Source organism: Rhodoferax sp. BLA1 (assembly GCF_013416775.1).
Lineage (GTDB): Bacteria > Pseudomonadota > Gammaproteobacteria > Burkholderiales > Burkholderiaceae_C > Rhodoferax.
The window spans coordinates 114,030-159,653 of record NZ_SZVI01000008.1 but is presented as its reverse complement, the minus strand read 5'-3'; the positions used below and the strand labels follow the sequence as shown (position 1 = coordinate 159,653).

Annotated in this window: 38 protein-coding genes (1 of these 38 cut by a window edge); 16 read left to right on the top strand and 22 right to left on the bottom strand. The window is 60.0% G+C overall.

What is annotated here, in order from left to right:
• Window positions 1-202: 202 nt before the first annotated feature.
• The 13 genes from FDG13_RS08565 to FDG13_RS08505 all read right to left on the bottom strand — a co-directional run bounded on the left by FDG13_RS08565 (window position 203) and on the right by FDG13_RS08505 (window position 14,764).
• Window positions 203-394 (bottom strand): hypothetical protein, encoded by a 192-nt coding sequence (locus tag FDG13_RS08565; RefSeq protein WP_180126724.1) that lies wholly within the window; start codon window positions 392-394, stop codon window positions 203-205.
• A 245-nt stretch (window positions 395-639) separates the two neighbouring features.
• Complete coding sequence (locus tag FDG13_RS08560; protein WP_180126722.1) at window positions 640-1,272, bottom strand: response regulator transcription factor; 633 nt, start codon at window positions 1,270-1,272, stop codon at window positions 640-642.
• Complete coding sequence (locus FDG13_RS08555) at window positions 1,269-4,211, bottom strand: PAS domain S-box protein (RefSeq protein ID WP_180126720.1); 2,943 nt, start codon at window positions 4,209-4,211, stop codon at window positions 1,269-1,271. The genes FDG13_RS08560 and FDG13_RS08555 overlap by 4 nt, the downstream gene beginning before the upstream one ends.
• Window positions 4,208-4,804 carry a biliverdin-producing heme oxygenase gene (locus tag FDG13_RS08550; protein ID WP_180126718.1) on the bottom strand — a complete coding sequence of 199 codons (597 nt, stop codon included), beginning with the start codon at window positions 4,802-4,804 and terminating at the stop codon, window positions 4,208-4,210. The genes FDG13_RS08555 and FDG13_RS08550 overlap by 4 nt, the downstream gene beginning before the upstream one ends.
• A 354-nt stretch (window positions 4,805-5,158) precedes the next feature.
• Window positions 5,159-6,130: an IS5 family transposase gene (locus tag FDG13_RS08545; RefSeq protein ID WP_180126716.1), complete on the bottom strand. Its 972-nt coding sequence runs from the start codon at window positions 6,128-6,130 to the stop codon at window positions 5,159-5,161.
• Window positions 6,131-6,339: 209 nt separating this feature from the next.
• Window positions 6,340-6,672, bottom strand: a complete 333-nt coding sequence (locus FDG13_RS08540; RefSeq protein ID WP_180126714.1) for a DUF3325 family protein — start codon at window positions 6,670-6,672, stop codon at window positions 6,340-6,342.
• A complete protein-coding gene (locus tag FDG13_RS08535) occupies window positions 6,665-8,368 on the bottom strand; it encodes a PepSY domain-containing protein (protein ID WP_180126712.1) in 1,704 nt (567 codons plus the stop codon). The genes FDG13_RS08540 and FDG13_RS08535 overlap by 8 nt, the downstream gene beginning before the upstream one ends.
• A gap of 13 nt (window positions 8,369-8,381) precedes the next feature.
• A complete protein-coding gene (locus tag FDG13_RS08530) occupies window positions 8,382-8,705 on the bottom strand; it encodes an iron uptake protein (RefSeq protein WP_255435168.1) in 324 nt (107 codons plus the stop codon).
• On the bottom strand, window positions 8,705-11,149 hold the full coding sequence (locus FDG13_RS08525; RefSeq protein WP_255435167.1) for a TonB-dependent receptor: 2,445 nt from the start codon (window positions 11,147-11,149) through the stop codon (window positions 8,705-8,707). The genes FDG13_RS08530 and FDG13_RS08525 overlap by 1 nt, the downstream gene beginning before the upstream one ends.
• Window positions 11,150-11,361: 212 nt before the next feature.
• On the bottom strand, window positions 11,362-12,357 hold the full coding sequence (locus tag FDG13_RS08520; RefSeq protein ID WP_180126710.1) for a FecR domain-containing protein: 996 nt from the start codon (window positions 12,355-12,357) through the stop codon (window positions 11,362-11,364).
• 1 nt (window position 12,358) lies between these two features.
• Complete coding sequence (locus FDG13_RS08515; protein WP_255435166.1) at window positions 12,359-12,874, bottom strand: sigma-70 family RNA polymerase sigma factor; 516 nt, start codon at window positions 12,872-12,874, stop codon at window positions 12,359-12,361.
• A 243-nt stretch (window positions 12,875-13,117) separates the two neighbouring features.
• The gene (locus FDG13_RS08510; protein ID WP_180126706.1) at window positions 13,118-13,750 is read right to left on the bottom strand and encodes a LysE family transporter; all 633 of its coding nucleotides are present in this window, start codon (window positions 13,748-13,750) and stop codon (window positions 13,118-13,120) included.
• A gap of 108 nt (window positions 13,751-13,858) precedes the next feature.
• Window positions 13,859-14,764 carry a LysR family transcriptional regulator gene (locus FDG13_RS08505; protein ID WP_180126704.1) on the bottom strand — a complete coding sequence of 302 codons (906 nt, stop codon included), beginning with the start codon at window positions 14,762-14,764 and terminating at the stop codon, window positions 13,859-13,861.
• Between the two features lie 123 nt (window positions 14,765-14,887).
• Between FDG13_RS08505 and FDG13_RS08500 the strand changes: the two genes are divergently transcribed.
• The 6 genes from FDG13_RS08500 (at window position 14,888) to clpB (ending at window position 22,810) form a co-directional block, all read left to right on the top strand.
• Window positions 14,888-15,979, top strand: coding sequence for an alpha/beta hydrolase (locus FDG13_RS08500; RefSeq protein WP_180126702.1), 1,092 nt, complete (start codon window positions 14,888-14,890; stop codon window positions 15,977-15,979).
• 104 nt (window positions 15,980-16,083) lie between these two features.
• Entirely contained in the window at window positions 16,084-17,214 is a 1,131-nt protein-coding gene (locus FDG13_RS08495) for an MFS transporter (RefSeq protein WP_180126755.1), read from the top strand.
• 27 nt (window positions 17,215-17,241) lie between these two features.
• Window positions 17,242-17,802, top strand: a complete 561-nt coding sequence (locus FDG13_RS21065) for a cyclophilin-like fold protein (RefSeq protein ID WP_255435165.1) — start codon at window positions 17,242-17,244, stop codon at window positions 17,800-17,802.
• Between the two features lie 28 nt (window positions 17,803-17,830).
• On the top strand, window positions 17,831-18,877 hold the full coding sequence (locus FDG13_RS08485) for an NAD(P)-dependent alcohol dehydrogenase (protein ID WP_180126700.1): 1,047 nt from the start codon (window positions 17,831-17,833) through the stop codon (window positions 18,875-18,877).
• Window positions 18,878-18,948: 71 nt separating this feature from the next.
• The gene (locus tag FDG13_RS08480; RefSeq protein ID WP_180126699.1) at window positions 18,949-20,076 is read left to right on the top strand and encodes an MBL fold metallo-hydrolase; all 1,128 of its coding nucleotides are present in this window, start codon (window positions 18,949-18,951) and stop codon (window positions 20,074-20,076) included.
• Between the two features lie 118 nt (window positions 20,077-20,194).
• A complete protein-coding gene (clpB, locus tag FDG13_RS08475; RefSeq protein ID WP_180126697.1) occupies window positions 20,195-22,810 on the top strand; it encodes an ATP-dependent chaperone ClpB in 2,616 nt (871 codons plus the stop codon).
• Window positions 22,811-22,893: 83 nt separating this feature from the next.
• Here clpB and FDG13_RS08470 read toward each other — a convergent pair whose 3' ends face one another.
• Together FDG13_RS08470 and FDG13_RS08465 are read right to left on the bottom strand one after the other, a co-directional pair.
• Entirely contained in the window at window positions 22,894-23,589 is a 696-nt protein-coding gene (locus FDG13_RS08470; protein ID WP_180126695.1) for a hypothetical protein, read from the bottom strand.
• A gap of 64 nt (window positions 23,590-23,653) precedes the next feature.
• Complete coding sequence (locus FDG13_RS08465) at window positions 23,654-24,121, bottom strand: hemerythrin domain-containing protein (RefSeq protein WP_180126693.1); 468 nt, start codon at window positions 24,119-24,121, stop codon at window positions 23,654-23,656.
• Window positions 24,122-24,274: 153 nt separating this feature from the next.
• On the opposite strand from FDG13_RS08465, the gene FDG13_RS08460 reads away from it, so the two are divergent.
• The 9 genes from FDG13_RS08460 (at window position 24,275) to FDG13_RS08420 (ending at window position 37,713) form a co-directional block, all read left to right on the top strand.
• Window positions 24,275-24,967 carry a sensor histidine kinase KdpD gene (locus tag FDG13_RS08460; protein ID WP_180126691.1) on the top strand — a complete coding sequence of 231 codons (693 nt, stop codon included), beginning with the start codon at window positions 24,275-24,277 and terminating at the stop codon, window positions 24,965-24,967.
• A 24-nt stretch (window positions 24,968-24,991) separates the two neighbouring features.
• Window positions 24,992-26,602 (top strand): tetratricopeptide repeat-containing response regulator, encoded by a 1,611-nt coding sequence (locus FDG13_RS08455; protein WP_180126689.1) that lies wholly within the window; start codon window positions 24,992-24,994, stop codon window positions 26,600-26,602.
• Between the two features lie 54 nt (window positions 26,603-26,656).
• Window positions 26,657-27,874, top strand: coding sequence for an MFS transporter (locus tag FDG13_RS08450; protein ID WP_180126687.1), 1,218 nt, complete (start codon window positions 26,657-26,659; stop codon window positions 27,872-27,874).
• A 61-nt stretch (window positions 27,875-27,935) separates the two neighbouring features.
• On the top strand, window positions 27,936-29,684 hold the full coding sequence (locus FDG13_RS08445) for a thiamine pyrophosphate-binding protein (RefSeq protein ID WP_180126685.1): 1,749 nt from the start codon (window positions 27,936-27,938) through the stop codon (window positions 29,682-29,684).
• A gap of 378 nt (window positions 29,685-30,062) precedes the next feature.
• Window positions 30,063-32,051, top strand: coding sequence for a PAS domain S-box protein (locus FDG13_RS08440; RefSeq protein ID WP_180126683.1), 1,989 nt, complete (start codon window positions 30,063-30,065; stop codon window positions 32,049-32,051).
• Complete coding sequence (locus FDG13_RS08435; RefSeq protein ID WP_180126681.1) at window positions 32,048-32,680, top strand: response regulator transcription factor; 633 nt, start codon at window positions 32,048-32,050, stop codon at window positions 32,678-32,680. Before FDG13_RS08440 ends, FDG13_RS08435 begins: the two co-directional genes overlap by 4 nt.
• Before the next feature lie 253 nt (window positions 32,681-32,933).
• Window positions 32,934-33,347 carry a response regulator transcription factor gene (locus FDG13_RS08430; RefSeq protein ID WP_180126679.1) on the top strand — a complete coding sequence of 138 codons (414 nt, stop codon included), beginning with the start codon at window positions 32,934-32,936 and terminating at the stop codon, window positions 33,345-33,347.
• Complete coding sequence (locus tag FDG13_RS08425) at window positions 33,344-34,981, top strand: methyl-accepting chemotaxis protein (protein ID WP_180126677.1); 1,638 nt, start codon at window positions 33,344-33,346, stop codon at window positions 34,979-34,981. The genes FDG13_RS08430 and FDG13_RS08425 overlap by 4 nt, the downstream gene beginning before the upstream one ends.
• 35 nt (window positions 34,982-35,016) lie before the next feature.
• Window positions 35,017-37,713 carry an EAL domain-containing protein gene (locus tag FDG13_RS08420; RefSeq protein WP_180126675.1) on the top strand — a complete coding sequence of 899 codons (2,697 nt, stop codon included), beginning with the start codon at window positions 35,017-35,019 and terminating at the stop codon, window positions 37,711-37,713.
• A 74-nt stretch (window positions 37,714-37,787) separates the two neighbouring features.
• On the opposite strand, the gene FDG13_RS08415 is transcribed toward FDG13_RS08420, so the two are convergent.
• The 6 genes from FDG13_RS08415 to FDG13_RS08390 all read right to left on the bottom strand — a co-directional run bounded on the left by FDG13_RS08415 (window position 37,788) and on the right by FDG13_RS08390 (window position 44,011).
• On the bottom strand, window positions 37,788-39,419 hold the full coding sequence (locus FDG13_RS08415; RefSeq protein ID WP_180126673.1) for an ABC transporter substrate-binding protein: 1,632 nt from the start codon (window positions 39,417-39,419) through the stop codon (window positions 37,788-37,790).
• Between the two features lie 29 nt (window positions 39,420-39,448).
• Window positions 39,449-40,474, bottom strand: a complete 1,026-nt coding sequence (locus FDG13_RS08410; RefSeq protein WP_180126671.1) for a peptide ABC transporter ATP-binding protein — start codon at window positions 40,472-40,474, stop codon at window positions 39,449-39,451.
• Window positions 40,471-41,460: an ABC transporter ATP-binding protein gene (locus FDG13_RS08405; protein ID WP_180126668.1), complete on the bottom strand. Its 990-nt coding sequence runs from the start codon at window positions 41,458-41,460 to the stop codon at window positions 40,471-40,473. Before FDG13_RS08405 ends, FDG13_RS08410 begins: the two co-directional genes overlap by 4 nt.
• Window positions 41,461-41,471: 11 nt before the next feature.
• The gene (locus tag FDG13_RS08400; protein ID WP_255435164.1) at window positions 41,472-42,365 is read right to left on the bottom strand and encodes an ABC transporter permease subunit; all 894 of its coding nucleotides are present in this window, start codon (window positions 42,363-42,365) and stop codon (window positions 41,472-41,474) included.
• A gap of 13 nt (window positions 42,366-42,378) precedes the next feature.
• Window positions 42,379-43,383: an ABC transporter permease subunit gene (locus tag FDG13_RS08395; protein ID WP_078363688.1), complete on the bottom strand. Its 1,005-nt coding sequence runs from the start codon at window positions 43,381-43,383 to the stop codon at window positions 42,379-42,381.
• A gap of 103 nt (window positions 43,384-43,486) precedes the next feature.
• Entirely contained in the window at window positions 43,487-44,011 is a 525-nt protein-coding gene (locus tag FDG13_RS08390) for an SWIB/MDM2 domain-containing protein (RefSeq protein ID WP_180126664.1), read from the bottom strand.
• A gap of 242 nt (window positions 44,012-44,253) precedes the next feature.
• Between FDG13_RS08390 and rraA the strand changes: the two genes are divergently transcribed.
• Window positions 44,254-44,775: a ribonuclease E activity regulator RraA gene (gene rraA, locus FDG13_RS08385; RefSeq protein WP_180126662.1), complete on the top strand. Its 522-nt coding sequence runs from the start codon at window positions 44,254-44,256 to the stop codon at window positions 44,773-44,775.
• A gap of 7 nt (window positions 44,776-44,782) precedes the next feature.
• Here rraA and FDG13_RS08380 read toward each other — a convergent pair whose 3' ends face one another.
• Window positions 44,783-45,624 carry the 3' portion of a DMT family transporter gene (locus FDG13_RS08380; RefSeq protein WP_180126660.1) on the bottom strand. Its footprint extends 112 nt past the window's final position, so 842 of the gene's 954 nt are visible here — the last part of the coding sequence; its start codon lies beyond the right edge, outside the window; the stop codon is at window positions 44,783-44,785.

Below are 45,624 nucleotides of genomic sequence, written 5' to 3'. Positions count from 1 at the left end.
ACACCAGCCATCAAACGACCACCAACACAGTTGTTGATGGCCACGATCACCATGGCTCGGACGAATTCGTGTCGCCAAATGTCAACGCCACCTTCGTCGAAATATTTCTGCCGCCCAGACTCCTAGGAGGCCTTTCGTTCGAGGCAACACACAAGCCGGGCTCGGTCAGCGGCGTGCTGTTAATAGAGAAAGGGGCGCTTGGTTATTTTTTGGGGGAATTGTGCCGCTCGCACAATTGTCGGACGATGTCTTCAGCCAAGCTGCGGATTGTCTGTACTTGCTCTGGTTTGAGTGTGGTCTTGGCTGTCGGTTTTTCAAAATATGCGTTGTCAATAGGGGTGCTACGCAGATCACCCTGTTCACCAACGACATCAGGATCGACTTGCTTGTTCATAGGATTTGCCTCGGTGTTCACGTTCAGATTGCCGAGGAAGTTTCCGAGACTGGCGTTCTTGGTTGCGCTCTATGCTGTCCAACTTTGAAGCGAGTGCTTGAAAACTCCGGCTTCTGGCATGCAGGTGATGATGCCCACACGCGCCTGCCTGGGCAATCAGGCAGTCCTGAAATTGACTAAGGAAATCCCTATCGCAGACATGGATACCGGGAAGTTGGTACAGATGTCTCAGGCTGAACAGGTGTTCAGTTGACCAGTCCGTGTTGTAAGGCATAGCGAACCAGCTCTGCCACGCTGGAGATATTCAACTTTTCCATCATCTTGGCCTTGTGGGTGCTGATGGTTTTGTTGCTGACACAGAGTTGTGACGCAATGTCGTTGACGCTGCTGCCCGCGACAAGCAGGTTAAACACCTGCATTTCCCGGTCGGTCAAGGAAAAATGGGGCGCATGTTGCGCGGCGGGGGTGTCCTCGAACACCATTTGTTCGGCCATACCTGGCAAGATGTATTTTTGCCCGGCGGCAACGGTGCGGATGGCAGGCAACAGGATGTTCAGGTCACAGTCTTTGGTGATGTAACCCGAGGCACCAGCTTTCAGCGCACGTACCGCCACCGAAGGCTCGTTGTGCATGCTCAAAACGAGCAGTGGCAGTCCCGGCCAGGACGCTCTGATGCGCGTAATCAGCTCCGAGCCGCTGATGCCTGGCATGTCCAGGTCCATCAGCAGGACGTCGGGCACCGATCTGGACAGGCGTTCGACCAATTCACTGCCGTTGGAGGCTTCTCCCACCACCTCAAAGTCGGGCACCTGCTGGAAAATTTGCTTGAGGCCACTGCGCACAATGGCGTGGTCGTCGGTGATCAAGATGCGAATCATGAGCTGGCCCCCTCGGAAGGGGTGACTCTGGGGATGGTCAACCGAACGGTTGTGCCCTGCGCGGCACTGCTTTCAATGTCCAGCCTGCCGCCCAGCGCAATGGCGCGTTCGCGCATGCCCAGCAGGCCGAACGATTTCATGCCCCGCGCTTGCTCCACATCAAAGCCGATGCCGTTGTCATGGATTTCAAGGATAAGTTCATCCGCGTCGTCAAGTGTGACGCCTACTTTGCTGGCCTTGGCATGCCGGATGGTGTTGGTCATGGACTCCTGGACGATGCGATACACCACAATAGAGCGTGTCTCGTCCATCGCGATATCGAGTTTCGGCAAATCCAGATCAAAGGACAAGCCAGCGTTCTTTGAGAACTCGTTGCAAAGCGACTCGAGGGCATGTTTGAGCCCCATGTCCAGGGCGGCAGGCCGCAGGAACAGCACCACATCGCGCACATTGCCGATGCCTCGGTCAAGCAAGGCCTTCATATCTGCCACCACCTTGGGTAGCGCGGGGTCCAGCGCACAAAAGCGCATCTCCATCAACAACAGGCTCATGCGAAGCCCTGTGAGAACCTGTCCCAACTCGTCGTGAATCTCGCGCGCCACGTTTTTACGCTCCCGCTCACGGTCCAGCTCGTTTTGAACAACCAGTTCACGCAGCCGTTGACGTGAGACGCCAAGCTGAACTTCGGCGCGGTGGATTGCCAACTCTTCTTCGGCGAGTTTGCGTTCGGTGACGTCGATCAGCATGCCAATCATTTCTTCGCCACCGGCCCAAAGCAGGCTGGCATGGAATGCATACCATCCGATGTCCCCATTTTTGCGCAACAGCTGCAATTCAGTGCGGAAAGTGTCACCGTGCTGCACCGCGGGAAAGAGCTGTTCAACCACTGCAGCATAGGCCTGGGCGCTGGGGTAACACTGTTGCACCGGGCAGCCGTTCAGTTCACCATCAGCATAACCAAGCATGCGGTTCAAGGCATTGTTTGACCAGAGAATCGTCCGTTTGAGAACCTTCACAATACCGACCAGATCACTGCTGAGAATGGACGCCTGTTCTTCCAGCAGGCGCGCGACCTGAATTTCCGCCAGTTTGCGTGACGTGATGTCATCGTGCGCAACCACCACACCTTGCCCCGATCCGATCAACGGGTACACATTCATGCGAAACCAGCGCTCCTTGTTGGCGGAGTCGCCACGGTAGTCGAGCGTAAAGTTGTCCAGGTCCTTGTTTAGCACCGCTTCAATGCCAGCCCATGCCGCAACCGCATCGTCCCCACTGGGGCGCCCTTCTGCGGCTGCACTCACATCCCGATAGCTCACCCCTAGCGAGGCGCGCTCCATATCGGGTTCTTGCGCAAAACGGTTCCAGGCTTCGTTGACCGTCGAGATCACCCCTTTGTGGTCAAGAACGGCGATGTGCGCTGGAATCGAATTCAGAATGGTCTGTGTGAAGGCATCTCGCTCGCGCAACAACTCAATTTCGATCAATGACCCCAATTCCGCCGCCGAGGCCAGCTCCTCCGGGATCCACGGCAGACTGGTGCCACTCACCGTGGTGAGGTACAGGGCAAACGATTGCCGTGGCGACAGGCGGCCGCTTGCATCTGCGACGTGGGCCAGTGCCGGATTGCCGCTCCAGCGCACCGTGTGGACTTGCTCCAGACGAAACCAGATCATGCCGATTTCGGGCTTGCCTGGGACAGAAACGAATAAAGCCCCGGCAACATCGTCATCCACTTGCTCCAGCTGCAGATCCTTCTGGATCGAATGGGTGGAATAGAGCGCAGGGTTGCCAGGCTGTTCGCGGCGAAGTTGCTGAAGTTGCCTGATCTGCTGGGTGGTCGGGGTGCGTCCGATGACCTGGATGTCGTCGTCGATCTGCAGTGCAAAACCGTCGGCGTTGACCACGTCCAACAGTTCGACAGAGCGTCCCTGGCGCATCAGTATTCTGAAGTCAATCTGCCGGATCAATTCCACCAGGCGCCGTCGCCGTAGCACCAGGTCCAGTTCCAGCTCCCGACGCTGGCGTATCAATCGGCCCTGAATCAGTGAGGCAAGGTCTTCGCAAAACCAGCCCAGGGTGTCGCGCTCTGGCGCCGAGAAGTACCTGGGGCCCGTCTTGTGCTGGCACGACAGCAACCCCCACAAGACACCTTCAACCACCAAGGAGCCGACCAGGGTGCTGCTGACGCCCATGTTCTTCAAGTACTCAATGTGGATTGGCGACACGCTGCGCAAGGTCGACCACCCCAGATCGATCGCCCGACCGTCGCCGCGGGCGATCAGCGTTGATGGCACGTAAAAGGTGTCGGATATCTGTCGGAGTCGGCTCGACTTGAACAGCTCCCGCGCCTGCGCCGGAATGTCCGAGGCCGGAAAGTGCAGTCCGAGATACGGCTCAATGTTGTCAATACACGCCTCGGCGATGACCTCGCCGTTCCAGTCCTTGTCGAACTGGTAAATCATGACCCGATCAAATCCGGTGATGTCTTTGATCAGTTGCGCCGCTGTATTGATGATGGGTGTCAGCTTGCTGAGGCTTCGCAGCTGCTTGATCGCCTGGCGGCACTGGTAGTGCATTCTTTCGGGCACGCTGCCGATCCGGGGTGGCTCAATGTCGATCAGCCACTGCCCGTTGGTATTGCGGTGTGATCGCGCTGTCCAGGCTTGGCCCTTGAGCGGCAACGCAACCAGTGGCCACAGACCGTCGCCCTGATCGCTCAAAAGCGTCTCCACCATCGGGGCTGCGAGAAACTCGGTCACATGTTTGCCCAACATGGCCGCAGGCGCCACGTCCAGAATCGACTGGCAGGATTCACTGGCTGCCTCCACCAGCAGTGTCTGGCCGTTCAACACCAACAAGGCACCATGGGGCTGGACGGCACCAGGAAACCGAATCGGTTCCGACTCACAATTAAAAATGTCAACGGTGCGGTTCATGCTGATTCGCAGGCCGAGCTATGGGCAGCCAGCTGACTCAGGCAGGCTTGCATATGGCCATGGATGGCGTCAAACGCGCTGATGGCCGTGGCAGTGGCTGTGTCTATCTCCTCGCGGCTGCGCAGCTGGTTGGCAAACTGCAAAAAGTCGTGCCATTTTTGGGCCGACGTGTCACCATAAATCCGGAAATAGGCTGTTGGCAGCGGGGCGATGGGGAGCGCCTGTAACAAGCGCACGATCATCAGCCCACCCTGCGTTGATCCTTCAATGGCATAGAGAACGCCGATCAGCGCTGCGACGCTTTGTGGCATCGGGAAAGGTGTGGTCAGCGCCATGGGCTCGCGTCCAAGTGCCGCCAGATCGGCGTTCAGTGCCCAAACCTTGCGGCGGGACTGGTAGTCAAAAAGCTGTGGGTGCTGGTCAAGAAACGCCAGAATCCCTTCTTCGGCACGTTGCGCAATGCCATGCAGGGCCGCCAACGCGTTGCCATATTGCGCCACCGTCAGATCTGATCGCAGCAACGGGGCCAGCAGTGGGTGATGGTCCAGCGCGTGATGCGGCTGCTTTGTCGCCTGGCGGAGGTGATGATGCAAGGTGAAGACTGAATGCGCATGCGTCATGTTGGGAGGATTCTTTTGAAGTTGTAGTGGTGCCAACGAACATTGATCTTAGCGAAGTTGCCGGGGCGCGGGTGCAGGGCACATAGAGGCTGGCGCCGTCTCACCAACCAACGAGCTTGCCAAGCCGATGCTGGCGTCAGGAATGCCCGTCTGCTCAGGGCTGTGCTAGGGACGGTCTGAATAGCTCAAACCCAGATGTGCTACCGTCCTCGTCATCGTCACACCTCCGGTTTCAGCAGTCCGCTTGCGGGATGTGAACCCCGTTTTTCGGGGGTGGAGAGGCTTTGGATACCCCGTTATGGCCCCTCTGGCTCATTTTGGGCGCACTCATGCCCGCACCGCCATCCAATCGCGGCGCGCCATCCACAAGTTGGACAACGCAAACAGCGTGGCAATCTGCGCCGCGTTCTTCTTCAAACGCCGATATCGGGTTTTGATGTACCCAAACTGGCGCTTGATCACCCGAAACGGATGTTCCACCTTGGCGCGAATACCCGCCTTGAGCTTCTCCGCCTTGTCCAGCACCTCACCCAATGGACCTGCCTGCTTGAGGACTTTGCGCTTGCCTGGTCGCATGGCCACATGCCAAGTCACATGGGGGTCAGCCCCGGGGCGTTTCTCAACACCTTGGTACCCGGCATCGGCCCAGACCGTCTTCTCCTGACCGTGCAACAGTCGGTGAGCCTGGGTGATGTCGTGTGCATTGCCACTGGTGCAGCGCACCGTGTGCACCAGACCAGAGTGGGCATCCACACCGATATGTGCCTTCATCCCGAAGTGCCACTGGCGTCCCTTCTGGCTGGAGTGCATCTCGGGATCTCGGGCCTTGTCCTTGTTTTTGGTCGAACTCGGCGCAGCAATCAGGGTGGCATCAACCGCGCTGCCCCCTTTGAGCATCAGACCGCGCTCAATCAAGAGCGCGTTGACCTCAGCGAGCATCTTGTCAGCCAAGCTGTGTTTTTCCAGCAGGTGTCTAAAGCGCAGGATGGTGCTCTCGTCGGGCAGACGCACGTTGTCGCCCAAGTTCACAAACTCACGGTACAGCGGGATGTCGAAGAAGGCTTCTTCCATGGCCGGGTCAGACAGGTTGAACCATTGCTGCAGGAAGTGGGTGTGCATCATCACCTCCAAGGGAAACGGTGGGCGACCGATGAGGCCTTCAGGGTAATGCGGGGCAATGATGTCGACCAAGCGTGCCCAAGGAACGACGCGCGCCATCTCATCGAGAAATAGCGCTTTGCGGGTCTTGCGGGTGCACAGGAAAAACCCGAAAGAGGCTTGATTGGCACTGGATTTCATGCTATGTATTTTAAAGCAATCTAACCATATCCGACAAGGGGCAGTGCATGTTTTTTATAACAAACTTGCGGGTTTTGCAGAGTCTCATTATTACTTCATCGGGCCGAAGCAATAGTTGAAAGGTTGGGTGGCTGTCAAAGTGAGGTGTGGGACACGTAAACATGTTCACGCTGAAGGCGCCGCATGGCCGCTCGAAAAACTCCAGTGAATCAGCGGGATTGCCTTGCCGATGCGGTGGGCCACAGGTAGCGCAGCATGCTTGGCCGACGCGCGAGCAGCATGGCCACGCTGGCAGCGCTGCCTGTCAGCAACATCACCCACACCAGCACCGTCATCGAAGGCCGGTTGGCCATCAGGCAGGCCAGCAGTGACAAGGGCAGGGCGAGTGCGCCCAGCACACGCAGCAGCTTACGGGTACCAGTGGCCGCCTCGGCGGGCTGGTGCATCACCTGCCCCCAGTGCACCTCCATGGCCAGCGCCAGCCACGCCATGCCGACAAAGCTCAGTGCTCCCGCAGCGGTGAGCCACAGCGCCTCAGACATGCGCCACCTCCGCCGCATTGGTGGTGTGCTGCGCTGCCAATACCTTGACAATGCCGCGTTCACGCAACGCCAGCTTGCGCGCCGCCCAGATGGCGATGCCCGCCGTGGCCAGCAAGCTCAAATCCCCCCCCGCTACTGGCCAGTAGGTGTTGGTGAACACTGTCTTGATGAGATGATCGCCCGTGGTCAGGGCATTGAGCACCACAGCAGCCACCGCCAGCGCCGCCACGGCCCAGCACTGCTCTCGCCAAGCGGGGTTCCTCTTTGCCTGCGCCACCGGCGCGCTGCGCACGAAGGCGTGCAACATGGCCAACACCCAGAGGCCCCAGAAAGCCAGCTTCTCCCAATCGCCTTTGCCCACCAGATGGCTTGGTAACAACCGGTTGACCACCAGCATGCCAACAGTGGCGATCACCATGCCGGTGACCGTTGTCACCGCCAGCGCATCAACGACGCGGCTGCCTTGGCTGCCGGACTCGGCGTGTTTTCTTTTGCGCTTTTCGACAAAGAAGATGAAGCCGGTGGCAATACAAACGCAGCCCAGCAGGCCACCCAGCACGTAGAGCCAGCGCAGCAGCCAGTGCTCGAAGTGTTGCAGATGCAGGCCGGTGAGGAACTCGTTCATACCGCCCACCGCGCTGGGCGGCGGCTCCTCGCGCAGCACCTCGCCGGTGCTGGCCTTGAAATGGATGGCCTGGCCGACCAGTGCGACTTGGTCGCTGCCAGCGCGGTACAGGCTGACGTAGCCGTTGGCATCGCCCAGGTGTTCGATGAAGAGCAAGCCGACTTCACCCGGCATGTCGCGCGCCGTCCAGCGCCGCTTGGCCTCCAGCACCATCGCATCGACCGAGGCCAGCGGCGCCGCGACACCCGCTGGCTCGTGCGGCAGGCCGGTGCGCCGGGCCTCCAACACCTCGTGCCGCTCGTGCAAGGGCTTGAGCAAGGTGTGGCCAACCGGAAAATAAACCGTGCTGGCAAAGATCACCAGCCCGGTGAGGGCGAAGAAGAAGTGGAAGGGCAGGGCGAGCACGCCGCTCAGGTTGTGCAGGTCCAGCGCACTGCGCTGGGTGCGTTTCCAGGGGCGGAAGGTGAAAAATTCGCGAAAGATCTTGCGGTGCATGATCACCCCGGTGACCAGCGCCACCAGCATGCTGAACCCGGCCAGACCCACCAGCCAGGAGCCCAGGGTCAGCCATGACCAGTTCAGCTGGTAGTGCATGGGGTAGAACCAGCCGCTGCCAATCTTGAGCTTGTCGTCGGGCAGGAACTGGCCCGAGCGCGGGTCGATGGTCGCCCAGCCATGGACGTGTGCGTGTTCGTCGGTGTCGTCCTTCAGTTTATTGGGCACGTCGAACTCGCCGCCGATGGCCAGCACCGGGTCGCGGTGTGTGGTGTAGGCGTAGAGCGAGGACATGGGCATTGCCTCGGGGGGCGGCAGGGCGCCGATGACGCGCTGTTGTGTCGCCACCATGTCAGATGGATGCGGTTTCAGTTGGGCATAAACCGGCTGCAATACCTTGTCAAAACTGGGCATTGGCTGCGGCTCGAAGCGCGTTTCAGGAATCGCCCAGCGGTCGATCTCGCGATCAAACACTGACAAGGCACCAAAGAAAAATGCGGCCATCAGCACAAAACCCAGGACCAGGCCCATCCAGGTGTGCAGCCAGGTCATCGCTTGGCGGAAGTGGGGAGACATCGTTGAACCTTCGTCAGGAAAGGAGAAGTTGCTGCAAGCCCAAGGCCGCAGCAGTCATGCACAGCGCGCCACCACCCAGTACCGCCCAAACACGGCTGAGCTGGGTGGCAGCAACGGCCCACAGGAACAGGCCCAGGAAAACCAGGAAAGCAAGCAGCAGCATAGCTGTCTCGGCTTCGTGGAAATCCACCCCCAGCGCCACCAGAGCTGCCACCCCCAGGGCGGTGAAGCCCCAGGTGAAGGCGTAGCCGCCGAGTAATGCAACGGCAAGGCGGTGGAGCATGGCCAGCTTTGTACGCCCGCGTGGGGCGGCGTCTTGGGGGGTGGGCTTGGTCATCAGAGTTTGTAGTCAAGCGAAACCATCAGGTTTCTGGGAGCGCCATAGATCGCGCCGTATTGCACGGTGCGCAGGTACTTTTTGTCGAACAGGTTGTTGATGTTCAGGCGCAGGGTGGTCTTGTTGTTCAGCTCGTAAGAAGCGAACGCGTCGGCGACAACATAAGCATCCTGCCGCGCGCCGCCAATCTTCGAGACGTCAGACTGCCAGCGCAGCGCCGAGCCCAGCCGCAGGCTCGGCAACATCGGCACCCGCGTGTCGGCACGCAGTTTCAATGTACGGCGTGGCACCCATTCGTAAAGGTCATTGCCATCCGGTCCGGTCAGCTTGAGTGAGGTGAACCCGGCGGTAAGCTGGGTGTCCGCGTTGATCCGACCCGTGGCCTCGATCTCGAAGCCACGCGAGGTCACGTCCTTGGGGTCGTAGTAATTCTGCTGGGCCACCGTGTCGAAGCCCGCGATGGTTGCCAGCCCCTTTTGGGTCGCGGAGAAGACGGCAAAGGTGGTCAGCAGCTTGCGGTTCAGCCATTCAGCCTTGACACCCACCTCGGTGTTGACGCCTTTCATCGGCGCCAGGAAAGCACCGTTGATGTTGCGCTGATCCTGGGCTTGGAAGATGTCCGAGTACGAGGCGTAGGCCAGCGTGTCCGGTGTGATGTCGTAGGTCGCTCCGACATAGGGGCTGGACTTTTCGGTTGTTTCGTTGTCCAGGTTGGTGCCGCCGCCGTAGATGGCGGTTCCGTTGCGCTGGAGCTTGATCGAGTTGAGACCAACGATGCCCTTGAGCCGGTCGGTCAGCGTCAGTCGGGTCGCTGCGTACAGGCGGGTGATGGCCTGGTCGCCGTCGGACGCGACACTCTTGGCGCCCCAGGTGGGTTCGGGATAGACGTCGCCCGCATACGGGAAGGTCGGCATCACGGGGAAGGTGGCACCAGCATAAGAGTAGGTCAGACTCGTCTGCTTCGAATGGCTCAAACCAGCCACCAAGTCATGTTGGCGACCAAAGGCATCAAAACGGCCGCTCAGGTTCAGATCGACAATGTCACTCTGTGACTCGTTTTCACTGCGGTAGGGCCAGCCCACCAGACCGGTGTTGTCGTTGTTCAGATAACCACTGTTGGTGTAGGCGTAGAACAGCTTGGTGTTGCCTTCGCCCTTGGTGTGGTTGTAGGCGATTTTTGCCTCCCAGTCGGGAGATAGCGCATGGGTGTACTCGACGAAGGCGTTGAGTGATTTGTTGTTCCAGCGTGTCCAGTCCTGCGAGGTCGATGAAGAGACATCGAAGTCGGCCAGTCGACCGTCGGCATAAGGCAGCGTCAGCGAGCCCCACATCGGGGAGCGCTGCTTGGCGTCCTGATTGGTCAGGCCCAGGGTCAACACCCCGTCGGTACCAATCTGTCCTTCGAGCACGCCGTAAATGGTGCTGCGCTTGTCGCTCAGTGCACGCAGGTACGAGTCCTTGTCCTCCTGCGCCACCACCAGCCGGCCAGCCCATTTGCCGTCTTCGGTCAGCACCTTGTTGTAGTCCAGAGCCACGCGTTTGAGGCCGTTCGAGCCACCAGCCAGCTGGATCTCCCCGCCGTCTTTGTTGGTGGGGCGTTTACGCACGAAGTTGATGGTGCCCGACGCATTGCCGACACCGGTGAGTAGGCCGTTGGCGCCACGAACCAACTCGATTTTCTCGAACAGGAAGGTGTCCAGCTGGCCTTCGACCAGTCCCCAGTCGTTGGTCATGCCCATGCCGTCAACCTGTGTCAGCATCACATCGAAGCCGCGTGCGCTGTAACCGGTGCGGTTGGTTTCCCACTCCTCGACATGGATGCCGGTGCCCATGCGCAGCGCATCGTTGCTGTTGCTCACACCGAAGTCGCGCAGGCTTTCTTTGTCCACCGTGCTGATGGTCTGCGGTGTGTCCTTGATCTCCATGGGCAGGTTGGTGGCGCCTTTGGACACACGGAGTTCGCGTTTGTTCTGGACGGTGACCGTCGACAACTGCACCTCAGCCCCTTGGCTGACAACAGGTGCTGGGCGCAGCCCGAAACTGCCATTGGCCTGACGAAAAGCCTCCAGCCCCGTGCCCGAGAGCAGCGCGGCAAAACCGGCCGACACCGAATACTGTCCTTTCAGACCCTGACTGGCCTTACCCTGAGTGATGTCGCCGCTGGCCGTCAGCAGCACGCCAGCCTCCTCGGCAAAACGATTGAGGCTGGCTACCAGCGACCCGGCTGGGATGTTATAGGCCCTGGCCTGGACTGCGGCTTGTGCAGCAGCGGCCTGGGCTTGGGCTGGAGGCACCCAGCCAAGCAGGGCGACGCTGCCGACGATGGCGAGATGCGCGGCAAATGCCAGCGGGCGCAGCGTGAAGTTGGTGTGTTGCCCTGCTGGCGTGGCTCGGTCTGCCTGGCGCTTGTGTTGGCCAAGCGGCTGGATGTGGTGGTTTGACATGGACGAGTTCCCAAATAGTTGACTGAGTGTTTAGGAAGCGTGCCGTCAAGGAAATCGCGCTGGCTGCCTGGACGCGCAGGGCACATGTGTAGGCAAGGCGGTCCTGGGGGGCGCGCCTTGTCGCTTGGGTGGCTGGTGAAACTCGATCAGTTTGCTTCTCACTAGGTAAATCGGATGAGTCGCCAAAAAGGGAACCGATGACCCAAAAAAAGTTACGGGCGTGCCTCAAGCGTCACCCACCACGACAAACTGCGCTTGACACGAATCGGCAGAGCGCTCTCCAGCATGGCCAGGGCACGCGCCATGTCGTTGGTGGGATAAACGCCCATGACGCTGAGTTTGGCGACTTCAGCCGCGACACCCAGGTGACCATCCTGGTAACGGGCCAGATCGTCGATCAATGCCTCCAGCGGGATGTTGTCTGCCACCACCACACCTCGGCGCCAGGCTTCGCGGGCCCGTTCGGCGGGCAGGATGGCTGAGAGGCTGTCGGTGGTGAACGCCGTTCTTTGACCGGCTTCGACACGTTGCAGATTGCCGGCTGCGTTGTGGATCTCGACAGCGCCCTCAAAAACATCAAGTCGCGTGCGCCTGTCGTCATGAAAGACGGAAAAACGGGTGCCCAGCGCCTGCAGACGGCCAAAACGGGTCTCCACATAGAAGGGGCGGCTGTTGGTGTCGTGGGCGGTCTGCACCAGGATCTCCCCGGCAGCCAGCTTGATCAGCCGGGCACCCGCGTGGTAGTGGACGCTGATGGCGCTGTGGGTGTTGAGCCAGACCTGACTGCCGTCGGTCAGGGTGATCTCGCGCTGTTCTCCGGTGCTGGTCTGGTAGTCGGCGCCCCAGGCCATCAACACCTCGGGTAGCGCGGTGTGCCGCCAGCCTATCCAGCCAGCGATGCCGAGTCCAACAACACTGGCCAGCCCGGCCAACGCTTGCCGCCGTCTCGTGCCTCCAAACCGAGCGGCTTGGAGACCGGCCAGCGCTGCCTGGTGTCCGCCGCTACGCAAGGGGTCGAAGCGCTGGCTGACGGTCTCGACATACGACCAAGCCCGAGCATGCGCTTGTGATTGATCCAGCCAGGCTTGCCAGGCCTGGTGATCGGCCGTGCTGGCTGTGTCGCTCTGCAGGGTGGCGAACCAGTTGGCGGCTGCTTCCAGCGTGTTGTAGTCCGGCTGCGCGGACGCTGTGGTGATCGTGGACGACATCTCAGCCCTGTTGCCCCGCTTCGATCAGGGCACACTGCAGCATGGCCTGGGCGATGTATTTCTTGACCATCCGCTCCGAGACCTCCAGCTGCGTGGCGATCTCCCGGTAGGGCAGGCCGTCAACCTGGGCCATGATGAAGGCAGCGGCAGCCTTCTGCGACAGACGACTGAGCATGTTGCTGATTTCGAGCAGGGTTTCGACGACGAGGGCGCGATGTTCAGGCGAGGGTTCGACCGCTTCGGGTCGACAGGCCAGCGTCTGCAGCCAGGCCTGCTCCAGCTCGCGGCGACGCCAGAGGTCGATGCACAGGCCGTTGGCCATGGTGCGCAGATAACCCCGCGTTTCGGGCGTGCTGTTGAACTGCCTGGGCGCCAGGAGCAAACGCATGAAGGCATCCTGGGCCAGATCGGCCGCATCGGCCGCACAGCCCAGGCGGCGACGCAGCCAGGTTTGTAGCCAGCCGTGGTGGTTGAGGTAAAGCGTGGTGAGCGGATCGGGCGCGGCGAGAGTGTTCAACGAGAACTCCAGAGAACAGCAAGCTGGCTGGCCCGACGGGTTGGCTGGCGTTAATTGTTGAGAATGGTTCGCATTATCGCGAATTGGCCGGCAGGCGTCAATGCGGCACAGCGTGATTGGCATCGGGTACAAGCGCCGTCCACCAAGCTGGTGGGTGTGGCCAAGACGGAACAAGCCTTCCTCAAAACAAGGCGAACCTCAGCCTTAGCGTCGGTTTACCGTCTTCTTGATGCGCGATCCGGTTCAGGCCAGCTTGGCGCGAAACTCCTGCACTGTGGCCACAATGAGTTTGACACCAAAGGCACCCACCAGGACGCCAGCTAGTTTGCTAAACAGGGCCGTGTGGCGGGCATAAGTCGCTTGAACGCGAGGGTGGGAAAAAGCCAGCGCCAAAAAAAGGTGCCAGACCAGCGCGTTGAAGTAAACCAGGGCAATGGCACTGGCCACCAGGGCCAGGCTCGCATTGGCGGGCAAGGCGGTGGCAAACACGCTGCCGAAGAACAATGCGGTTTTGGGGTTCAGGATGTTGGTGATGAAACCGAGCCGAAACGCCGCCCCATGGGACAGCTCGACATTTGCTGTGCTGCTGGTCTTGCCTTGTGCGCGCCAAAGTTTGTAGCCCAGGTGGCAGAGGTAAACACCTCCGGCCAGCTGCAAGGCCTGGCGCCAAGCCGGGTGTGCGTTAAAGACCAAGCCAATCCCGAGGATGGCCAAGCTGGCCCAGGTGAAGGTAACCGTGGTGACGCCCAAGGCCGCGATACACGCGGTGCCGCGCTGGCCACTGGCCGCCAGCTGGCCTACCAGCAAAAAGTTGGCGCCCGGCAACAGCAATACCAGCCAGTGAAGAAAACCGATGGTGAGAAGGGTGCTGAGCATGTGTTGGATCTGCGAGGTCAGTGATACAACCATTATCCGAGTGAAGCTTGACGCCTGCGTCAGGCAGCTAACTTGTTGCCCAATCAAGCGTTCGTGATGGACCTAGCTCTATTGACGAGGGGGCTCGACGAAACGCAGCGCATCGACCACGCGTGAGAATGCTGGGGACGGTTGTCGGCGGCTGGGATAGTAGAGGTAGTAGCCCTCAAATGGGGCGCACCAGTCTTGCAGCACGCGAACCAGCCGCCCCTCCTCGATGTGGGGGGAGAATTCCTCTTCTGGAAGGAAGGCGATGCCCAGTCCTTCCAGCGCCGCAAGCACGATGTGGGGCGTGCTGTTGAGGGCGATTTGGCCGTCCACGCGCACATTCAGTTTTTCTTTTCGGCGCTCAAACTCCCACACGTACAAGCCACCATGGGTTGGAAATCGCATGTTGATACATCGGTGTGCCACCAGCTCTCGAGGTGTTTTGGGTACCGGCTTGTTGGCGAAATACGCTGGCGACGCCACGGCGGCCATGCGCAGTTTGGGGCCGATCGGTACCGCGATCATGTCCTTGTCGATGGTGTCGCCCAGGCGCACACCAGCGTCGAAGCGATCTGCCACGATGTCTCTGAAGCCGTAGTTGATGTCGAACTCGACCTTGATGTCGGGGAAGTTTTTCAACAGGGGGGCGATCTTCGGCAGCAGCGTGGTGTGCACGATGTGATCACCGCAGGTGATTCGCACGGTGCCCGCTGGCTTGTCGCGCATCTCCGTCAACACGTCCATTTCCGCTTCGATTTCATCAAAACGGTGGCCGATGGCTTGTAACAAGCGCTCTCCGGGCACTGTGGGGGACACACTGCGCGTCGTGCGTGTGAGCAGCCGGATTTCGAGTTTTTCCTCCAGGCCACTGATTGCTTGACTCAGTGCCGATTGGGTCACACCCAAGAGTGCAGCCGCACGGGTGAAGCTGCCTTCTCGGGCCACCGTGACAAAGTACAAAAGATCGTTGAGGTTTCGTTTCACCATGCCTCATTTTTACATGGCTATTAATTAGCATTACTAATATGCTCATTAAGCATTCATTAGCTAGTCAAGGTGGTCTTCGTTTGCGAAGATACCCGTCATGTCAACCCCACTGGAGATTTCAACATGACCAAACAAACATCCGACCGACGCGAATTTCTGAAAAAAACCGGCACCAGCGTGGCTGCGCTGGGTGTTCTGTCTGTTGCCGGCAGCGCCGCTTTGGCGGCGGACAACAAGTCCGTGCCAGATATGTCCAATGGCGCCAACAACTTTTTCAAGAGCGAAAAAGTGGCGACACACAAGGTGGCTTTTAACAACCAGTACAAGATGAAGGTGGTCGGGAACCTGTTCACACCCAAAGACCTCAACCGCAACGCCAAACATCCGGCGATCATCGTCGGCCACCCGATGGGTGCGGTCAAGGAGCAAAGCTCCAACCTGTATGCACAGAAGCTGGCAGAACAAGGCTTTGTCGCCCTGGCCATCGACCAGTCCTTCTGGGGCGAGAGCGAGGGCCAGACGCGCAACCTGGTCTCGCCTGACATCTACGCCGAAGCCTTCAGCGCGGCGGTGGACTTCCTGGGTACCCAATCGTTTGTGAACAGGGAACGCATCGGTGTTCTTGGCATTTGCGGCAGCGGCAGCTTTGTCATCAGCGCGGCCAAGATCGATCCACGTATGAAGGCCATCGCGACGGTCAGCATGTACGACATGGGCGCAGCCAACCGCAATGCGCTAAACCACTCGTTGACGCTTGAACAACGCAAACAGATCATTGCCGATGCGGCCCAGCAGCGTTATGCCGAGTTCACGGGTGGTGCAACCCAGTACACCGGCGGTACAGACCTGGTATTGAATGAAAAAACACACCCCATTCAACGCGAGTTCTTTGACTTTTACCGCACCCCACGCGGCGAGTTCACACCTGCGGGTGCATTGACTGAAACGACGACGCGCCCCACGCTGACCAGCAACATCAAGTTCATGAACTTTTACCCGTTCAACGACATTGAAACCATCTCGCCCCGCCCGATGATGTTCATCACGGGTGACCAGGCCCACTCCAAGGAGTTCAGCGAAGAGGCTTATCGACTGGCTGGCCCCGCCAAGGAACTGGTGCTTGTGCCCGGTGCGGGCCACGTGGACCTTTATGACCGCGTCAACCTCATCCCTTGGGACAAGCTCAACGCGTTCTACAAGAAGAACCTGGCATAAACGCGACTTTCATGACAGCACAAGCAAGTGGGGCCACCACCGTGGCTGGCCCCGTATGGGGACGATCGGCGGCACAGTCGGCCAAGTGGGGTGGCGTCTTTGCCATGGCGCTGTGTGTCTTTGCACTGATTGCCTCGGAATTCATGCCGGTCAGTCTGCTGACACCCCTGGCGCGCGATTTGCGGGTCAGCGAAGGGCAGGCTGGGCTGGGCATTGCCATCTCTGGCGCGTTCGCGGTGCTCACGAGTCTGTCGATATTGGCGATGGCTGGCAACATGAACCGCAAAACACTGTTGCTGGGGCTGACTGCGCTGATGGCAGTCTCCGGGGCGGTGGTGGCGCTGGCCTCGAACTACCTGATCTACATGGTCGGTCGGGCGCTGATTGGCGTTGTCATTGGTGGATTTTGGTCTCTGTCCGCCGCCACCGCAATGCGGCTGGTGCCGGTCTCTTTGGTCCCGCGCGCCCTGGCCATTTTTAATGGTGGCAACGCGCTGGCGACCGTCATCGCCGCCCCGTTGGGCAGTTACCTGGGTTCGGTCATCGGCTGGCGTGGGGCGTTTTTCTGCCTGGTGCCGGTGGCCTTGATCGCTTTTATCTGGCAGGGGGTCAGCCTGCCTTCCATGCCGACCCAAGCTCGCCCGGCGGGCTCCGGCAACGTCTTCAGACTGTTCGAGCTTCCGGTGCTTGCTGTGGGGATGCTGGCAGCCAGCACCTTCTTCATGGGGCAGTTTGTATTGTTCACTTACTTGCGACCCTTTCTTGAGGCGGTGACCCGTGTGGATGTCGCCACGCTCTCGCTTGTGCTGCTGACGATGGGTGTCGCTGGATTCATTGGCACCACCGCCATTGGCTCCGTCCTGAAATGGAACTTTTATCGCACCTTGATCGGGATTCCGATCCTGATGGCTGTCATCGCGGTGGCACTCAGCCTGTTTGGCAGCCAACTTGCAGTGGTGACTACACTGCTGGGCATCTGGGGATTGGTGGCCACCGCAGCACCGGTGGCCTGGTGGTCCTGGTTGGCAAGCACCTTGCCGCAGGATGCAGAGGCGGGTGGTGGGCTGATGGTTGCCGTGATCCAGTTGGCTATCGCTTTGGGTTCCGCCATCGGTGGTTGGTTGTTCGATGTGAGCGGATACCAGAGCACCTTTGTGGCCAGCGCAGTTCTGCTGTTGCTGGCGGCTTTCCTGACTTTTCTGATCGCGCGTTCGCCCACGCCAAGGCTTGCCTAAGCCACACGCAGAACAAGGATACATGTTTTGACACTCAGCAGCCTTCGCGCCTGCATTGGCCAGCGCCCCTTCGCCAACAAGATCCAACATCCCCGAGCCTGGTGCGAACTGCGGGGCTTTGGCTTGATACTCGGCCTGCTGGTGCTCGGCGGCGCTTGTGACGCCGAGCAGCCACCCGTTCCCAGCCCACGCACTTTGGCTGTCGCACAGGCGGTTGCACCAGCGCTGAACCTGGAGGAATCACGCATGTGGATGACTGTCGGTGAACGTCGCTTTGCCATCACCTTGACCAACCATGCCGCGGCCCGTGCATTTGCCGCGCAGCTGCCGCTGACGCTCAACATGGCAGACCTCAACGGCAATGAAAAACATGCCGAGTTGCCCCAAGCGCTGCCGGTGAGTGCAAGCCGACCGGGAACGATCCACCATGGCGACCTGATGCTGTACGGCTCAAGCACCCTGGTTGTTTTTTATCTGAGCTTCGACACCTCGTATGCCTATACCCGACTGGGCCGGGTGGACGACCCAGAGGGCCTGGCGCAGGCCTTGGGCCAGCGGTCGGTGCGGATCCATTTTTCCAAAAAGTAATTTTTTCCCAAACCAAGGACAACACACCATGACCATCAAAGCCTATGGCGCCCATGCGGCTGACCGAGCTCTTGAACCGATTGACATCACACGGCGCACGCCAGGCGCGCACGATGTGCAGATCGCCATCGCCTACTGCGGCGTGTGCCACTCTGACATCCACCAGGTGCGTTCCGAGTGGGGCGGAACACTTTACCCCTGCGTGCCAGGGCATGAAATCGTGGGCCGGGTCTCCGCCCTGGGTGCACACGTCTCAGGCGTTCAGGTCGGTGATCTGGTGGGTGTTGGTTGCATCGTTGACAGCTGCAAACACTGCGAGGACTGTGACGAAGGCTTGGAGAACTACTGCGACCACATGGTCGGCACCTACAACGCCCCGACCCCGGACGCACCTGGCTACACGCTGGGTGGGTACTCGCAGCAGATCGTCGTGCACGAGCGTTATGTGCTGCGTATCCGTCACCCCGAGGCGCAATTGGCTGCTGTGGCACCGCTGCTGTGTGCTGGCATCACCACCTATTCGCCGTTGCGGCATTGGAAGGTCGGGCCGGGCCAGAAGGTTGGCGTGGTTGGCATCGGCGGCCTGGGGCACATGGGCATCAAACTGGCGCACGCCATGGGTGCACACGTGGTGGCCTTCACCACGTCTGAATCCAAGCGCGAAGCGGCCAAGTTGTTGGGCGCGGATGAGGTGGTCGTCTCGCGCCATGCCGAGGAAATGGCGGCGCATGCCAAGAGCTTTGACTTCATTTTGAACACGGTTGCCGCGCCACATGACCTGGACGCGTTTCTGACCTTGCTCAAGCGAGATGGCACGATGACGCTGGTCGGCGCGCCGGCCACGCCACATCCGTCTCCCAACGTGTTCAACCTGATCATGAAGCGCCGCAGCCTCGCGGGGTCGATGATTGGCGGCATCCCCGAGACGCAGGAGATGCTGGATTTTTGTGCCGAGCATGGCATCGTGTCCGATATCGAGATGATCCAGATGGACGAGATCAACACAGCCTATGAGCGCATGCTCAAAGGCGACGTCAAGTACCGTTTTGTTATCGACTGCGCCAGTCTGGCGTAGTGTTCAACCACCCAGGCCCAAGGACGGCACTGCGCCCGTCCTTGGGCTTTTGCAGATCCCCACGTCTTTGAATGAAAAAAACCAGCTTGCGCCTGTTTCAAGTTTTGGCCCTTGTTGGGGTCTTGGCCGTTGCTGCCATCGCCGCCTATTTGCAGCATCCGTTGTTTGGACACTTGCCCGAGGGTGAGCGGTTGGCACGCACAGCGCGGTCGCCCAACTTTGCCAACGGTGTCTTTGTCAACCAGATTGACTCGCCGCTGAGCACCACCGATCAATCCGAGTTCTCGATGTGGATGGAGAGCCTCTTTGGGCCAGAAGGCCAGCCCCGTCCACCAAGCGCGCTGCCAGTACTCAAAACCGATCTGAAGGCGCTGGATGTCAAAGAGGATCTGGTGATCTGGCTGGGCCACTCGTCCTATTTTGTGCAACTGGGTGGGCAACGCATCTTGATCGACCCGGTGTTCAGCACCAACGCCGCACCGGTGCCGATGGTCAACACGGCCTTCGACGGCACCAGCATCTATACGGCAAACGATATGCCGGAGATTGACCTTCTGCTGATTACCCACGATCACTATGACCATCTGGATTACCCGAGCATCCAGGCGCTGCAGCCCAAGGTCAAGCAGGTGGTGACGGGGTTGGGTGTGGGCGCGCATTTCGAGGCCTGGGGCTACGACAAACGTGCCGTGCAAGAGGCCGACTGGTACGCGACCGTGCATCCGGTGCCGGAACTGCAAATCCAAGTCACCCCGGCGCGGCATTTTTCTGGACGCTCGTTCACCCGCGACAAATCCTTATGGGTTGGCTTTGCACTGGTGTCACCGCAGCGCCGCATCTTCTTCAGCGGCGATTCAGGCTACGCGCCGCACTTTGCCGAGATTGGGCGGCGCTTGGGTCCGTTCGACTGGGTGGCGTTGGACGCTGGGCAATACGATCCGCGTTGGGCCAATGTCCACATGAACCCTGAGCAGGCCACCCACGCGGCTGACGATCTGCGGGCCAAAGCGTTGACACCCGGACACGTCGGGCGTTTCTCGATCTCGCCCCATGACTGGGATGAGCCGTTCAAACGTATCACTGCCGCGAGCCAAGGGCGCAGCTACGCCTTGTGGACACCAGAAATCGGCCGCCCTATCTACCTGGATGGCCGGGCGCAGAGATTCTCGGCGTGGTGGGAGGCACTCCCGCAGCGCTGACGGCTCGTCTTGTGAGCCCGTAGATTACCTCTCACAAGACGAGAGTGCGCCCTCCAGCGCTTGAAAGCACCAACAAGGCCCCCATGTGTGAAGCAATTCACTTTGTTTGGAGTGCGCCATGCGTATCGAAAAATTCACCACCAAGTTTCAAGAGGCCCTGGCCGATGCGCAGTCGCTGGCTTTGGCCAATGACCATGCCTACATCGAACCGGCGCACCTGCTGGTGGCGATGATCAAGCAGGACGACGGGCCCAAGGCGCTGTTGCAGCGCGCTGGCGTCAATGTGCCAGGCTTGCTCGCCGGTGCAGAGTTGGCGGTTAAACGGCTGCCGCAGGTCACCGGGCAGGATCAGGTGCAGGGTGGCCCCGAGCTGGGCAAGATCCTGCAGGCTACTGAGAAAGAGGCGATCAAACGCAACGACCAGTTTGTCGCGAGTGAGTTGTTCCTGCTGGCCCTCAGTGATGCCAAAAGCACATTGGGCGACTTGGCGCGCAGCAACGGGCTGACTCGCAAGAGCCTGGAGAGTGCTATCGACACGGTGCGTGGTGGTCAGAATGTGGACAGTGCGGATGCCGAAGACCAGCGTGAATCCCTCAAAAAATACTGCATTGACCTGACCGAGCGCGCCAGAGCGGGCAAGCTCGACCCGGTGATTGGCCGCGACGACGAGATCCGCCGCGCCATCCAGGTGTTGCAACGCCGCACCAAGAACAACCCGGTGCTGATTGGTGAGCCGGGCGTCGGCAAAACCGCGATTGTGGAAGGCCTGGCGCAGCGCATTGTGGCCGGTGAGGTACCCGATTCACTCAAGGGCAAACGGGTGCTGAGTCTGGACATGGCGTCCTTGCTGGCTGGTGCCAAGTTCCGTGGGGAATTTGAAGAGCGCCTGAAAAACGTGCTCAAAGACCTGGCCAAGGACGAAGGCCAGACCATCGTTTTTATCGACGAGTTGCACACCATGGTGGGTGCGGGCAAGGCCGAAGGCGCCATGGACGCGGGCAACATGCTCAAACCCGCGCTGGCACGTGGTGAACTGCACTGCGTGGGCGCCACCACGCTGGACGAGTACCGCAAATACATCGAAAAAGACGCCGCACTGGAGCGCCGGTTCCAGAAGATACTGGTGGGTGAACCCACGGTGGAGGCCACCATTGCCATCTTGCGTGGTCTGAAAGAGCGCTACGAAGTGCACCATGGTGTGCAGATCACCGACCCGGCCATCGTGGCTGCGGCTGAGCTGAGCCACCGTTACATCACCGACCGTTTCCTGCCCGACAAGGCGATTGACCTGATCGACGAGGCCGCTTCCAAAATCAAGATCGAGCTCGATTCCAAGCCCGAGGTCATGGACAAAAAAGACCGCCGCCTGATTCAGTTGCAGATTGAGCGCGAGGCCGTGAAGCGCGAAAAAGACGAAGCCTCGCAAAAACGCCTGGAGTTGATCAACGACGAGATCACCGCGTTGCAAAAAGAAATTGCCGACCTAGACGAGCTCTGGAAAGCTGAAAAAGCCCAGGCCCAGGGCGCCAAAACCATCATGCAAGAGGTGGAAAAAGTGCGCGCCCAGATCAAGGCACTGACCGACAAGGGTGACTACAACAAGGCTGGTGAGCTGCAGTACGGCAAGTTGCCCGATCTGGAGAAAAAGCTCAAGGCCGCTCAGGACAAAGAAGCTGGCAAGGCCCAATCTGCCAAAGACGGTGGAGGGGCGCAACTGCTGCGCACCATGGTCGGCGCCGAGGAAATCGCCGAGGTGGTCAGCCGCGCCACCGGCATCCCGGTGAGCAAAATGATGCAGGGTGAGCGCGACAAGCTGTTGCAGATGGAGACCAAGTTGCACCAGCGCGTGATCGGACAGGACGAAGCGATTGGCGCCGTGGCTAACGCCATCCGCCGTTCACGCTCTGGCCTGAGCGACCCGAACCGGCCCACTGGCTCATTCCTGTTCCTGGGCCCGACGGGTGTTGGCAAGACCGAGCTGTGCAAGGCACTGGCGGGCTTTTTGTTTGACTCTGAGGACCACCTGATCCGGGTTGACATGAGTGAGTTCATGGAAAAACACAGCGTGGCCCGCCTGATTGGTGCGCCTCCGGGTTATGTCGGTTACGAAGAAGGTGGTTACCTGACCGAAGCCGTGCGCCGCAAACCCTACAGCGTGCTGCTGCTCGACGAGGTGGAAAAGGCTCACCCGGATGTGTTCAACGTGTTGCTGCAGGTGCTGGACGATGGCCGCCTGACCGACGGTCAGGGCCGCACTGTGGACTTCAAAAACACGGTGATTGTGATGACCAGCAACATCGGCTCACAAATGATCCAGACCATGGTTGGCTTGCCCTATGAGGATGTGAAAGACGCGGTGACGGATGAGCTGAAAAACCACTTCCGCCCCGAGTTTTTGAACCGCATTGACGAGACCGTGGTGTTCCACAGTCTGGACGCCCAACACATTGCCGACATTGCCAAGATCCAGTTGGCGGTGCTCACGGCACGGCTGGCGCACATGGAGCTGGGTCTGCAGGTCAGCGACGCGGCGGTGGCCGAGTTGGCCAAGGTCGGCTTCGACCCGGTGTTTGGCGCGCGTCCGCTCAAACGCGCGATCCAGCAGCGTATTGAAAACCCGCTGTCCAAGTTGTTGCTGGAAGGCAAGTTTTTGCCCAAGGCGACCATTCATGTCGATGTGGACCCGATCCAAGCGCCAGGGCAGTTCAGTTTTGCCCCCGATGCCGCGGCCTGACTGCGGTCGGGATATATGAAAAATAGGCTACTAGCCCTTATTAAATAAGGGCTAGTAGCTCTTGATTTTATAGTTTGATAGCGTCACACCGGGGCGACGGGCGCTTTGCTGCGGCGCCTGGGGCTGGCGAGTTTGAGACGTTTGGCTTTGGCGGGTGTTGCAGGTCGTCCACGCGGTGCGGGCGCCACCTCGGTTGCCACCAACACCTGCTGCGCCTTGGCATAAAACTTTTTGCGATCCTCCATCCCGTTGTAACCCCCGTTGATGGCCAGGCTGATGTATTCCAACGGTGATACATCGATGATCTTGCCCCGATATTTTTTCTTGAGCACATCGCTATCAGCATGGTTGGCGATGTCGTTGAGGCCACGTGTGCGCCAGTATTCGCAGGCGCTCCAGACAGCGTACTCGGGCTGCTCCAGCAGTGCCGGGTTGTTGATGAACAGGTCGCGGCGGCCCTTTTTGATGCCCAGTTGCAGGTAGTTGGCACGCCCGGTGGTCTGGAAAATGCCGCGCCCTTTGAAGCGCACACCGTCACCGGGCTGGGTGTTGCCCAGGTCGGCCCGGCCCTCGTAGGCGCGGCCTGAGGCGTATTCGCGCAGCGTCACAAAATGGTCCGTCTCGTGGCAGGCCTGCGCCAGAAACTGGCAAAACTCCTGAGGTGTGTCGATCTCGTACTGTGGGCACAACTGGTTGAGCCAGTCGGCCAGCGCGGCCATCAGGTTGGTGCGGCGCCCGGCAATGGCGGCGAGGTGTTGGGCGGTGATGGTGATCGACATGGGCTCTCCTCATCGCCGCGCGTGCGGCTGTGGGTTAAGACGTCATCCTGAGTGCCAGGTGGTTTTATACATCGGTGACGGGGGTCTTGAACATCAGGAAAAGTCCGTTGTCTTCGGCGGCCACATGTTGGGCCAGCTCGGCCAAAAAGGCTTGCCAACCGGTTCTGAGGGCGTTCAACGTGGCCTGGTGGTCGGGTGGCACCTGCAGCGCGGCCAGGCGTGCGGTCATCTGCGGCGTGTGCTGGCTGTGGCGCGCGTGCTCTTGCTCCATGTCGCCGATCAGCAGGCCAATCAGGGTGTTGCCGCCTTGTTCCATCATCGGGAACAGGCGCATTTCCTCCTTGAACATGTGCGCCTCCAGGTCCAGCATCAAAGCCTGCAACTCGTCAGCAAATGACGGCGCGGCCCCCGTGGCGGGCAGCTGGCGCGCCAGGTTGATCAGGGCCGGCAGGTCACGGCGATGGCCTTCGTGGAATTCGCTGAGGATGTGTTTTATCAGCGCGGCGCTGCTGCTGTCGGGTTGGGGTGGCATGAAAAAACTCGCTTGAAAAGCTGTGCCAATGCGGCAACAGTTCCGAGTCTAGCCAGCAGCTGGGTGCCCGGGCTGGCCAGTCTGGGTCACTGGGTTTGTCCCTAAAATCAAACGTCATCCACCCGCCGCCTGCTGCAACCAGGCCACCGTGCCATGCCACAAGACGAGATCAGCTTCACCGATTTGATGGCGTCATCGATGCACGACATGAAAAATTCGGTGAATGTGCAGGTGCATGCGCTGGAGCAGTTGGCGCAGGACGCCAAAGCACGTGGTGATCTGGATACTTGCAACAGCCTGGTGGGGGTGATGGCGCAGGCACACCGGGTCAACGCCAACCTGATCCAACTGCTCAGTTTGTACAAGTTTGGCAAATCCACCTACCCGCTGGACATTCGCGAGTTGTCGGTGGCAGAGCTGATCAACGAGGCGGTGCTTCACATCCGCTCGGTGCTGGCGTTCAAGGGCATCCGTCTGACGGTGGACTGCCCGGCTCAGCTGGACTGGTACTTTGACCGTGACCTGATGACCGGTGTGTTACTCAACGCGCTCAACAACGCCTGCCACTACACCCGCGACAACATCCGTGTGGCCGCTGATGTGGCCGATGGCCAACTGACCTTGCGCCTCGAAGACAACGGCCCCGGTTACCCGGCGTCCATGCTCAGCCACGACGCGGTGGCAGCCCCCAAAGGCGTCAATTTTTTCAACGGCAGCACCGGCCTGGGTTTTTACTTCTCGGCCCAGGTCGCGCACCTGCACCAGAACCAGGGTCGGCACGGCACGCTGCGCATCGAGAACGGTGGCGTGTATGGAGGCGGGTGTTTTGTCGTGACCCTGCCCTGAACCGGCACGCGTTGAAAGATATCCATGGCGCTATCGCTGCAGCAAGCCAACACCCTGATCGTTGACGATTTCCAGAGTATGCGCACCATGCTGCGCGACTTTGTCAAGTCGATGGGCATGACCCGGGTCGACACCGCCTGCCATGGCCGGGACGCTATCAGCCACCTGATGAGCAGCAAATACGACATCGTCATCTGTGACTATAACCTGGGCCCGGGGGCGAACGGCCAGCAGGTGCTGGAAGAGGCCCGCACACGGGGTCTGATTGGTGTCTCCACCATCTGGGTCATTGTCACCGCCGAAAAAACCGCCGAGATGGTGATGGGGGCGGCCGAGATCAAACCCGACGATTACCTGCTCAAACCGATCAACCAGGCGCTGTTGCAAAGCCGCCTGGAAAAACTCATGGCGCGTAAACAGTCGCTTGGTGGTATCGAGGCAGCCATCCGTGCCAAGGATTTTGTCGCGGCGCTGGCCCAGTGTGACCAGTTGGTCAGCAGCCAGGCCACCCCTGTGCATGAGGTGCTGCGCATCAAGAGTGACCTGCTGCTGACTCTGGGTGACTTTGATGCCGCACGCTCGGTCTACGAGTGGGTGCTGGCACAGCGCAACCTGGCCTGGGCCGCCACCGGGCTGGGCAAGCTGCAGTTCTACACCGGTGACTTGGCCGGTGCCGTCGCCCTGTTTCAGCAGGTGCTGGTTGACAACCCGATGTACATCGAAGCAGCGGACTGGCTGGCCAAAACCCATGAGGCCATGGGTGACACCCGACAGGCGCAGCAGGTGCTGCTGGAGGCGGTCAAGCTCTCGCCCAACTCACCGGTGCGGCAACACAACCTGGGTGACACCGCCTTGAAGAATGGTGAACTGGATCTGGCTCAGGCGGCTTTTGAGAAAAACATCAAGATCAGTGAACACTCGAGCCAGAAAAACGCGACGGTGTATGCCAAGCTGGCCGACGTGCTGCTCGACAAAGGTGAGTCACAAGAGGCGCTGAATGTGCTCAAGCGCAGCAAGACCGATTTCCGTTACAACCCGGTGGCGTCCCTGCAGACCGCTGTGACCGAGAGCCGCATCTACCAGAAGATCGGGCAGGCCGACAAGGCCCAGGCTGCCATGCAGGCCGCCGAGAAGCTGGTGACCCAGCTGGACGGCAAACTCAGCCCGGAACTGATGCTGGACATGGCCCGCTCCCACCTGAAACTGGGGCAACTCGACAAGGCCTGCCAGTTGCTGGGTGAGGTGATCAAGAACAACCATGAAAACGCCCAGCTCTCGCGTGCGGTGGCAAGCCTGTTTGAGGCCGAGCAACTGGCCGATGTCGGCCAGGCCCTGATCCAGAGCGCACGCCAGGAAGTCATTGACATCAACAACCAGGGGGTGATGCTGGCCAAGCAGGGGCAGTTCCAGCAAGGGGCCAAGTTATTGCGCGAGGCCCTGGCCAAACTGCCGAGCAGCGAGGTGATGCTCCTCAACCTGTGTGGCCTGCTGATTGCCCAGATGCGCCAGGCTGGTTATGACGGCACCCTGGCGGCCGAGGCCCGCGAGCTGCTGGCCCGGGTGCGCGAGATCAACCCTGGCAACAAGAAGTTTTACAGCTATTCACTGATGCTGGCGCGCCTGCAACGGGCCTGAGGGGCTTCGCCTGAGCGCGGGTGCTTGGTTCGGTGATGCCGATAACATCGCCGCATGACCTCTGCCACCCACACGCTCCCCACCCCCGTCCCCCTGCAACAAGACGCTGCCATCATTGGCCTGGTTGGGCTGGCCCACGCGGCCTCGCACTTTGGCCATCTCTTGCTGGTGCCACTGTTTCCGGTGTTCATGACCGAGTTTGGCCTGAGTTTTTCGCAGCTGGGGCTGCTGACGAGCACGTTTTTTGTGGTTTCCGGTGTGGGTCAGGCCTCGGCCGGATTTGTGGTGGACAAGCTTGGTGCCCGGCCAATGTTGTTTGCGGCGCTGGGCCTGTTTGTGCTGGCCTGCCTGGTGGCGTCGCAGGCCACCGGTTACAGCAGCTTGTTGGTGGTGGCGGCGATGGCTGGGCTGGCCAATGCCACCTTTCACCCGGTGGACTTCACGATACTGAACCAGCGTGTCTCAGCGTCCCGGCTGGGCCACGCCTTCAGTGCCCATGGCCTCACCGGTAACCTGGGCTGGGCGCTGGCACCGGTGTTTTTTGTCACCCTCAACAGCCTGTACAGCTGGCGCAGTGCCTACCTGGTGGCAGCGATCATGTACCTGGCCATCATCACCTTGTTGCTGTTCAACCGCGACAAACTCAGCACCCAGGCGGCTGTGCACGCGGCTGACACACCGGCCGAGCACAGCCTGGCCTTCATGAAGCTGCCGGTGGTGTGGTGGTGTTTTGCCTTCTTTTTGCTCTCAACCATGACGCTGGCGGTGGTGCAGAACTTTTCGGTGTCGATTTTGAAGGCGCTGCATGGCATCAGTTTCGAGACCGCCACTTACACCCTCACCGCGTACATGTTGTGTGGTGCGCTGGGCACCTTTGTGGGGGGCTTTGTGGCGGCTAATGCGCGCCAGAGTGATCGGGTGGTGGCCTTGTCCATGTCGGCGGCGGCGGTCTTGCTCGGGCTGTGTGGCACCGGCCTGTTTGGTCCGACGCTGAGCATGGTGGTGCTGGCCAGCACCGGTTTTGCGGTGGGGGTGGGTGGCCCCTCGCGCGACATGATGATCAAAAAAGCCACACCCAAAGGCGCCACCGGCCGGGTCTATGGCCTGGTTTATTCGGGGCTGGACACCGGTTTTGCGATCTCGCCGCTGGTGTTTGGTGCCTTCATGGACCGGGGTTGGTATGGCGCCACGTTGCTGGGGGCGGCCGCTGTGTTGCTGCTCAGTGTGGTGGCCGCGTTGGGGGTGGGGCAGCGGACTCAGGCGCGGGCCTGAGTCGGCGTCGAGCGCGTCTGCGGGGCCTCGGGCAGGCCGGATTTGGCAGGACAATATTGCGATGAATTCAAGCACTTCCCCCCACCTTGCCGGGCACCTGCTGGTGCGTTGTCTGATTGAACAGGGCGTGACCCACGCCTTTGGTGTGCCGGGCGAGAGTTTTCTGGCGGTGCTCGACGGTTTTTACCAGTACCGCGAGCAGATCCAGTTTGTCATCAACCGACAGGAGGGCGGCGCGGCTTTCATGGCCGAGGCCCATGGCAAGTTAACACGCCGCCCCGGCGTCTGTTTTGTCACCCGGGGGCCGGGTGCCACCAATGCCTCCATCGGCGTGCACACCGCCTACCAGGACGGCACACCGATGGTGCTGTTTGTGGGCGATGTGGCCAGCGACACGCGTGACCGCGAGGCGTTTCAGGAGCTCAACTACCTGAGTTTTTTTGGCCCCTCGACCCGGGGTTTGGCCAAGCTGGTGGAGCGTATTGACGACGCCCGACGCATCCCCGAATACGTGGCGCGTGCTTTTGCCACCGCCATGAATGGCCGCCCGGGCCCGGTGGTGCTGGTGCTGCCGGAAGACATGTTGGCCCAGGTGATGGCGCCCGAGGCTGGGCTGTCGCAGGTGATGCCGCGTGTGGCCGCTGTTGAGGCTGATATGGGCTCCAAGCCCTTGTTGTTGCTGGGTGAGATGCTCTTAAAAGCAAAGCGGCCACTGGTCATTGCTGGTGGCAGCGGCTGGTCAACCGAAGCGGCGCAGGCGCTGCAGCATTTTGCTGAACACTGGCAGCTGCCGGTGGGCAATGCGTTCCGGTTTCAGGACACCTTTGACAACCACCACCCGCTGTATGCGGGGGATGTGGGCCTGGGCATCAACCCCCGGCTGGCCCAACGCATCCAGGACAGCGACCTGATCCTGGCCATCGGCGCGCGTCTGGGTGAGATCACCAGCGGTGGCTACACCCTGATCCAGTCGCCCCGGCCCAAACAAACGTTGGTGCACATCCATGCCAGTGCCGAAGAGCTCAACCGGGTGTTCCAGGCCGACCTGGCCATCCAGGCCAGCGTGACCAGCGCTGCCGCCGCGCTGAAAGACTTGCCCGCGCCCGCTGAGCTGCCTTGGGCCAGCTGGGCAACCGACAGCCACGCCGACTACCTGGCCAATCTGCAACCCAGCCACATCGCCGACTTGCCGCAGGACAGCGCTCAGGGGCTGGTCAACATGCCGAGAATCATCGCGGTGTTGCAACAGCATCTGCCGCAGGATGCGGTGTTGACCAATGGCGCGGGCAACTTTGCCAGCTGGTTACACCGTTACTTCCGCTTCCATGGTCTGGCCAAGGGCCACAAGACCCAGCTGGCCCCCACCAACGGCGCCATGGGGTATGGCGTGCCTGCCGGTATTGCCGCAGCCATCACCACCGGGCGCACCGCCTTCACCATCGCCGGTGATGGCGACTTTTTGATGAACGGGCAGGAACTGGCCACAGCCGTGCAACACGGTGCCAAAAGCATCATCCTGCTGCTCAACAACGGCATGTTTGGCACCATTCGCATGCACCAGGAGCGCGAGTACCCGCAGCGGGTGGCTGGCACACCCCTGGCCAACCCGGACTTCTGTGCACTGGCCCAGGCCTATGGCTACGCCAGTGTGTGTATCGACCGCACCGAAGACTTTGAGGAAGAGTTGCTGGCGGCGCTGGCGCGGCCACAAGGCACGCTGATTGAGCTGCGACTCGACCCGCAGGCCATCAGCACCCGGGGCTCACTCAACAGCATCACCCAGAGCGCGCTGGCACGCCAGCAAGGGTGATTCAACAGCTCTTGATAGAGTAGCTGTTGGACCTTGTTATATAAGGGCTAGAGGCATATTTGATCACTATTTGTTGGGGCCAGCGGGCGGCGTGTGGGCCCGGCTTGGGTGAGACTGCTGGACGGCCATGGGCCCGGGTAGCGACCGCCGTGTTTGGCGCTCACGATCCATGGTCATTGCCGTTCCTGACAGCTTGCGCCAAGCTGCGAAGACTATACTTTCCGTAGTGGAGTTACTTCAACCAGTCAATTGGGAACCTATGCCCGCCCTGGGCAGCCAGCGTTTGGTACAGACGCTTATCGGTAGCGCACCCACCGTCCACCCAACAAGACGGCGCTTGCCCAACAAGGAGCGGCTCATCTGCCGTTGTGGGCTCCTATGAAGGTGTATGAAAGCGAAGGCGCCAGAACTTTTGGTGACTTTCCAGATTTGTCGCCGCAGGCCATGGGTGAAGCGCTGGCCAACTTGCGCCTGCATCAGATCGAGCTGGAGATGCAAAACGACGAGTTGCGCCGCACGCAGGCGGCACTCGACACCGCCAACTCCCGCTACTTCGACTTTTACGACCTGGCACCTGTGGGGTATCTCACCGTCAGCCAGCAGGCGGTGATCCTGCAGGCCAACCTGAGCACGGCGCAGCTTTTGGGTGTGCCGCGTGCCACCTTGATTGGCAAGCTGCTGCCCAGCTACATCTTCTCCTCGGATGCAGACGCGTATTACCTGTTGTGCAAACAGGTTTTTGCCAGCCAGGGCGTGCAGGCCACGACGGAGTTGCGCATGCAACAAGCGGATGGCAGCTTGTTGTGGGTGAGTGTGCAAGCCATCGCGGTCGCGGGTGATGCGGGTGCGCCAGTGCTGCGTTTGGTGTTAAGCGACATCACGCGCCGCCGCCAGCTGGAACAGCTGGCCAAAGAAGCGAGTGAGGACAAGTTCAGGCTGGTGGCTGACAACACCTTGGATGGTATTTTGATTGTTGGTGCGGATGACCGCATTGAGTATGTGTCGCCAGCCTATGTTCAGCAGCTGGGTTACCACGATGTTGATGAGTTCAACGCGCTTGTTGCATCCGTTTTTGCCCTGGTTCATCCGCGTGACCAGTATGCGCTGCGCACCGAAATGGACCGGGCCACCGCGTCAAACGCCCGTGATCAGTTGTTTTCCTACCGGATTCAACACCGGCTGGGGCACTACCTGTGGCGTGAAAGCAGTGCCAAGTACCAATACGATGAGGCCGGCCGTCTGCTGAGAACCTGCTTTGTTGTCCGCGACATCACCCAGCGCCGCCAAGTGGAAGAAGTTCTGCGTATTGCGGCGGCCGCGTTTGAGACGATGGACGCCATTCTGATCACCGATACCCGCTCGGTGATCAGAATGGTCAACCCGGCTTTCACCAAAAGCACCGGTTACACGGCCGACGAGGCGGTGGGCCAGACCCCACGTTTTTTGCGTTCGGGGCGCCACAACGATGACTACTTTCACCAGTTGTGGGACACCGTGTGTGGCACCGGCCGCTGGCAGGGTGAAATCTGGGATCGCCACAAGGACGGCGCCATCGTCCTGAAATGGCTGAGCATCACGGCGGTCAAGGGTGTGGATGGGGATGTCAGCCACTATGTGTGTTCTTACTTTGACCTGAGCGAGCGCAAACGCGCCGAGGCGGCTTGGCTGGACATGAACCACAACCTGGCCCAGTCGCGTCAGCAATTGCGTCAATTGGTTGCATCCAATGAGGCCCGGCTGGAGCAAGAAAAAAGGCACATTGCGCGTGAGGTGCATGACGAGCTGGGGCAGGTGTTGACGGCGCTGCGCATGGATCTGTCACTCGCGATCATCCGCCACAGCAGTTCTGTGCCAGCGTTGGAGGCCGAACTCACGGGTATGAAAAAATTGGTGGACCGGGCCATCCTGGGGGTGCGCGCGGTGGCGACCAGTCTGCGCCCGGTGGCGCTGGACATGGGTTTGGTGCCCTCGATTGCCTGGTTGTGCCAGGAGTTTGCCCGGCATGGCGATGTGGCATGCACATTGGAAGCACCCGATGCGTCCGTAGAGATGGAGGCCAACCGCAATGTGGTGATTTTTCGCATCGTGCAGGAGTCACTCACCAACATCCGCAAATATGCCCAGGCCAGCCTGGTGACGGTCAGCTTGCTGCGCCGTGGTGTGGACCTGCTGCTGGAGATCCGCGACAACGGGCTGGGTTTTGACCCGGCAGCGGTGGCCCGGCGTGGCTCCCTGGGCCTGGTGGGGATACGTGAGCGGGTGATTTCGCTGGGCGGTCAGATCGACATCAACAGCGCCCCCGAGCAGGGTACGACGATTGCAGTGGTGATCCCGCTTGAGCAGGTGCTGGCCAAGGAGTTGAAATGATCCGGCTGCTGATTGCCGACGACCATGCGGTTGTGCGTGCCGGGTTGCGGCAGCTTTTGACGCTGGCGCCGGACATTCAGGTGGTGGCTGAGGCTGTCTGCGGCGCCGAGGTGTTGACCTGCCTGCGCCACAACTCGGTGGACTTGTTGCTGCTCGACATCAACATGCCCGGCATCAGCGGCGCCGATTTGGTGGCGCGGGTCAAGGCGCACTGGCCTCAGGTGCCGATCCTGGTGTTCAGCATGCACAACGAGGCCCAGGTGGCGGTGCGTATGCTCAGGGCGGGTGTGGGTGGTTACATCAGCAAAGACTGCGAGCCAGACTGCTTGCTGAAGGCAGTCCGCAAAGTGGCTGCGCACGGCAACTACCTGGCGCCCGATCTGGCCGAAAAAATTGCGTTTGAGGTCACCAGCAGCAGCGCGTCTGCGCCCCACACCTTGTTGTCGCAGCGTGAGGCCGAGGTGTTTCGACTGCTGATACAAGGCTTTGGTGTGACCGACATCGCTGCGCAGCTGGCCATCAGTGGCAAAACCGTCAGCTCCCACAAGGCACGTTTGCTGGAGAAGCTGAACCTGTCCAACATGGCTGACGTGATGCGTTACGCCATGGAGCACAAACTGCTGGGCTGACACCCCACCTAGCCAGCTCAGGCCAGTTCACGGCAAGCCTGACTGAAGGTGATGCTTTGTTTTGCTACTTATAAAGTAGCTATTGGCCCTTTTATTAAAAGGGCTAGAGGTCAAAAAGATATGTGACTGAGGGTGGTCTGGTGGATTGGCTGGACTAGGGCATGCCTTAGGCGCTTGCAGCCTTTGCTGACACACAAATCAGCCGCCACCGATGGCGCAAGCGGGTCGGTTTGTGCACGATCGGACCATGCCCATGGATGTCTTGATTGTTGATGACGCACCAGCGGTTCGCACCAGTTTGCGGGCTGCGCTGGGCTGCATCACCGGTGTGGGCTCGGTTCGTGAGGCGGCCACACTGCAGGCCGCCTTCGACGGTGTCCGCTGTGATCCTCCCGCTTTGCTGATTCTGGATCTGCACCTGCCCGATGGTCGGGGAGACGCCGCTGTGCAAACCCTCAAACAGCTGGCACCCGAGATGCGCATTGCTGTCTTTTCTTTGCATGCAGACGACAGCCACCAGCAGCAGTGCCAAGTTCAAGGTGCTGACTGGTTTTTTGACAAAGCCACACAAGCGGATGCCCTGCTTGAAAGGATGGTGCTGGAAGCACTACACCATCTGTACAACGGGTCCGATTCGAGCAACCCCAACCCTGAGAAAACACCATGAAATTGACGATTGCCCAACGGCTGGGCCTGCTGATTGCGAGTGCGCTGCTAGGTATTCTGGTATTGGTCGCGGTTTTTTTGTACACGGAGCGCAACTTGTTGATGCAGGAGCGTGAGCTGGGCCTGCAGCAAGCGGTGGAAACCGCGCATGGGTTGATCACGCATTACCAGGACTTGTCCACCCAAGGCAACATGCCCGTTGACGAGGCCAAACAGCGGGCCATGGCCGCCCTCAAAGCCCTGCGTTACAGCGGCAAAGAGTACTTTTTTATTCAGGACTACCAGCTCAAGATGGTCATGCATCCGACCAGTCCCAACCTGGATGGGCAGGACGTCTCAGGGCTCAAAGACCCCAGCGGCAAACTGTTCATGCTGGCCTTGAACCAAGTGGCCAAAAACAGTGGCTCGGGCTTTGTGCCTTACATGTGGCCCAAGCCAGGTAGCCAGACGCCGGTGGACAAAATATCCTACGTCAAGGCGTTTGCGCCCTGGGGCTGGGTGATTGGTTCGGGGGTGTATGTGGACAATGTGAATGCAGTGATCCAGGCCCGCGTCATCACCGCATCTGCTGGTGCCGCTGTGCTGGCTGTGTTGCTGCTGCTGGCCAGCCTGCTGATTGCACGTGGACTGCTGCGCCAGCTGGGGGGTGAACCGGATGTAGCGTCTGACATCACCCGGCGCATTGCCGCAGGCGACCTGACCGTGGACATTGCACTCAAAAACGGCGACCAGTCCAGCCTGTTGTACGCACTCAAGAGCATGCGTGATAGCCTGTCGGGCATCGTCGGCCATGTCCGATCCGGCTCAGAAGGGGTGGCCACCGCCAGTGCCGAGATTGCGCAGGGCAACCAGGACTTGTCCTCACGCACCGAATCACAAGCCAGTGCACTGGAGGAAACCGCAGCCAGCATGGAAGAACTCAGCGCCACCGTCAAACAGAATGCGGACAATGCTCACGAGGCCAACCAACTGGCTATGAGCGCCAGCACGGTGGCGGTGCAGGGCGGTGAGGTGGTGGCGCAGGTGGTGCAGACCATGAAGGGCATCAACGACGCCTCTCACAAAATTGCCGACATCATCAGTGTCATTGACGGCATTGCGTTTCAGACCAATATTCTGGCGCTCAATGCGGCGGTGGAGGCGGCCCGAGCGGGTGAGCAGGGCCGTGGTTTTGCGGTGGTGGCGACCGAGGTGCGTGCCCTGGCCGGTCGATCTGCCGCCGCCGCCAAAGAAATCAAGACCTTGATTGGTGACAGCGTGACGCGGGTTGAGCAAGGCAGTCTGCTGGTGGACCAGGCGGGCACCACCATGCAGGAGGTGGTGAGTTCGATCCGCCGTGTCACCAACATCATGGGTGAGATCAGTTCAGCCAGCCGCGAACAAAGCCAGGGTGTCAGCCAGGTTGGTGAAGCGGTCACCCAAATGGACCAGGTGACCCAGCAGAATGCCGCCTTGGTGGAAGAGATGGCCGCAGCAGCCAGCAGCCTGAGGTCGCAAGCCCACGATCTGGTGCAGACGGTGGCGGTGTTCAAACTGCAGCTTGATCCCACCGGGCTGGCGGATGTGACTCCGCCAAACGCCCGCAGGGAAACCAGTGCAAGAAGCCCAAGCCGGGTGCTGCTTGCCGCGCGCTGACAACAGGTGTAGCCCGCGCCCTGCGTTGTTGATCCATGCGTCGAGAAGCCCGTCGGACTGTTTATACCCTTTTTATTGCAGAGTGGCTGCTGTGTGTGGGGCTGCTGCTGAGCCTGGGTGCTTACATCAGCTACGCCAAGTACCTTGACCACAAGCAGCTGGCTTCGAGCGAGCAGGAACGGCTCGCCAACCAGGCTCGTGTGATCGAGAAAAACCTGGCCTCTCAGCTGGTCTCCACCAACCGCGCGCTGGAGGGGTTGCTCAACGATCTGGCCACGGATACCGCTCATCAGCTCAAGGGCCGTGCGCTCAACGAGCGTTTGAAGCTGATGGCCGAGACACTCACCGGCATGTCGCCGCTGCTGATCACCGACGCCCGTGGCCGGGTGACGCATGCCAGCATGGACAGTCTGGTGGGCTTTGATGCCTCCCGGCGTGCCTACTTTCAGACCGCTTTGCGGCAGCGCAGCCAAGGTGTCCTGCATGTGTCGGCGCCTTTTGTCAGCAGCCTGGGCCGGCCATCGATGGCCTTGGTGAGGGACATCCAACAAGCTGATGGCCAATTTGGCGGGGTGGTGGTGGCCGTGGTGGAGTCGACTTTTTCAGCGGTGTTGCTGGAGTCGGTCCGTTTTACCCCAGACACCCAGATTGCGCTGATTCACGGCGACGGCCAGCTCTTTGTCAGTGCACCAGACACCCTGGGCCGAGGCCAAGTGAACTGGGCGCAGCCAGGCAGTTTTTTCAACCAGCACAAAAGCCACGGCTGGGCTTTCAGCGCCTTCACTGGCACAACGGACGCCAGCGGCGAGATCCGACAGCTGGCGTTTCGCATGGTTGAACCATCGCCATTGGCCATGGACAAGGCGCTGGTGGTGATGGTTTCCCGCGATGTGTCTGCCATTTATGCCAACTGGCGACGGGAAACCAGCTTGCTGGCAGGGGCCTTTGGTGGGGTGAGCCTGGCCGTGTTGCTGGCCTTGTACATCCACCAGCGACGCCAACGTGTGTTTAACAAAGTGGCACACCAACGTGAGATGGCTTTGCGCGACAGTGATGCGCGCTTGCAGTCGATTTTTGAGGCGACCCCCGACGCATTGTTAATCAGTGACGAACACGGTCGCATCACCATGGTCAACCAGCAAGTGACCCCCTTGTTGGGGTATGCGATGGCAGAGCTGTTGGGCAAACCGATTGAAGACCTTGTGCCGATGCCTTCCCGTGCGGCTCACCAGAGGTTGCGTGAAGGATTTGGCGCGACCACCCACACACCAGCCAGGGCCGTCAGGAAAACCATCAAAGCCTTGCGCAAAGATGGCAGCGAATGCCATGTGGAGGTCAGCCTGAGCCGGATTGAGACCAACAAAGGCTTGTTTTTTGCAAGCGCCTTACGCGATATATCCGAACGCCAAGCGGCGGACGAAAAAATCAGGAAACTGGCTTTTTATGACCAGCTGACCGGACTGCCCAACCGGACCCTGTTGTTGGACCGCCTCAAACAGGTGATCGCGGCCAGCCACCGCCAAGGCACTTTGGGTGCCATGTTGTTCATTGATTTAGACCATTTCAAAACACTCAATGACACCTTGGGCCACGATGTGGGTGACCTGCAGCTGCAGCAGGCGGCTGGGCGTGTGCTGGGCTGTGTGCGAGACAGTGACACGGTGGCACGCGTCGGGGGTGACGAGTTCGCGGTGATTCTGGCGGGTTTGGGCCAGAGTGAGGTCGAGGCGGTGAAAGACATCGAGTTGGTGTCTGCCAAAATATTGGCAGTTTTGAGCCTGCCCTACCAATTGGGTGAGGTGACACACACGGGTTCTGCCAGCATCGGCGCCACGGTGTTTCTGGGGCAAGCCGCCAGCATCGATGACTTGATGCGCCAGGCTGACCTGGCCATGTACCGCGCCAAGGACATGGGGCGCAATGGGATGCACTTTTTTGATCCGGCGATGGAGACCGTCATGGTTAACCGCGTGGCGATGGAAAAGGATTTGCGCAGTGCGGTGTCGGCTGGGCAGTTTGAGCTGCACTACCAGGCCCAGGTCATGGCACTTGGCCGGGTGACTGGTGCAGAAGTGCTGGTGCGCTGGCGCCATCCGACGCGTGGCATGGTGTCGCCCGCTGACTTCATCCCATTGGCGGAAGAAACCGGTGTGATTTTGCAGCTCGGGCAGTGGGTGCTGGAGACCACCTGTTGCCAGCTGGCCAAGTGGCAGAACTGCTCGGGCCTGGCAGATCTGGTGTTGGCGGTCAACGTCAGCGCCCTGCAGTTGGCACAACCTGATTTTGTGCAACAGGTGATGTCAGTGGTGGAGCGCGCCGGGATCAACCCCCAACACCTGAAACTGGAGCTCACCGAGAGTCTGCTGGTGGGCAACGTCGATGACATCATTGAGAAGATGGCTGTGTTGAAAAGCCAGGGCATTGGCTTTTCCATGGACGATTTTGGCACCGGCTACTCGTCTTTATCCTACCTGGGCCGTTTGCCGCTGGATCAGTTGAAGATTGACCGCTCTTTTGTCAGCGAGGTGTTGACCAACACAAACAGCGCAGGTATTGCCAAAACCATCATTACCCTGGCGCAGGGTTTGGGCTTGAGTGTGATCGCCGAGGGGGTTGAAACCGACGCACAGCGCGCGTTTCTTGCCAGCGCAGGCTGCCATGCTTATCAGGGCTACTTCTTCAGTCGGCCGCTGTTGGTTGAGGACTTTGAAGCCTTGGTATTGAGACCCTAAAGCTCTGGCGCGAGCCCGATCAGGCGAAAAAAAGCCAGCGCGAAGCTGGCTTTTTTGAGTGAGTCGGAAACGACTTACTTGGCCATGTCCACACCGTAGAAGGAGTGGCGGCCAAACGGGCTCAGTTTGAAGCCGATGACTTCCTTGCGCACCGGTTTGATCTGCACCGCGTGGGCGATGGTGAACCAGGGGGCTTGTTCCTTGAAGATCACCTGGGCTTTTTCGTACAGCTTGGTGCGTTCAGCCGGGTTGGACACCACCTTGGCTTTTTGCACCAGGTCTTCAAACGGCTGGTAGCAGAACTTGGCGACGTTGGAGCCATTGTTCTTGGACGCAGCACAGCCCAGCAAGGTGTTCAGGAAGTTGTCCGGGTCACCGTTGTCACCGGTCCAGCCCAACATACCCATCTGGTGTTCACCCGACTGCATGCGCTTGCGGTACTCACCCCATTCAAAGCTCTTGATTTCAGCCTTGATGCCCACCTTGGCCAGGTCGGCTTGCATCAGCTCGGCAATACGCTTGGCGTTCGGGTTGTAGGGGCGTTGCACAGGCATGGCCCACAGGTCGGTGGTGAAGCCGTTGGGCAGGCCAGCAGCGGCCAGCAGCTTCTTGGCTTCGGTCGGGTTGTAGGCGTCGTCCTTGACCGACTTGTTGTAAGACCACTGGGTGGGTGGAATCGGGTTGGTGGCGGGGACACCTGTGCCCAGATACACCGCATCCACAATCGCCTTCTTGTCGATGGCCATGTTCACGGCTTTGCGCACGCGCACATCGTCAAACGGCTTTTTGGTGGTGTTGTAGGCCAGGTAACCGACGTTCAGGCCAGGTTGCTCCATCACGACCACGTTGGGGTCTTTGCGGATGGCGGGCAGGTCAGCCGGATTGGGGTAGGGCATGACATGGCACTCACCCTTTTGCAGCTTGGCCCAACGCACCGACGCATCGGGTGTGATGGAGAAGATCAGGTCATCGATCTTGGCCTTGCCAGCCCAGTATTGCGGGAAGGCTTTGTAACGGATGATGGCGTCTTTCTGGTATTGCACCAGCATGAAGGGGCCGGTACCGACCGGTTCCTGGTCAATCTTTTCGGGGGTGCCGGCCTTGAGCATGGCAATCGCGTATTCCTTGGACTGAACACCTGCGAACTGCATCGCCAGGTTGGACAGGAAGGGTGCTTCAGGCGCATTCAGGGTGATCTTGACGGTGTAGTCGTCCACCTTGTCCACCGATTTCAACAGCTTGGGCATGCCCATGTCGCCAAAATAAGCGTGGTTGGCGCTGGTGACCTTGAAGTAAGGGTCGTTTTCTTTCCACTGGCGCTCGAACATGAACAACACGTCGTCGGCGTTGAAGTCGCGGGTGGGTTTGAAGTTTTTATTGGATTGCCATTTCACACCCTTGCGCAGGTGGAAGGTGTATTCCAGGCCGTCTTTGGACACGTCCCATTTCTCAGCCAGACCAGGTACCACCTTGGTGCCGCCACGCTCGAAATCGACGATGTTGTCGTAGATTTGTTCACTGACGTCAAACGAGGTGCCGGTGGTGTTGATGCTGGGGGCAAAGTTTTCTGGGCTGCCTTCCGAGCAGTACACCAGGGTTTTGGCCGAGACCGGCGACAGTGCCAGCAAGGCTGGCAGCGCCAACGCACACAGTGCGGTTCGCTTCAGCGGGAATTTGGTCAATGTCGTCGTTATGGAAATCGTCATCTTGTGGACTCCTGACAGGTGAATGCTGCCTAAGCAGCGGGTTTGATGAATTGTTCAGCCAGATGACAAGCAACTTTCCTGCCAGCCAGCTCTCTCAGAACCGGACGTTCCGTTTGGCATTGTGCAGTGACGTGAGGGCATCGGGTTGAGAAAACGCAACCGGTAGGGGGATTGAGTGGTGAGGGCAACTCCCCTTTGAGCACAATGCGCTGCTTGGACACCCCAGAGCCCACCATGCCGGGTGTGGAGGCCAGCAGAGCCTGGGTGTAGGGGTGCAAGGGTTGCGCAAAAATGGTGGCCTTGTCACCTTGTTCCATGGCGTGGCCGAGGTACATCACCAGCAGATCGTCGGCAATGTGGCGCACCACCCCGAGATCGTGCGAGATGAACAGGTAAGCCAGGCCGAGTTCACGCTGCAAGTCGGCCAACAGGTTCAGCACCTGGGCCTGGATTGACACGTCCAGCGCCGAGACCGGCTCGTCCGCCACAATCAGTGCGGGTTTGAGCATCAGTGCGCGAGCGATGGCGATACGCTGGCGCTGGCCGCCCGAGAACATGTGCGGGTAACGGTCATAGTGCTCGGGGCGCAAGCCCACCAGGGCCAGCATGGAACGGGCCTGCTCGGCGCGGTGAGCCGGTGACAGGTCGGTGTTGATCTCCAGGGGCGCCTCCAGAATGGCACCAATTTTCTTGCGTGGGTTGAGCGAGCCATAGGGGTTCTGGAACACCAGCTGCACCGTGCGCCGCAGCGCATGGCGCTCTTTGGCACTGGCCGCCATCACATCGACTTGGCCCAGCTTCAGATCACCTGCGGTTGGGGCTTCAATCAGTGACACCATGCGAGCCAACGTTGACTTGCCGCAGCCGGATTCACCCACCACGGCCAGTGTTTTGCCGGCTTGGACGGTGAACGACACACCACTGACCGCTTGCAGCTGATCGGGCGCACGAAACGCGCCGTGGCTGATTTTGTAAACCTGTTTCAGGTCACGCGCGACCACCACCGGCTCGTTGGCCGACGTTGTGGTTTGAGGGGAAAGGGTGGGCTGGCTCATGCTGCCACTCCTTGCACGGTGGGCGCAGTGGCCAGTGGCGTGTGGCAGCGCACCAGCCCGTTTTGCCAATCACGCAACGCGGGGCGTTGCTCGCGGCAGTGGGTATTGGCATACATACAGCGCGGTGCAAACAAACAACCGCTGGGCCGGTCAAACAGACCGGGCACCATGCCGGGGATGGTGGCCAGACGGGTCATGCCATCACTGCGCTCAGGCATGGCGGCCAGCAAGGCGTCGGTGTAGGGGTGTTGCGGGGTTTCAAACATGGCTTGTGCGCTGCGCTCTTCCATGATCTGGCCGGCATACATCACCGCCACACGTTGTGCCATCTCGGACACCACACCCATGTTGTGGGTGATCAGCACCAGCGCCATGTTGCGCTCTTTCTGCAGGTTGCGCAGCAGGTCCAGAATCTGTGCCTGGATGGTCACATCCAGCGCCGTGGTTGGCTCGTCTGCTATCAAAAGTTTGGGGTTGCAGGCAATCGCCATGGCGATCATCACGCGTTGGCTCATGCCGCCTGACAACTGGTGCGGGTAGACCCCCAGGCGGCTCTCGGGCGCCGGGATACCCACTTGCTCAAGCAACTCGATAGAGCGCCTGCGGGCCGCTGCCTTGTCCATGCCCATGTGCAATGTCAAGGTCTCCGCCATCTGAAAACCCACGGTAAAGCAAGGGTTCAGACTGGTGGTGGGGTCTTGAAAAATCATCGCCATGTCTTTGCCGATGAGTCGGCGACGTTCACGGTCGGACAGCTTGAGCAGGTCGTGGCCGTCAAAGACCAGTTTGTCAGCCTTGATCTGGCCCGGGTAGGACACCAGACCCATCAATGCCATCATGGTCACGCTTTTGCCGGAGCCGGACTCACCCACAATGCCCAGCACGTCACCTGCTTCGAGGGACAGGCTCACGCCGTCCACGGCGTGCATGACTGCGGTCTTGGACGGGAACTTGACCGACAGGTTTTGAATTTCCAGAAGTGCCATCTATAACTCTTTCAGCGTTTGAGTTTGGGGTCAAACGCGTCGCGCAGGCCATCACCCAAGAGGTTAAAGGCCAGCACCGTGATCAAAATTGCCAGACCGGGGAAGGTCACCACCCACCAGGCGCGCAACACAAATTCACGCGCATCGGCCAGCATGGTGCCCCACTCGGGTGAGGGCGGTTGTGCACCCAGGCCCAGAAAGCCCAGGGCCGCAGCGTCCAGAATGGCGGTCGAGATGCCCAGCGAAGCCTGCACGATCAGTGGTGCGGTGCAGTTGGGCAACACCTCGCTGAACATCAGCCGCAGGTGACCGGCGCCGTTCATGCGCGCCGCCGTCACATAGTCGCGTGACATTTCGGAGATGACCGCAGCACGGGTGATACGCACGTAATGCGGCAGCACCACAATCGCCACCGCCAGCATCGCGTTCATCAGCCCTGGACCGAGGATGGCCACAATCACAATCGCCAGCAGCAGGCTGGGCAGGGTCAGGATGATGTCCATCAGGCGCATCACCGCGATCTCGAACACGCCACGGAAATAGCCAGCAGTGAGACCCAGCACGGTGCCCAGCGTCACCGACAGTGCCACCACGGCCAGGCCAATGGCCAGAGACAGGCGGGCGCCGTGAATCAGACGCGACAGGATGTCGCGGCCAATCGCATCGGTACCGAGCAGGTGGGCAGTTGAGCCACCTTCTTGCCAGGCCGGTGGCACCAGAAACACGCTGGGGTCGGTGATGTCGGGCGCGTACGGTGCAATCCAAGGCGCAAAGGCGGCCATCAGCAGCACCAGCAGCACAATCACGAGGCCACCCACGGCGCCTTTGTTGGTTGAGAAATAGTCCCAGAATTCGCGCAGGGGATGCTGGGGGGTATGAGAGATAGGTTCGGCAAGCGTCGTCATGGTCATGGGCCTGTTAATGCCGAATGCGTGGGTTGATGATGCCGTAGGTCACATCCACCAGCAGGTTGATGATCATCACCATGCCGCCCAGCAGCAAGATGCCGCCTTGCAGCACGGGGTAGTCACGTCGGCCAATGGCTTCGATCATCCACTTGCCCACGCCGGGCCAGGAAAAAATGGTTTCGGTCAGGATCGCGCCGGTGAACAACACACCGATCTGCAGCCCAATCACAGTGATCACCGGGATCAGCGCATTGCGCAGGGCATGTAAACCCACCACCCGAAGGTTGGACAGGCCCTTGGCACGTGCGGTACGGATGTAGTCCTCACCCAGCACCTCGAGCATGGCCGAGCGGGTCATGCGCGCAATCACTGCCAGCGGGTTGGTGCCCAGCACAACCATCGGCAAAATCAGGTGGGTGACAGCCGACCAGAAAGCGTCCTTGTCGCCAGCCAACCAGGTGTCGATCAGCAGGAAGCCGGTCACCGGCTCAATGAAATACTGCACCGAGATGCGCCCCGACACTGGGGTCAGGTCCAGTTGCACCGAGAACAGCAAAATCAGCAACAAACCCCACCAGAAAATCGGCATCGAATAACCGGTCAGGGACACCCCCATCACGCCGTGGTCGAGAAAAGTGTTGCGTTTGACAGCGGCCAAAATACCTGCCGGAATGCCCACGATGAGGGCAAACAACATGGCGCACACCGCCAGTTCCACCGTGGCCGGGAACAGGGCCAAAAATTCGTCGAGTACCGGGCTGTGGGTGATGATGGAGTTGCCCAGATCACCTTGCAGCACACGGCCGATGTAGATGCCGTACTGCACCATCACCGGTCGGTCCAGACCATAGGCCTTGAGCAACTCGGCGTGACGGGCTGCGTCAATACCTCGTTCCCCGGCCAGGGTTTCAATGGGGTCACCGGGCACCATCCGGATCAGGAAGAACGCTACCAGCGTCATGCCGATGAAGGTCGGGATGATCAGACTGAAGCGGGTTAGCAGGAAACGAAACATCGCAGACTTTGATTTTTATGATGAACCCAACGTCTTGACACGAAGAAAAAGCCGACGTGATGTCGGCTTTTTCATGCTGCCAAGGGGGTTGATTATTTCAGATTTATTTCAGGTGTTTACCGATCAACCCGGCCATTTCAAACATCGTGACCTGGGCCTTGCCAAAAACTTCTTTGAGTTTGGCATCGGCATTGATCAGGCGCTTGTTGACCGCGTCCTGCAATTTTTGCTTCTTGATGTAAACCCACAGCTGTTTGACCACTTCGGTGCGTGGCAGCGGTTTGCCACCCACCACAGCTGCCAAAGCAGAGCTGGGGGTCAGGGCCTTCATGAACGCGGCGTTGACGGTGCGCTTTTTGGCGGGAGCCTTCTTGGCAGCTGTTTTGGGGGCAGCGGCTTTTTTAGCGGGTGCGGCCTTCTTGGCGGGAGCTGCTTTGGCAGGGGCGGCCTTGGCGGCAGCTTTGGCTGGTGCAGCCTTCACGGCTTTGGCGGGTGCTGCCGCTTTGGCAGGGGCCGCTTTTTTGACCGGTGCCGCTGGCACAGCCTTGGTGGCTGCCGCTTTTTTTGCGGGTGCGGCTTTGGGGGCTGGAGCAGCTTTTTTTGCTGGCGCTTTGGTTGCAGTTGCCATGGTGTTTTGTCCTATTGGAAGTTAATCAATCACCAGCAAGAAAAGCTCATCTGCTGGTTGAGCCGGATGCTACTGGAGAAAAACCCCTTTTCCAAGGGGAAAAGCGAGAAATATGGCCTGTTGCTCACGTTTTTTGTAGCGTGAGGCCCCACAGTGGTGCCGTACGGTGGCAAGTGGCCCGTTTGCCGACCTTGCCAGCGTGCGCGCTTCTCTACAATTTTTCATTTTTGAGGGGGATCTCGATGTCTTCAATGCCACTGACTTGTGACCTGTGTGATGCACACAAACAGGCGTCTCCCGAGGTGTTTGCGGTGTTGCCTCCGGTGTTTCGCGACTTTGGTGCGCGCCTGGCTTTTGCTGGGCCGGTGAGCACGGTCAAATGTTTTGAAGACAACTCGCTCGTGAAGGCCGCGGTGGAGAGCCCCGGCTGGATCGACACGCCCGAGGGGCGGGTGGGCAAGGTGCTGGTGGTGGACGGTGCAGGCTCTCTGCGCCGTGCGCTGCTGGGTGGCAATCTGGGGGCAGCGGCTGCACGCCATGGCTGGGCCGGGGTGGTGATCAATGGCTGTGTGCGCGATGTGGCCGAGCTGGCGCAGCTGGACCTGGGTATCCGCGCGCTGGCCTGTGTGCCCATGCCCACCGACAAACACAACCAGGGCTTGAGTGAGGTGCCGGTGCAGATTCAGGGTGTCTGGGTGCGCCCGGGGGACTGGCTGTACGCCGATGCCGACGGCATGGTGGTGAGCGCCACGCCCTTGGGCTGAGCCGGGCTCAGGCGCTGACCGGCGTCGTGCGTCCCGGCAGCGTGGCCAGCACCACACCAGAGAGGCACAGGCCAAACGCCAGCAGCTGCCAGCCACTGAGTGATTCACCCAGCACCAGCACACCCACGGCAGCGGCCGAGATCGGCAGCATCACGGTGAACACCCCGGCCTGCGACGCGGGCACGGTTTTTAAGCCGGTCATCCACAACCACACCGTCCAGACGCTGGCGGCCAGTGCGTAAAACACCAGCAGCAGCCAGATCGGTATCGCCACACCCGAGAAATCAAAGGCCCAGGCCGCGTACAGGCCCATCGGGGTCATCAGTGCAAACCCCCACAGGTTGATCAGCGCGGTGATGCGTTTGGGTGACACGGTGCCGGTGAGTTTTTTGCCAATCACCGCATACGCGGCCTCACATACCACAGCGCCCATCACCAGCAGATTGCCCAGCCACGATGTTTTATGAGCCAAATTGGCATCTGGTCCTTGTATTGCATGGGCAGATAGCTCTGATTTCGAGAGTGAGAACAAGCCGATGCCCAGCGCCGCCAGCACAATCGCCAGCGCCACACGGCGGCTGATGCGCTCACGCAGGAAGACCCAGCTCAGCAGTGCCACCACGGCTGGGATCGCTGCCAAAATGACGCCCGCTGAGACGGCAGTGGTCAGGCTCACGCCAAATAGCATACAGATCGTGAACAAAAAATTGCCCAGGAAGGATTCGAGAAAAATCAGCTTCTTTGTCGTGCGACTCATCGGCGCTTCTGAGGCCGGTTTACGCAGCCAGTGCGGCATGGCCAGCGCACCAATGCCAAAACGCAACCAGGCCAGCAAAAACACCGGTAGCG

Coding starts and splice junctions, on each gene's coding strand:
- FDG13_RS08470 (WP_180126695.1), bottom strand. CDS start 23,589: ATGTCGATCACCATCACCGCCCAACACCTCGCCGCCATTGCCGGGCGC.
- FDG13_RS08560 (WP_180126722.1), bottom strand. CDS start 1,272: ATGATTCGCATCTTGATCACCGACGACCACGCCATTGTGCGCAGTGGC.
- FDG13_RS08440 (WP_180126683.1), top strand. CDS start 30,063: ATGAAGGTGTATGAAAGCGAAGGCGCCAGAACTTTTGGTGACTTTCCA.
- FDG13_RS08395 (WP_078363688.1), bottom strand. CDS start 43,383: ATGTTTCGTTTCCTGCTAACCCGCTTCAGTCTGATCATCCCGACCTTC.
- FDG13_RS08500 (WP_180126702.1), top strand. CDS start 14,888: ATGACCAAACAAACATCCGACCGACGCGAATTTCTGAAAAAAACCGGC.
- FDG13_RS08520 (WP_180126710.1), bottom strand. CDS start 12,357: ATGTCGTCCACGATCACCACAGCGTCCGCGCAGCCGGACTACAACACG.
- FDG13_RS08430 (WP_180126679.1), top strand. CDS start 32,934: ATGGATGTCTTGATTGTTGATGACGCACCAGCGGTTCGCACCAGTTTG.
- FDG13_RS08400 (WP_255435164.1), bottom strand. CDS start 42,365: ATGACGACGCTTGCCGAACCTATCTCTCATACCCCCCAGCATCCCCTG.
- FDG13_RS08450 (WP_180126687.1), top strand. CDS start 26,657: ATGACCTCTGCCACCCACACGCTCCCCACCCCCGTCCCCCTGCAACAA.
- FDG13_RS08425 (WP_180126677.1), top strand. CDS start 33,344: ATGAAATTGACGATTGCCCAACGGCTGGGCCTGCTGATTGCGAGTGCG.
- FDG13_RS08480 (WP_180126699.1), top strand. CDS start 18,949: ATGAAAAAAACCAGCTTGCGCCTGTTTCAAGTTTTGGCCCTTGTTGGG.
- FDG13_RS08460 (WP_180126691.1), top strand. CDS start 24,275: ATGCCACAAGACGAGATCAGCTTCACCGATTTGATGGCGTCATCGATG.
- FDG13_RS08485 (WP_180126700.1), top strand. CDS start 17,831: ATGACCATCAAAGCCTATGGCGCCCATGCGGCTGACCGAGCTCTTGAA.
- FDG13_RS08410 (WP_180126671.1), bottom strand. CDS start 40,474: ATGAGCCAGCCCACCCTTTCCCCTCAAACCACAACGTCGGCCAACGAG.
- FDG13_RS08535 (WP_180126712.1), bottom strand. CDS start 8,368: ATGTCTCCCCACTTCCGCCAAGCGATGACCTGGCTGCACACCTGGATG.
- FDG13_RS08405 (WP_180126668.1), bottom strand. CDS start 41,460: ATGGCACTTCTGGAAATTCAAAACCTGTCGGTCAAGTTCCCGTCCAAG.
- FDG13_RS08505 (WP_180126704.1), bottom strand. CDS start 14,764: ATGGTGAAACGAAACCTCAACGATCTTTTGTACTTTGTCACGGTGGCC.
- rraA (WP_180126662.1), top strand. CDS start 44,254: ATGTCTTCAATGCCACTGACTTGTGACCTGTGTGATGCACACAAACAG.
- FDG13_RS08565 (WP_180126724.1), bottom strand. CDS start 394: ATGAACAAGCAAGTCGATCCTGATGTCGTTGGTGAACAGGGTGATCTG.
- FDG13_RS08545 (WP_180126716.1), bottom strand. CDS start 6,130: ATGAAATCCAGTGCCAATCAAGCCTCTTTCGGGTTTTTCCTGTGCACC.
- FDG13_RS08445 (WP_180126685.1), top strand. CDS start 27,936: ATGAATTCAAGCACTTCCCCCCACCTTGCCGGGCACCTGCTGGTGCGT.
- FDG13_RS08390 (WP_180126664.1), bottom strand. CDS start 44,011: ATGGCAACTGCAACCAAAGCGCCAGCAAAAAAAGCTGCTCCAGCCCCC.
- FDG13_RS08510 (WP_180126706.1), bottom strand. CDS start 13,750: ATGCTCAGCACCCTTCTCACCATCGGTTTTCTTCACTGGCTGGTATTG.
- FDG13_RS08435 (WP_180126681.1), top strand. CDS start 32,048: ATGATCCGGCTGCTGATTGCCGACGACCATGCGGTTGTGCGTGCCGGG.
- FDG13_RS08455 (WP_180126689.1), top strand. CDS start 24,992: ATGGCGCTATCGCTGCAGCAAGCCAACACCCTGATCGTTGACGATTTC.
- FDG13_RS08495 (WP_180126755.1), top strand. CDS start 16,084: ATGGCGCTGTGTGTCTTTGCACTGATTGCCTCGGAATTCATGCCGGTC.
- FDG13_RS08420 (WP_180126675.1), top strand. CDS start 35,017: ATGCGTCGAGAAGCCCGTCGGACTGTTTATACCCTTTTTATTGCAGAG.
- FDG13_RS08540 (WP_180126714.1), bottom strand. CDS start 6,672: ATGTCTGAGGCGCTGTGGCTCACCGCTGCGGGAGCACTGAGCTTTGTC.
- clpB (WP_180126697.1), top strand. CDS start 20,195: ATGCGTATCGAAAAATTCACCACCAAGTTTCAAGAGGCCCTGGCCGAT.
- FDG13_RS08555 (WP_180126720.1), bottom strand. CDS start 4,211: ATGAACCGCACCGTTGACATTTTTAATTGTGAGTCGGAACCGATTCGG.
- FDG13_RS08415 (WP_180126673.1), bottom strand. CDS start 39,419: ATGACGATTTCCATAACGACGACATTGACCAAATTCCCGCTGAAGCGA.
- FDG13_RS08525 (WP_255435167.1), bottom strand. CDS start 11,149: ATGTCAAACCACCACATCCAGCCGCTTGGCCAACACAAGCGCCAGGCA.
- FDG13_RS08465 (WP_180126693.1), bottom strand. CDS start 24,121: ATGCCACCCCAACCCGACAGCAGCAGCGCCGCGCTGATAAAACACATC.
- FDG13_RS08530 (WP_255435168.1), bottom strand. CDS start 8,705: ATGACCAAGCCCACCCCCCAAGACGCCGCCCCACGCGGGCGTACAAAG.